The organism is Rhodovulum adriaticum (assembly GCF_004345735.1).
GTDB classification, from domain to species: domain Bacteria; phylum Pseudomonadota; class Alphaproteobacteria; order Rhodobacterales; family Rhodobacteraceae; genus Rhodovulum; species Rhodovulum adriaticum.
Genome location: NZ_SLXL01000013.1, coordinates 1 through 57,500, shown reverse-complemented (window position 1 = coordinate 57,500; position 57,500 = coordinate 1). Strand labels below are relative to the sequence as shown.

At 66.1% G+C, this 57,500-nt stretch carries 47 protein-coding genes and 1 pseudogene (1 of these 48 running past the window's edge); 19 read left to right on the top strand and 29 right to left on the bottom strand.

The genetic code is table 11. From position 1 onward, the window contains the following. A protein-coding gene (locus tag EV656_RS14075) for a tellurite resistance TerB family protein (protein ID WP_132605212.1) crosses the window boundary here: on the bottom strand, positions 1 to 132 show its beginning. The gene continues 291 nt to the left of window position 1, outside the view; the window shows 132 of its 423 coding nt (coding positions 1-132); its start codon is at positions 130 to 132; its stop codon lies beyond the left edge, outside the window. 109 nt (positions 133 to 241) lie between these two features. On the opposite strand from EV656_RS14075, the gene EV656_RS14070 reads away from it, so the two are divergent. Next, positions 242 to 1,813, top strand: a complete 1,572-nt coding sequence (locus EV656_RS14070; RefSeq protein ID WP_132605210.1) for a lysine--tRNA ligase — start codon at positions 242 to 244, stop codon at positions 1,811 to 1,813. Positions 1,814 to 1,877: 64 nt separating this feature from the next. Here EV656_RS14070 and EV656_RS14065 read toward each other — a convergent pair whose 3' ends face one another. Further along, positions 1,878 to 2,765, bottom strand: coding sequence for a CHAD domain-containing protein (locus EV656_RS14065; protein WP_132605208.1), 888 nt, complete (start codon positions 2,763 to 2,765; stop codon positions 1,878 to 1,880). Between the two features lie 210 nt (positions 2,766 to 2,975). Here EV656_RS14065 and EV656_RS14060 point away from each other — a divergent pair, with 210 nt between their 5' ends. From EV656_RS14060 to EV656_RS14050, 3 genes are all read left to right on the top strand, one after another. After that, on the top strand, positions 2,976 to 3,254 hold the full coding sequence (locus EV656_RS14060) for a hypothetical protein (protein WP_132605206.1): 279 nt from the start codon (positions 2,976 to 2,978) through the stop codon (positions 3,252 to 3,254). Between the two features lie 162 nt (positions 3,255 to 3,416). Beyond that, positions 3,417 to 5,171, top strand: a complete 1,755-nt coding sequence (locus EV656_RS14055) for a PhoX family protein (RefSeq protein WP_132605204.1) — start codon at positions 3,417 to 3,419, stop codon at positions 5,169 to 5,171. A gap of 76 nt (positions 5,172 to 5,247) precedes the next feature. After that, positions 5,248 to 6,879 (top strand): hypothetical protein, encoded by a 1,632-nt coding sequence (locus EV656_RS14050; protein ID WP_132605202.1) that lies wholly within the window; start codon positions 5,248 to 5,250, stop codon positions 6,877 to 6,879. Positions 6,880 to 6,973: 94 nt separating this feature from the next. On the opposite strand, the gene EV656_RS14045 is transcribed toward EV656_RS14050, so the two are convergent. The 7 genes from EV656_RS14045 to pstS all read right to left on the bottom strand — a co-directional run bounded on the left by EV656_RS14045 (position 6,974) and on the right by pstS (position 19,030). Continuing rightward, a complete protein-coding gene (locus EV656_RS14045; protein WP_132605200.1) occupies positions 6,974 to 8,329 on the bottom strand; it encodes a hypothetical protein in 1,356 nt (451 codons plus the stop codon). An 87-nt stretch (positions 8,330 to 8,416) separates the two neighbouring features. After that, positions 8,417 to 9,205, bottom strand: a complete 789-nt coding sequence (locus EV656_RS14040; protein WP_132605198.1) for an outer membrane lipoprotein-sorting protein — start codon at positions 9,203 to 9,205, stop codon at positions 8,417 to 8,419. Further along, positions 9,202 to 11,493 carry an efflux RND transporter permease subunit gene (locus EV656_RS14035; protein WP_200276584.1) on the bottom strand — a complete coding sequence of 764 codons (2,292 nt, stop codon included), beginning with the start codon at positions 11,491 to 11,493 and terminating at the stop codon, positions 9,202 to 9,204. The genes EV656_RS14040 and EV656_RS14035 overlap by 4 nt, the downstream gene beginning before the upstream one ends. Before the next feature lie 301 nt (positions 11,494 to 11,794). After that, positions 11,795 to 13,219: a 2-hydroxyglutaryl-CoA dehydratase gene (locus EV656_RS14030; RefSeq protein ID WP_132605194.1), complete on the bottom strand. Its 1,425-nt coding sequence runs from the start codon at positions 13,217 to 13,219 to the stop codon at positions 11,795 to 11,797. Continuing rightward, positions 13,209 to 16,571: a BadF/BadG/BcrA/BcrD ATPase family protein gene (locus EV656_RS14025; protein ID WP_132605192.1), complete on the bottom strand. Its 3,363-nt coding sequence runs from the start codon at positions 16,569 to 16,571 to the stop codon at positions 13,209 to 13,211. Before EV656_RS14025 ends, EV656_RS14030 begins: the two co-directional genes overlap by 11 nt. Continuing rightward, complete coding sequence (locus EV656_RS14020) at positions 16,568 to 17,821, bottom strand: hypothetical protein (RefSeq protein WP_132605190.1); 1,254 nt, start codon at positions 17,819 to 17,821, stop codon at positions 16,568 to 16,570. Before EV656_RS14020 ends, EV656_RS14025 begins: the two co-directional genes overlap by 4 nt. Positions 17,822 to 17,989: 168 nt before the next feature. Beyond that, positions 17,990 to 19,030 (bottom strand): phosphate ABC transporter substrate-binding protein PstS, encoded by a 1,041-nt coding sequence (gene pstS, locus EV656_RS14015; RefSeq protein ID WP_132605188.1) that lies wholly within the window; start codon positions 19,028 to 19,030, stop codon positions 17,990 to 17,992. Between the two features lie 331 nt (positions 19,031 to 19,361). Between pstS and EV656_RS14010 the strand changes: the two genes are divergently transcribed. Genes EV656_RS14010 through EV656_RS14000 form a run of 3 tightly spaced genes read left to right on the top strand, consistent with a single transcriptional unit; the run spans position 19,362 to position 22,661 of the window. After that, complete coding sequence (locus EV656_RS14010; protein WP_165919017.1) at positions 19,362 to 20,972, top strand: vWA domain-containing protein; 1,611 nt, start codon at positions 19,362 to 19,364, stop codon at positions 20,970 to 20,972. Then, a complete protein-coding gene (locus tag EV656_RS14005; RefSeq protein WP_132605184.1) occupies positions 20,972 to 21,568 on the top strand; it encodes a 5-bromo-4-chloroindolyl phosphate hydrolysis family protein in 597 nt (198 codons plus the stop codon). Before EV656_RS14010 ends, EV656_RS14005 begins: the two co-directional genes overlap by 1 nt. Before the next feature lie 4 nt (positions 21,569 to 21,572). Then, on the top strand, positions 21,573 to 22,661 hold the full coding sequence (locus EV656_RS14000) for a hypothetical protein (protein WP_132605182.1): 1,089 nt from the start codon (positions 21,573 to 21,575) through the stop codon (positions 22,659 to 22,661). On the opposite strand, the gene EV656_RS13995 is transcribed toward EV656_RS14000, so the two are convergent. From EV656_RS13995 to EV656_RS13955, 9 genes are all read right to left on the bottom strand, one after another. Next, positions 22,658 to 24,046 (bottom strand): efflux transporter outer membrane subunit, encoded by a 1,389-nt coding sequence (locus EV656_RS13995; protein WP_132605180.1) that lies wholly within the window; start codon positions 24,044 to 24,046, stop codon positions 22,658 to 22,660. The two genes, EV656_RS14000 and EV656_RS13995, sit on opposite strands and share 4 nt — an antisense overlap. Beyond that, positions 24,043 to 27,156, bottom strand: a complete 3,114-nt coding sequence (locus tag EV656_RS13990; protein WP_132605178.1) for an efflux RND transporter permease subunit — start codon at positions 27,154 to 27,156, stop codon at positions 24,043 to 24,045. The genes EV656_RS13995 and EV656_RS13990 overlap by 4 nt, the downstream gene beginning before the upstream one ends. 3 nt (positions 27,157 to 27,159) lie before the next feature. After that, the gene (locus tag EV656_RS13985; protein WP_242469035.1) at positions 27,160 to 28,305 is read right to left on the bottom strand and encodes an efflux RND transporter periplasmic adaptor subunit; all 1,146 of its coding nucleotides are present in this window, start codon (positions 28,303 to 28,305) and stop codon (positions 27,160 to 27,162) included. Between the two features lie 243 nt (positions 28,306 to 28,548). Further along, on the bottom strand, positions 28,549 to 29,220 hold the full coding sequence (locus EV656_RS13980) for a cysteine hydrolase family protein (RefSeq protein ID WP_132605176.1): 672 nt from the start codon (positions 29,218 to 29,220) through the stop codon (positions 28,549 to 28,551). A 46-nt stretch (positions 29,221 to 29,266) separates the two neighbouring features. Beyond that, positions 29,267 to 30,046 carry a 3-oxoacyl-ACP reductase FabG gene (gene fabG, locus EV656_RS13975; RefSeq protein ID WP_132605174.1) on the bottom strand — a complete coding sequence of 260 codons (780 nt, stop codon included), beginning with the start codon at positions 30,044 to 30,046 and terminating at the stop codon, positions 29,267 to 29,269. Positions 30,047 to 30,066: 20 nt separating this feature from the next. Beyond that, entirely contained in the window at positions 30,067 to 30,873 is an 807-nt protein-coding gene (locus EV656_RS13970; protein ID WP_132605172.1) for an ABC transporter permease, read from the bottom strand. Further along, positions 30,873 to 31,727: an ABC transporter permease gene (locus EV656_RS13965; RefSeq protein WP_132605170.1), complete on the bottom strand. Its 855-nt coding sequence runs from the start codon at positions 31,725 to 31,727 to the stop codon at positions 30,873 to 30,875. The genes EV656_RS13970 and EV656_RS13965 overlap by 1 nt, the downstream gene beginning before the upstream one ends. A 1-nt stretch (position 31,728) precedes the next feature. Next, positions 31,729 to 32,784, bottom strand: coding sequence for an ABC transporter ATP-binding protein (locus tag EV656_RS13960; protein ID WP_132605168.1), 1,056 nt, complete (start codon positions 32,782 to 32,784; stop codon positions 31,729 to 31,731). A 68-nt stretch (positions 32,785 to 32,852) separates the two neighbouring features. Then, positions 32,853 to 33,986 (bottom strand): ABC transporter substrate-binding protein, encoded by a 1,134-nt coding sequence (locus EV656_RS13955; RefSeq protein WP_132605166.1) that lies wholly within the window; start codon positions 33,984 to 33,986, stop codon positions 32,853 to 32,855. A gap of 290 nt (positions 33,987 to 34,276) precedes the next feature. Here EV656_RS13955 and EV656_RS13950 point away from each other — a divergent pair, with 290 nt between their 5' ends. Next, positions 34,277 to 35,185 (top strand): phosphotransferase enzyme family protein, encoded by a 909-nt coding sequence (locus tag EV656_RS13950; RefSeq protein ID WP_243695710.1) that lies wholly within the window; start codon positions 34,277 to 34,279, stop codon positions 35,183 to 35,185. Further along, positions 35,182 to 36,510 carry an aspartate aminotransferase family protein gene (locus EV656_RS13945; protein WP_132605162.1) on the top strand — a complete coding sequence of 443 codons (1,329 nt, stop codon included), beginning with the start codon at positions 35,182 to 35,184 and terminating at the stop codon, positions 36,508 to 36,510. The genes EV656_RS13950 and EV656_RS13945 overlap by 4 nt, the downstream gene beginning before the upstream one ends. A gap of 4 nt (positions 36,511 to 36,514) precedes the next feature. Here the strand turns inward: EV656_RS13945 and EV656_RS13940 are convergent, their stop codons facing one another. Both EV656_RS13940 and EV656_RS13935 read right to left on the bottom strand, forming a co-directional pair. Further along, positions 36,515 to 37,282, bottom strand: a complete 768-nt coding sequence (locus tag EV656_RS13940) for a DeoR/GlpR family DNA-binding transcription regulator (RefSeq protein WP_132605160.1) — start codon at positions 37,280 to 37,282, stop codon at positions 36,515 to 36,517. A gap of 298 nt (positions 37,283 to 37,580) precedes the next feature. Next, positions 37,581 to 38,879 carry a Glu/Leu/Phe/Val family dehydrogenase gene (locus EV656_RS13935; protein WP_200276582.1) on the bottom strand — a complete coding sequence of 433 codons (1,299 nt, stop codon included), beginning with the start codon at positions 38,877 to 38,879 and terminating at the stop codon, positions 37,581 to 37,583. Positions 38,880 to 39,157: 278 nt separating this feature from the next. On the opposite strand from EV656_RS13935, the gene glnH reads away from it, so the two are divergent. The 5 genes from glnH to EV656_RS13910 all read left to right on the top strand — a co-directional run bounded on the left by glnH (position 39,158) and on the right by EV656_RS13910 (position 43,240). Beyond that, positions 39,158 to 39,895, top strand: a complete 738-nt coding sequence (glnH, locus tag EV656_RS13930) for a glutamine ABC transporter substrate-binding protein GlnH (RefSeq protein WP_132605158.1) — start codon at positions 39,158 to 39,160, stop codon at positions 39,893 to 39,895. Between the two features lie 68 nt (positions 39,896 to 39,963). Continuing rightward, positions 39,964 to 40,620, top strand: coding sequence for a glutamine ABC transporter permease GlnP (glnP, locus tag EV656_RS13925; RefSeq protein ID WP_132605156.1), 657 nt, complete (start codon positions 39,964 to 39,966; stop codon positions 40,618 to 40,620). Further along, positions 40,617 to 41,345, top strand: a complete 729-nt coding sequence (glnQ, locus tag EV656_RS13920) for a glutamine ABC transporter ATP-binding protein GlnQ (protein WP_132605154.1) — start codon at positions 40,617 to 40,619, stop codon at positions 41,343 to 41,345. Before glnP ends, glnQ begins: the two co-directional genes overlap by 4 nt. Continuing rightward, the gene (locus EV656_RS13915) at positions 41,335 to 42,366 is read left to right on the top strand and encodes a C45 family autoproteolytic acyltransferase/hydrolase (protein WP_132605152.1); all 1,032 of its coding nucleotides are present in this window, start codon (positions 41,335 to 41,337) and stop codon (positions 42,364 to 42,366) included. The genes glnQ and EV656_RS13915 overlap by 11 nt, the downstream gene beginning before the upstream one ends. Beyond that, positions 42,305 to 43,240 carry a MurR/RpiR family transcriptional regulator gene (locus EV656_RS13910; protein WP_200276580.1) on the top strand — a complete coding sequence of 312 codons (936 nt, stop codon included), beginning with the start codon at positions 42,305 to 42,307 and terminating at the stop codon, positions 43,238 to 43,240. The genes EV656_RS13915 and EV656_RS13910 overlap by 62 nt, the downstream gene beginning before the upstream one ends. A 3-nt stretch (positions 43,241 to 43,243) precedes the next feature. Here the strand turns inward: EV656_RS13910 and EV656_RS13905 are convergent, their stop codons facing one another. Beyond that, the gene (locus tag EV656_RS13905; RefSeq protein WP_132605150.1) at positions 43,244 to 44,140 is read right to left on the bottom strand and encodes a MurR/RpiR family transcriptional regulator; all 897 of its coding nucleotides are present in this window, start codon (positions 44,138 to 44,140) and stop codon (positions 43,244 to 43,246) included. Positions 44,141 to 44,237: 97 nt separating this feature from the next. On the opposite strand from EV656_RS13905, the gene EV656_RS13900 reads away from it, so the two are divergent. The 3 genes from EV656_RS13900 to EV656_RS13890 are packed head-to-tail and all read left to right on the top strand — an operon-like array spanning position 44,238 to position 47,989. Continuing rightward, complete coding sequence (locus tag EV656_RS13900) at positions 44,238 to 45,020, top strand: enoyl-CoA hydratase/isomerase family protein (protein ID WP_132605148.1); 783 nt, start codon at positions 44,238 to 44,240, stop codon at positions 45,018 to 45,020. Between the two features lie 3 nt (positions 45,021 to 45,023). After that, positions 45,024 to 47,192, top strand: a complete 2,169-nt coding sequence (locus tag EV656_RS13895) for an acetate--CoA ligase family protein (RefSeq protein ID WP_132605146.1) — start codon at positions 45,024 to 45,026, stop codon at positions 47,190 to 47,192. Then, complete coding sequence (locus EV656_RS13890; protein WP_132605144.1) at positions 47,189 to 47,989, top strand: crotonase/enoyl-CoA hydratase family protein; 801 nt, start codon at positions 47,189 to 47,191, stop codon at positions 47,987 to 47,989. The genes EV656_RS13895 and EV656_RS13890 overlap by 4 nt, the downstream gene beginning before the upstream one ends. Positions 47,990 to 48,026: 37 nt before the next feature. Here the strand turns inward: EV656_RS13890 and EV656_RS13885 are convergent, their stop codons facing one another. From EV656_RS13885 to EV656_RS13850, 8 genes are read right to left on the bottom strand one after another with little or no spacing between them, the layout of a single operon-like run. Next, positions 48,027 to 49,052, bottom strand: a complete 1,026-nt coding sequence (locus tag EV656_RS13885) for a histone deacetylase family protein (RefSeq protein ID WP_132605142.1) — start codon at positions 49,050 to 49,052, stop codon at positions 48,027 to 48,029. Further along, positions 49,049 to 49,531 carry a GNAT family N-acetyltransferase gene (locus tag EV656_RS13880; RefSeq protein ID WP_132605140.1) on the bottom strand — a complete coding sequence of 161 codons (483 nt, stop codon included), beginning with the start codon at positions 49,529 to 49,531 and terminating at the stop codon, positions 49,049 to 49,051. The genes EV656_RS13885 and EV656_RS13880 overlap by 4 nt, the downstream gene beginning before the upstream one ends. Before the next feature lie 3 nt (positions 49,532 to 49,534). Beyond that, positions 49,535 to 50,461: a 3,5-dioxohexanoate:acetyl-CoA acetone transferase gene (gene kce / locus EV656_RS13875; protein ID WP_132605138.1), complete on the bottom strand. Its 927-nt coding sequence runs from the start codon at positions 50,459 to 50,461 to the stop codon at positions 49,535 to 49,537. A gap of 5 nt (positions 50,462 to 50,466) precedes the next feature. Beyond that, on the bottom strand, positions 50,467 to 51,822 hold the full coding sequence (locus tag EV656_RS13870) for an aminotransferase family protein (protein ID WP_132605136.1): 1,356 nt from the start codon (positions 51,820 to 51,822) through the stop codon (positions 50,467 to 50,469). Positions 51,823 to 51,829: 7 nt separating this feature from the next. Continuing rightward, positions 51,830 to 52,906, bottom strand: a complete 1,077-nt coding sequence (locus tag EV656_RS13865) for an ABC transporter ATP-binding protein (RefSeq protein ID WP_132605134.1) — start codon at positions 52,904 to 52,906, stop codon at positions 51,830 to 51,832. A 55-nt stretch (positions 52,907 to 52,961) separates the two neighbouring features. Then, on the bottom strand, positions 52,962 to 54,113 hold the full coding sequence (locus tag EV656_RS13860; RefSeq protein ID WP_242469034.1) for an extracellular solute-binding protein: 1,152 nt from the start codon (positions 54,111 to 54,113) through the stop codon (positions 52,962 to 52,964). A gap of 44 nt (positions 54,114 to 54,157) precedes the next feature. Then, the gene (locus EV656_RS13855; protein WP_132605132.1) at positions 54,158 to 54,943 is read right to left on the bottom strand and encodes an ABC transporter permease; all 786 of its coding nucleotides are present in this window, start codon (positions 54,941 to 54,943) and stop codon (positions 54,158 to 54,160) included. Next, positions 54,943 to 55,809, bottom strand: coding sequence for an ABC transporter permease (locus EV656_RS13850; protein ID WP_132605130.1), 867 nt, complete (start codon positions 55,807 to 55,809; stop codon positions 54,943 to 54,945). The genes EV656_RS13855 and EV656_RS13850 overlap by 1 nt, the downstream gene beginning before the upstream one ends. A gap of 95 nt (positions 55,810 to 55,904) precedes the next feature. Here EV656_RS13850 and EV656_RS13845 point away from each other — a divergent pair, with 95 nt between their 5' ends. Both EV656_RS13845 and tnpA read left to right on the top strand, forming a co-directional pair. Continuing rightward, on the top strand, positions 55,905 to 56,870 hold the full coding sequence (locus tag EV656_RS13845) for a LysR family transcriptional regulator (RefSeq protein ID WP_132605128.1): 966 nt from the start codon (positions 55,905 to 55,907) through the stop codon (positions 56,868 to 56,870). Positions 56,871 to 56,956: 86 nt separating this feature from the next. Next, positions 56,957 to 57,406, top strand: a pseudogene (gene tnpA, locus EV656_RS13840) (IS66 family insertion sequence element accessory protein TnpA); the annotation flags it as partial. Positions 57,407 to 57,500: the final 94 nt, after the last annotated feature.

Below are 57,500 nucleotides of genomic sequence, written 5' to 3'. Positions count from 1 at the left end.
CGGCAGGTGGTTCACCATCCGCTCGATCGTCACCAGTTCGGCCGTGCGGATCGTTTCATCCGAGGCCGAGACGGCCAGCATTATGGCCACAAGTGCGTCGGGGGCGGTCAGGGGGGCGGTTTCGGTGCTCATTTCGGCCTCCTTCGGGCATGTTGCGGCGCAGAATATTGACGTAGCCCACACCGGGCAATAGGACACGGGCCTTGCCGGGCATGGGGCCCGGCCCGACTGGAGTGCTGACATGTCCGATCTGCGCGACGCCGCGATGAGTTCCAAGGCCTGGCCCTTCGAAGAGGCCCGGAAACTGCTCAAACGCGTCGAGAAACGGCCGCCCGAAAAGGGGTACGTGCTGTTCGAGACGGGCTATGGCCCCAGCGGGCTGCCGCATATCGGCACCTTCGGCGAGGTTCTGCGCACTACGATGATCCGCCGCGCCTTTGAGGCGATCAGCGACATCCCCACGCGCCTGATCTGTTTTTCCGACGACATGGACGGCATGCGCAAGGTGCCCTCCAACGTGCCCAACCAGGAAATGCTGCACGAAAACCTGCAGCGCCCGCTGACCAGCGTGCCCGATCCCTTTGGCACGCATGAAAGCTTTGGCCATCACAACAACGCCATGCTGCGCCGGTTCCTGGACACCTTCGGGTTCGAGTACGAATTCTACTCGGCCACCGAGTTCTACAAATCCGGCCGTTTCGACGAGGTGCTGAAACGCGCGACCGAACGCTATGACGACATCATGGCGGTGATGCTGAAATCCCTGCGCGAAGAACGCCAGCAGACCTATTCCATCTTTCTGCCGATCCACCCCGAAACTGGCCGGGTGCTGTATGTCCCGATGAAACACGTGGACGCGCAGGCCCACACCATCACCTTCGATGACGAAGAAGGCTGCGAATGGACCCTGCCGGTCACCGGCGGCAACGTGAAACTGCAGTGGAAGCCCGATTTCGGCGCCCGCTGGGCCGCGCTGGATGTCGATTTCGAGATGTACGGCAAGGACCATTCCACCAACACGCCGATCTACGACCGGATATGCGAAATCCTGGGCGGCAAGAAGCCAGAACACTTCACCTACGAACTGTTCCTGGACGAGAACGGCGAAAAGATTTCCAAATCCAAGGGCAACGGCCTGACCATCGACGAGTGGCTGACCTATGCCGCCACCGAAAGCCTGTCCTACTTCATGTTCCAGAAGCCCAAGACCGCCAAGCGGCTGTGGTGGGATGTGATCCCCAAGGCGGTGGACGAATACCATCAGCAATTGCGCGCCTTCCCCGATCAGGACACCAAGGCGCAACTTGCCAACCCGGTCTGGCACATCCATAACGGCAACCCGCCGAAATCGGACATGGTCGTGCCCTTTGCGATGCTGCTGAACCTGGCCTCTGTCGCCGGGGCGGACGACAAGGACGGGCTGTGGGGCTTCATCAAGCGGTACGCGCCCGATGCGTCGCCCGAAACCCACCCCCACCTGGACGAGGCGGCGGAATTCGCCGTGCGCTATTTCCGCGATTTCGTGGCGCCGACGCGCCAGTTCCGCGCGCCCGACGAAAAGGAACGCGCCGCGATGGAGGATCTGGTCGCCCGGCTGAAGACCTGGGAGGGCGGACTGGACGCCGAGGAATTGCAAAGCCTCGTCTTTGCGGTCGGCAAGGATCACGCGTTCGACCCGCTGCGCGACTGGTTCAAGGCGCTGTACGAGGTGATCCTGGGCGCCAGCCAGGGCCCCCGCTTCGGTGGGTTCATCGCGCTTTACGGGGTCGATGAAACCGTCAAGCTGATCGAGGGCGCACTGGCCCGCGGCTAAGGCACAGCAGCAAACCGCCGGGCCCCAAGGGGCCTGGCACAGCCCCTCTTTCCCGTGGGCGGGGTTAGGCCCCTTTCCAATGCTTCCACCAGCGCGCCCAGCGTCTGCCCAGATCGCGGGCGGGGCTGGCGAAAAGCCGCGCGCCCAGGTTCTGCGCCTCGTTTTCCAGCACGTTCTGGCGCGCGGCGATGTGCCCGCGAAACGCCGCCCACAGGGCGGGATCGCCAGGCAGGTCCGCGGCGCGGGCGATGTAGTAGTCCAACACATCCAGATCGTGGTGATCGCCCAACATCTCGGACAGGTCGCGCGCCTGCTGCGCGCGGTGATCCATGACCTGCGGATTCAGCGGCGCCAGGATACGGGTGTGATACCAGTGGTCCTTGACCCGCTTGCGCCAGTCGTGAATGCGCTCCACGGCGGGATCCTCTGCCGCGGCGGCACGGGCCTTGCGCGCGCGGGCGAATGCCTTTTCCAGCCCGTCCTGCATCGCGGCGAACCCGTCCTCGGTCAGGCGCCACTTCGCCGCCCGGCCCCGCAGATCCAGCAGCGCCGCCCGGAACGCAGCAAGATCTTGTTCAACATGGGCGCGGGCAGCGGCCGCATCGCGCAGGGACACCAGATGCGCACGCACCCGCGCAAAGCCCGAAAGATGCGCAGCGGCCACCAGCTTGTCGTAGGTTTCCACCATCCCTTCGCTGTCGCGCAGCCCAGACAGGCGGCGCGCGGCATCGCGGATCGCCTCGTTTTCCGCCGCGTAGCCGGGAAAGGCCGGGCGCACCAGGCGCAACAACCCGCGCAACCGCTTGGCCCGCTTGCGCAGTTGGTGGACCTTGTCATGCAGGTCCATGTCGGGGTTATCCAGTTCGGCAAGGCCTGCGTCGATCTCTTGGACCGCGATACGCCGCAGCGCGGCCTGAACAGATTTGTCAGAGCGTTTTACACGATAGGCCATGGCCCGACTCTTTCTGCGCTAAGGCGGATCTGGGGACAGTCTAGACGACATCTCCCCCGCGATGAGAGTTGAGATTGCACACTGCCCCACCGCCCCGTGAACCGGGGTGTTTTGTCGCGCCCGGACTTGGGAAGGCTCGCGGAACTGACATGTGCGCGTGACATATTCCGCCCCGGAACCAGACCAAGACGTGTCACCGGAGACTGATCGATGCGCCCCCTTCTGCCCCTTGCCCTGTCCGCTGTCGCCGTTGCCGGCCAGTCGGCCTGGGCGATTTCACTGCCCAAGGATGAACGCCTGGGCATCGTGCGCCAGGAATGCACGCGCTGCCATTCGCTGCGCAACATCGCCAACAGCGAGGGCAAGACGCGGGACGAGTGGATCGAGCATGTGATCGACATGACCGATATCGAGAACCGCCCCGATAACATGCAGGCGGTGGTCGATTACCTGTTCGAGTATTTCCCGCCATGGGAAGGCCAGAACTGACCCGGCCCGCACACTGCGCGCGCCCGGCGGACAACCCGTCGCGGGTTTGGATTTGTCATAATTCCATTAAGCGGCATCTCTAGTGTGAGTTTCGCCCGACACCGGGCGGAGAGTGGTTCTGCCCCCTCCCCTCCAGGCAATACCCAAACCCAGAGGTTTCCCATGACCCGCAAGACCCTGCTGCTGGCGAGCACTGCCCTTCTGGCCGCGCCCGCCTTCGCCGACAGCGTTGAATTCGCGCCCGTCGCCTTCCCGAACACCGATGAACTGAAACGCGCCGCGATCGCCTCGGAAAGCGTGACCATCGACGGCAAAACCGCCGAAATCGGCTATCACGTCATCGCCCGCGGCGGCGACAAGATCGGCGATGGCACCTGGGGCCTGCTGATCGACAAGGACGGCAACCCGGTGGTCAGCGCCGACGGCTCGCAGCACATCTCGGTCGATACCGACTTTTCCTCGCTGCTGCCCGTGGGCGACAAACTGTTCTCGGTCAGCCACTTTGAATCGCGCCCCGGTGCGATGTACCTGACCGAACTGAACCAGGATGCCGACACCGGCATGCTGACCCCGGTCTGGACCCGTCCGGTCGACTTCTCGGCCGTTGGCGGCCTGTGGGTGCCCTGCGCCGGTTCCGTGACGCCCTGGACCACGCATCTGGGCTCGGAAGAGTACGAACCCAACGCCCGCGAAGTCTATGAAGCCGAGGCGCTGGAAGACATCGACGACTACTTCTACCCGATGGCCCGCTACTTTGGCCTGAACCCGGCCGAAATGTCGCTGGAAGAGTTCCGCGGCGTGTTCAACCCCTACACCTGGGGCTATCCGGTCGAGGTCGCCGTGAACGAAGCCGGCGAAGAGACCGTGACCAAGCATTACGCGATGGGCCGCATGGCGCTGGAACTGGCCTACGTGATGCCCGACGGCAAGACCACCTACATGTCCGATGACGGCACCAATGTCGGCTTCTTCATGTTCGTCGCCGACGCAGAGGGCGACCTGTCGGCCGGCACGCTGTACGCCACCAAGCTGACCCAGACCTCGGGTGAGGGCGCGGGCGCGTTCGACATGGAGTGGATCAGCCTGGGCCACGCCACCGCCGACGAGATCAAGGCCGTCGTCGACCAGAAGCCGGCCTTTGCCGACATCTTCGACGCCGCCGCCCCGAACGAGGATGGCACCTGCGCCGAAGGCTTCACCTCGATCAACACCACCAACGGCCATGAATGCCTGGCGGTGAAAGAGGGCATGGAAATCGCCGCCTCGCGTCTGGAAACCCGCCGCTACGCCGCGATGATGGGCGCCACCACCGAGCTGCGCAAGGAAGAGGGCATCACCTTCGACCCGGCCTCCTCGACCCTGTTCGTGGCGATGTCGGAAATCGCCAAGGGCATGAACGGCGGCGCCAAGCAGGATGTCGGCGGCCCCGACCACATCCAGCTGGAAACCAACAAGTGCGGCGCCGTCTACGGCATGCCGGTCGCGGCTGACGCCGAAATCGGTTCGGACTACGTCGCCCAGTCGATGAAGGCCGTGATCGCCGGCACCATGATGGACTATGCCGACGACAGCGAGTTCGCGAACAACAGCTGCGACATCGACGGCATCTCCAACCCCGACAACGTGACCTTCATGACCGGCACCAACACGCTGATCATCGGCGAGGACACCGGCTCGGGCCACCAGAACGACGCCATCTGGGCGCTGGACATGGATACGGCCGAACTGACCCGCATCATGACCACGCCTTACGGGTCGGAAACCACCTCGCCCTACTACTACCCGAACATCAACGGCTGGGGCTACCTGACCGCGGTCATCCAGCACCCCTACGGTGAATCGGACGAGGACAAGCTGGCCGATCCGGCCGACGCCATGGCCTATTTCGGCTATGTCGGCCCCTTCCCGGCCAAGTAAGACCTGATCGTCTGCCAATCATCGGGGGAGGCGCTTTGGCGCCTCCCCTTTTCATCCACGTGACAGGACCGACCCCATGCATCGCACCGCCACCGCACTGACCCTGATCCTGGCCGCCGGCTCGGCCATGGCAGAGCCGCTCTGGGACAAGCATCTGACCAATCCGACGGCCTATATCCCGTCGCAGTGCTACACGAACACGCTGGATGAGGCCGGAAACGCCTACAACCCCTGTTTCACCTGCCACGTCGATGCCCGTGCGCCGAACTACATCGTCGGCGACGAGGATCTGCAAACCGAATACGCCTTTCCGCGCGCCGCGCTGAAAAACCCCTGGACCAACCTGTTCGTGGACCGCTCTGCCGCCATCGCCGCCGTGTCCGATGCCGAGATTGACGCCTATGTCGCCCAGTCCAACTATTTCGACGCGGACGGAACCATCACCCTGGCGCGCAAGCTGGCCAACCCGCCCGCCAACTGGGACGAGGACGGCGACGGCGCCTGGGCGGGCTACATCCCCGATTGCCATTTCAACTTCGACGCCGAGGGGTTCGACCACGCCCCCGACGGCACGCCGACCGGCTGGCGCGCCTTTGCCTATGTGCCGCTGCCCGGCGGGTTCTGGCCCACCAACGGATCGACCGACGACGTGCTGATCCGCCTGGCCGAACCGTTCCGCACCGACGAAACGGGCGCCTATGACCCCGAGATCTACAAGGTGAACCTGGCCATCACCGAGGCGCTGATCCAGCGCGCCGATGTCGCCATCGACCCGGTGGACGAAACCCGCCTGGGCGTGGATCTGGACAAGGACGGGACGCTGGGCACCGCCGACCACATCGCCTATGACTGGATGCCGATCGACGGACGGTTCATGTCCTGGGTCGGCGCGGCCAAGGGCGAAAAGCTGGCCGCCGGCCTGTTCCCGCTGGGGACCGAATTCCTGCACACCGTGCGCTATATCGATGTCAGCAGCGGCGCCGTTTCCATGGCCCCCCGCATCAAAGAGGTCCGCTACGGCATCAAGTCGAAATGGCAGACCTACGCCGACCTGGAACAGGGCGGCCTGGCCGAGGTCAAGGAACGCGCGGCCTTCCCCGACCGGATCGACATTTTCGACGGCGGCCTCGAAACCGGCATCGCCAACGGCACCGGCTGGCGCTACCAGGCCTTTATCGAGGATGCGGCCGGCGACCTGCGCCCCCAAAGCTTTGAGGAAACGGTGTTCTGCATCGGCTGCCACGGTGGGGTCAGCGTAACCGACGACGCGGCCTATGCCTTTCCGCGCAAGCTGCCCAGCCAGACCGCCCATGCCCGCGGCTGGTATCACTGGACCCAGAAATCGCTGGCCGGCACGCCCGAACCCGTCCGCGCAGACGGGCAGCGCGAATTGCTGACCTACCTGCAGGAAAACGGGGCGGGGGACGAATTCCGCAACAACGCCGAGATCATCGCGCGGTTCATCGCCGCCGATGGCAGCGTCGATCCGCAGGCCGCGGCGGAACTGGAACAGGACATCTCGACCCTGCTGTTCCCCTCGCCCGAACGCGCGCGCACCCTGAACAAGGCCTATCGCGAGATCGTGCTGGAACAAAGCTACGTGCGCGGCCGCGACGCGGTCGCCATGCCCGCGGCGAATGTCCACCGCGAGGTGGAACAGAACCAGCCCACCGGGATCGTGACACCCGTGCGCGCCGCGCGCTGGTAGGCACGAACAAAACCCGGCACCGCCGCCCCATGCAGCGGCGGTGCCTCTGCGCATCGAACAGCGGTCTGCGTCGCCGTGCAGGTGGGCCGGATCGTCAGAAGAAATAGTCCAGCCCGATTTCCAGGAAATCGTCACGGTCCAGCGCTGACAGCGGATCAAACGGATCGTCCGCGTCGATGATCGCCGAGGACACCGACACGCGGGTATTGCCGGCCAGCCGCCACGAGGCCTCGACCGTTGTCACCATCGCACGGCTGTCCAGATCGCGCAGCGCACCAACCGACAACGAGGCACCCGACATGTTGTTGAAATCGTAGCGGACCCCCAGGAACACATCATCTTCGACGAAGGTGGGCGGCTGTAGGGCCGAGCGATCATCATACAGGTATTCCGCCGTCACCGTCAGCCCGCCGCCCGATCCGAACACATCGCCAAAGGCATATTCGGCCCCGATCACGCCCGCGAAATAGTTGTCCCGCGCGGTGAACCGCTGTGCGCCCTCGAACTTGAACAGCCAGTCGCCCGTGGCATAGGCCAGTTCCAGCCCGACCTGTTGCATGTCCTGGTAATAGGGAACGGCCCCGACGCTGTCCCCGCCCAGCAGGAAGGCCCGCGTTGCCGGGCTGGCCGCGCCGAAGATCTGCGCCAGCAGACCGGCATTGCCCCGCCCGGACAGGCTTTCGTAGCTTGCACGGATATCGGCATTGACCGCGTCGCAGGTCGCCTCGCTCACCGTGGCGGTCTTGAAGGCGCAGCCGGGCAGATAGACCGGCTGCCGGTCGCGTCCCGAAAACAGCGACACCGCATAATCCAGCGAGCCGTTGCCCAGATCCACCGTGTTGGTATTTCGCAGGGCGAAATCGACACCTTCGCCGCTTTCGTACAGGGTCCGCCGGTCGTCGCCGGCCACGTAATAGCGCAACCTGTCGCTGCGCCGCGGTTCATCGAACGGGCGAAACCCGAACAGACCGTACAGGCTGAAATTCCCCAGCCCCGCGGTCTCGAAGGACAGCATCGCCATGGTCTGGCCCAGCCGGTCCTCCTCCCCGGTCGAGGCAAAATCGCCCCGCTGGTTGATGACGTTCACCGGGTTGTAGGACTCCGTCACCCCCCAGAACACGACATCGCGGCCCACCAGCCAGCGCACCCCGTCAAGATCGCCGCTGACATGGGCCTTGGACAGGTCCAGGGACGTGGCGCCGGTGCGTGCGTTGGTGCGGCCCTTCAGCTCGGCGGTGAAATCGCCAAAGCCCAGCCCCCCGCTGACCGCCAGGCGCATGGCGCCGATCATCTCGGTGCCGCTGCCCGCCTGCCCTGGCAGGGCGCCGTTCTGGGTGTAGCTGCGCGCGGCCAGGCCGATTTCGCCCTCGACCGACAGGCCCTGCGCGGCAAGCGGAACCGGCAAGAGCGCCGCAAGCCAGACGATGCCCAGAGACCCTGCTTTTTTCACCCTGCCCCCCTTCGCGCCCGCGCAAACCGAGCCTGCACCATCCTTGCCGCATCAGTCCCGGTTCACAAGATGTGCCGGGCGCGCAGATCACCGTGCCATTGCCTCGCGCGTGAAATCCCCCGGCCGCAGGCCGGTGTTGAAACGATACCCACTCCACTCGAGGATCGTGCTTTTGCCGGTCAGATGGTTGACCATCGTCATCCGTGCGGGCCGCCAGTACCGGCCGCCATACTGGCGATAGCCGCTCATGGTCAGGGTCTTGGACCGCTGGCCGCGGCGGTTGAAATAGGCAACGGCCTGATAGCGCAGCGCGGCAGTGTCGATCCAGACCAGTTGCTGCGCATAGCCCGAGCTGTAGCGCGGGGTGCGCTGCAGCAGGTGACACCGCCCCGCGCCGTTGGGGCAGGGCTCGTCGCGCAGCCACAGGTGGCTGAAGCTGGCCACGTCCTGCTCTACCATGTCCTCATAGGCGAACTCGCTGCCCACAAAGGATCCCGAGCGCCCCCCGCCGGTGATCTTTTTCACCCGGCCGACCGAAGGCAGATACAACCATTGGCTATCCTGTCGGTTGTCAAAGGCATGGGTCAGCAGCGCCGTGCCGCGAATGTCGCCCGGCCAGTCGAACACCAGCAGCGATCGGGTTTCGCGCCCGCCCCCCAGTTCCAGCGTCTTCATCGCGAAGCGGCGCGAACTGGTGGCGCCCGTGGGCGTGCGCAGCGTCATTTCCCCCGAGACCTGCAAATCGCCAAAGCCGGTGGCCACCGCGTCCGCGCGCGCGGCGATCTGCTGGCCCCTCTGCTCTGGTGTCTGGGCCAGGGCGGCGCCCGCCCCGGCGGCCAGCATAGCGATGACGAAAAGCAATCTGCGCAAAATCATTGGTTTGTCCTTCTCAAGACGGCTGGCAAAAGCAGCAGATCGGTCAGCAGCGCCAGCACGATCACCAGGGCGGTCAAGCCGCCCATATGCTGGTTCAGGGCAAATCCACTTTGCGTCATGACGGCAAACCCGCTGAAGATCGCGACCGAGGATACCATCACCGCCGCGCCGACCGTACGAAAAGTCTGGCGCAGCGCCTCTTCCCGCTCAAGCCCGTGTCGGCGCCGCCGCCGATAGTGGGTCAGGATATGCACAGTGTCGTCCACGACGATGCCAAATGTCATGGTCGTAACAACGGTCGAGCCCAGGTTGACCTCGCCCACGAACCAGCCCCACAGCCCAAAGCCGAAAATCGCGGGCAAGACGTTCGGAACCAGACTGACCAGCCCCAGCCTGAGGTCGCGCAGCGTCAGGATCATCAGCCCCGAAACCAGCACCAGCACGGTCAGCATCCCGTAGACCATCGCGCGGTTGTTGCGTTGGGTCAGCTTCGAAAAGGCAACGCCAAAGCCCACCGCCTGCGTGGCGATGGCCGGTTCATTCGCGCGCAGCCAGGCCTCGGCCGTATCGGCAAAATCGACGATGGCCTGCCCATCGACATCCCGCAACAGAACGACCACGCGGGTCTGGGTGCGGTCGATGTTCAGCATCTGGTTCATGTCCAGCCCGGCGGGCAGGGACAACTCGTACAGCATCATCGCCTGGGCGTTGGCCGCCTGCGTCGGCGCGATGTCATGGCCCCCCGGCCCACCGTCGCCCAGCGTGTGGTTCAGCCGCTTGACGATATCGGACAGGCTGCCCACGAAAACCACGTCGTCCTGCTGCCGCATCCAGGTTGCAAATCGGTCGACCCGGTTCAGGAACGCGGGGGCGAAAACGCTACCCTCTGCGCCGCTGTCCAGCGAGAACTGGACACTCTCGATGCCGGTCAGTGCCGCCTCGATGGCATCGCTGTCGGTCCGAAAGGCAAAGCTTTCGTCGAAATACTTCAGCGGGCTGTCGTTGAAACGGATCTGCGCAAGCCCCGCCAGCGACACCAGGAACAACAAGGCGAAAACGGTCAGGATACCCCGCTGGTTCAGGGCAAACCCGGCCAGACGCTCCAGCGCGGCGGGCGACAGGCGCAGCGGACGAAAGCGAAGATCGGGCAGGCGCAGCAGCATCGCGGGCAGGGCCAGCACCGTCAGCAGCCACCCCACGACAATCCCCAGACTGACGATCGTGCCCATCTGCGCCAGGGGCGGCGATTCGGAAAAGTTGAGGCACAGGAAACCGATCGCCGTGGTCAGGTTGGTCACGGTGATGGCGGACAGGTTTTCCTCGACCGCGGCGACGGTCGCGGCGGTGCGGTCCTGCCCCTCGGCGATGCGCCGGGTCCAGCCCAGAACGACATGCACGCAAGAGGCGCTGACCAGCACCATCACGGCCAGCGGGCTGACCGCCGTGGCCGGGATCAGCGCAATCCCCAGCCACCCGGCAAACCCCAGCGTCGCAAGCGCCCCGCCCAGCGTGACCAGCGTGGTGCCCAGCCACCCGCTGAACGTGCCCAGGCCCAGTGCCATCAGCACGCTTACGCAGGCAAAACCGGCGGGCACCAGCAGCCTGGTATCGCGCTCGGCCGCCGCGCTGATCGCCGCATCGCCGATCACGGTGCCGCTGACATGGATGCGCAGGCCCGGCAGGCGGTCCTGCCATTCGGCCTGCAGGCTGCGCGCGATCCTGGCGACCTCTGTTCTGGAAACCGTGGCGTTGCCCTCCGGGACAAGGTTCACGGAAACCCCCAACGCCCGGCAGCCCGGCGAAATCAGCCGGTTCAGCAACTCGTCCGAGGTTTCTGCAATCCGCTTGATGCGCTGCGCCTGCGCCGCGCTCAGCGCGCCGTCCTCGGGGATCAGCGATTCTACGATGATCTCGTCGCCGCGACTTTCGCTGTGCTGGAAATTCGCGATGGAATCCACCCGCAGAGCATCGGGCAGCAGCCAGGCCTCGGCGGTGAAGTCGCGCAGCCCCTCTAGCACCGGCGGGGTGCAAAGGTCCGTATCGCCGACGAACGCGAACAGGACGGTCTCGGACAGGGCGTAGATGTCGCCCAGCCGTTCGAACGCCTGATAATCGGCGTTACGCTCGCCGAAATAGACCCGGTTGTCCGCCGTGTATCCGACACGCAGCACGCCAAGGACCGACACCAGCACCAGCAGCCCGCCCAGCAGCAACGCCAGCAGGTGATGCCGCACCAGCAGGCGGGCCAGGCGATCCGACCAAGCGCCGCTATCGGGAAGGGGGGGCATCGCGGGCTGCACCATGATCGCCCCCGATCACCGCCGCAGCACCAGCAGCCCGCCCAGCAGCAACGCCAGCAGGTGATGCCGCACCAGCAGGCGGGCCAGGCGATCCGACCAAGCGCCGCTATCGGGAAGGAGGGGCATCGCGGGCTGCACCATGATCGCCCCCGATCACCGCCGCCCGACCCGCGGTCGGGGTCTTGCGGCGCCATGGGTGCCGAAAGCGGCCGGGATGCTGTTCATCGGTTCTGCCCCCTGTTGCGGCCCCCCAGAGGTAGCACAGGCCGCGCCCCGATCCATCGTCCGATCAGCCGCGCACCGGGGCAGACCGCCCCTGCCGCGCCGCCATTTGCGCCCGCGCCTTGAACACCGCCATCTGCACCCGGCTATAGACATTGGCGGCGGCATCGCCGGTGGTTTCGACGGACAGAAAGATCACCGAGGGGTGCAGCGCCCGCACCCGCGCCTGCACCCCGTCGGACACCCCCGAGGAGGGCAGACAGCCGAACGGCTTGACACTGATGACCAGGTCGCAATCGCCCCGCTCGGCGGCGTCGATCAGCTTGGCCACCTCCAGGTGGCCCTCGCCGCCGCGCAATTCGGGGCTGTAATGGGCCTGGGCCAGCCGCGCCAGTCGGCCCATGTCGGGCAGCGCATAGCCCCGCAGCCCCGCCGCGCGGGCAAGCCGGCGAAACACCAGCCGGATCAACCTCTCCGCCGCCCACAGACGGATCAGCCGGATGCGCGGACGCTTGCCCGCCAGCCCCTGCCGCCCGCCATCCCGACCCGGCAGGTCGATGCGGCGGCGCGTGTCCCACTGGCCCTGCCAGACCAGATACAACAACCAGACGCTCAGCGGCTGAACCTCCACCTCGGCGCCTTCGTCCTCCAGGAACCGCTGCAGGCCATAGTTTCCGTCGCCCTCGGTCGTGATCGCCCAGAATTCCCCGATCAGCGCCGCCCTGGGCCGGGGTTGGCTGCGGTTCACCGCCACCCCCGCCAGCAAGGGCTGGCAGCGGCGCAGGGCCGCCCGCAGGCTGGTGCGCCGCGCCAGCGCGGTTTCCACGATGGTCCGGCAACGGTCCAGCGCCGCGTCGGTGGCACCGGGCACCGTTTCGTAAGGGCGGGTGCGATAACCGATCAGGTTCAGGACATCCGCCGCGATCATCGCCGAAACGATCCCCAGCGACAGCCTGCGGTCCAGCACGATCCCGTGGCCCGACCCGCAGGCCTGTTTGGCGCCCGCCTTCTGTTCCAGCAGGATCACGCGGAACCCTTCGAACCCGGCCTCGCGCAGGGCGCGGCGGTATTCCGTGATGTAGGATCCGAACCGGCACGGCCCGCAGGCCGCCGCCGTCATGAAGACGTAATCGCGGTTGATCTGCGCAGGCGACAGGCCCTGTTCATCGCGCAAGGTTTGCAGATAGCGCACAAGGTTGCCGATCATGAAATAGGCCGGGTTGCACTGGCCGCGACCGCAGAATTCCTTGCCGACCTCAAGCGCGCGACGGTCAGGGACCGGAAAGGCCCGCGCCCGGTAGCCCGCCCCGCGCAACGCCGCCGCCACCAGGATATCGGCGCTGCGGCTCAGCCCGCCGGTCAGGATCACGGTGCTGTCCTTCTCGGCGTCGTTGAAATGATCGAATACCTGCTCGCGGTAATGCGGCCCCTGCGCGTCACGGGGTTCCGGGTGCGGCGCCCGGCGGGGCGGACAGGGGCGGTCATAGGGCATCGGCAGATGCCTCCTGATCGGCGGCAAGGCGGGCCTGGTGCTGGCGCAGGGCATGCACGAAGGTCTCGATCCGAATCTTGATCGTCCCCGAGGGTTTGTTCGCATCGATATCGTGCACCGCCGCATAGGGCGTGCCCGCCGCATTCACGATCGATTCCACCACGCCATAGGTCGGGGCATCCTGCCCGCACTTGAACGATGACAAATCCAGCACCGCCAGGTTGGGGTGGCGGGCGGCGAATTTCGCGCCCCAGACCTTTTGCGCGCTGTTGGCGGCGTAGTTCTCGCGCCAGACATCGCGCACCCCCAGCAGGTCGGGCCCATCGCCAAAGCGCCGCGCCAGCCAGGCGCGATCCCTGGGCAGCGCGCGGATGGTCAGGATCGGAAAGCCGTGGGCCTGAAACGCATCCAGGATCTTGTGATTGATGCCAGGATCGGCGTGATAGGGGCGGCCCAGCAACAGGATGCCCATGCGCGCCTCTTGCTCCAGCCGTTCGATCAGGGCGCGACCCTCGGCCTGTATCTCTGCCTCGGCCCGCGCCAGCGCGGCAAAGCCCGCATCGCAGGCATGGGCGATTTCGTCCCGCCCCGCCCGCAGTCGCGCGCCAAAGGCCTCTTGCATCTGCTTGTGGAAATAATGCCGCTCGACCAGGGTCACGGTGGGGTGCAGATACGCCACCCCCGCGCGGGCGAAGAAATCGGTTTCCGTCGTGAACGCGGCCTTTACCACCCAGGGCGCGCCCGCCACCACGGGGCAGGCCGCGCTGTCCATCACATCGTCCAGAAAGGTCGGCAGATGGGTGATTGCAGGAAAGAACACCGCGTCCAGCGGCGCCCGCGCGTGCAGGCGCGTGACCAGGTCGTGCACATGGGCCTGGGCCAGCTTGGCCGGGAAACAGGGATCGTTCGCACCATAGAACGCCCCATCCTGCCAAAGCTCTGGCGTGGTCGGACCGGAAAAGACGACATTGCCCGGGGCCATGCCCAACGCCTGGAAAAAGCCGCGCCAAAGCGGGGCGGTGGCATAAAGGTTCAGCACCCGCGGCAGGCCCACCCGATAACGGGCCCGCGCCGCCTGCAAGACGGCCTCGCGCCGGGCGATGCGCGCGGGCGCGACCAGCGCCGCCGCGCGCGCCACCAGCCCGGACGGGCGCGCCCGGCACGCGGCATGGAACGCCGCGTCCTCGATGGCGCCCCCGGGCATGTGGCGGAAACTACGCTTGGCCTCGCGTTCGGCCAGGTTGGGATTGCGCCGCTGCGCCGCCTTGCGCGCACGCGCGGCCACCGGATCGGGCGCGGTTTCGGTTTCCAGCCGCCCGCGTTCGCAGCCAAAACCGGAAATGACCTGCCGCCGCCCGCCACCCGACAGCGTCACATCGATGAAGTTCCGCTTGCACCGGTTGTCACACAGCAGGCAGCGCGTGCCCTCGTCGCTGCGCAGGGTGACGGCCATCTCTGCCACCGCCGCCAGCCCGACAAAGCGCGACAGCCCCGCGCCCACGGTCTGCCGCGCCTCAAGCGCCGCGCCGATGGCGCCGGCCTCGCCCGGATGGGGATGGACCACGACCTGTGCATCGGGCACCCGCTGGGCGATGTAATCCAGCTGCGCCTTGACCGCAGCCAGATTGTATTGCGTGCCTCCCTGCAACAGGAAGGTCCGCCCGAACTGCGACAACCGGGGCGCCTGCACGATGTATTGCCAGATGTTCCGGGGCAGCACCCGCGCCAGCCCGGCCAGCAACTCGTCCGGGGCATAGCCCTCTTTCTGAAAGCTCACCCGGTCCGCATCCAGGAACACCGCGCAGCCATAGCTGAATTCGGGACTGACACGGGCGCGGAAGGCGTGGTCGGCATAGGCCTCCAGCGGGATGCCGAACTGCCCGGCCATCGCCTGCAACAGCATGCCGTTCCCGGCCGAACACTGGTTCGACAGCCGGTAATCGCGGATCTCGCCCCCCGACAGGAACATCACCTTGATGTCCTGTCCGCCTACATCGCAGATCACATCCGTATCGGGCAGGTAGTGGCGCGCGGCGTTCAGATGCGCGACCGTTTCGACCAAGGTCACATCCGCGCCCAAGCAATCGCCCAGCACCCCGCCCGCATAGCCGGTCGTGCCGACGCCGCGAATGTCCAGTCGGCCCCCGGCACGGGCCACCTGACCGTGCAGATCGGCGATCAGGGCGCGGGCATCGTCGATCGGGTTGCCCAGCGACAGCATGTAGGCCTTGAACAGGACCGCGCCGTCATCGCCCAGCAACACCGCCTTGGACGACGTCGAACCGCCATCGATCCCCATCCACGCCCGGACCGTTTCACCGGGGCGCAGGGAGGGCGGGCGGTGGGCCGGGATTTCATAGCGGGCGCGAAACGCCTCCAGTTCCGCGGCATCGCGCACCAGCGGCGGCCCGGCATCGCGCCGCAGACCGCGTTCACCGACCTGTTCCAGATGCGCGCGTAGCGGCGCCATACCCCGATAGCAGCCCTCGGATGCGGGCCGGGACAGCCCGTGCAGGCAGGCCCCGAAGGCAGCATAAAGATGCGCATTGGGCGGCACGATCACCAACTGATCCATTCCCCGCCCCGGCGGCGGCACATGCCCGCGCTGCGCCCAGGACCGGGCGATCCGGTCGCGCCAGCAGGCCTGTAACGCGGGCAGGTACAGGTTGGGACCGCCCAGCAGGATCACCGTTTCGGGCAGCGTTGCCCCGCGCGCCAGTACCGAAAGGTTCTGCACCGCGATGGCATCCAGCAGCGAGCAGAATATCTCTGCCCGGTCGATGCCCGATTTCATCAGGTTCACGACATCGGTTTCGGCAAAGACCCCGCATTTCGCCGCCACCGGGTGCAGCCGGTCGCCCGACCACACCACGGAGGCCGCCGCCGCGCCGTCCAGCCCCAGCTTGATCGCGCATTTGTCGATGATTGCGCCGGTGCCCGACGCGCAGCGGTCGTTCATGGTCGCATCGGACTGCCGCTCACCCGTCGCGGGGTCGGTGACGTAGCGGATGATCTTGGCGTCCTGCCCGCCCAGTTCGATGACGCTGCCCGCATCGGGGTGCAGGGCATCGACGGCCAGGGTGACGGCGTTGACCTCCTGGATAAAGGCGGCGCCCAGCGGATCAGCCAGCGGACGCGCGCCCGAGCCGGTGACGAAGATGCGGCACGCCCCGGCGCGCAGTTCGGGATGGGCGGCTTGCAGCGCCTCTAGCTGGGCCAATACCGTGGCCGCCTGTGCCGCACCGTGGCGCTGATAGCGCGACCACAGGATGGCGCGGGTGGCCGCATCGACCAGCACCGTCTTGACCGTGGTCGAGCCCACGTCGATCCCGATCACCAGTTGCGCCATCATACGGCCCGCGCCCCCGGCCCGGCCGCCACCTCGGCAAAGCGGGCGCCGCGCCGGACGAAGGACCGGCTGACAACCTCGTGCAGCCCGTCCGCGCCGATCTCGGCCCAGCCCAGGCGGGGGGTATCGTCGTGGCTGTCGATCACGCCCAGTGGCAAAACCGTGGCCATCTTGATCTGCCCCGGATCGCCCCAGGCCGCGTTGAAGGTCGGCAGGTCCACCTCTCGCAGGGTCAGGCTGGCCGCATCGACCAGATGATAGCGCGCCCGGTGCGTGTGCCCGGCCAGCAGAACCTGGCTGCGGGGGGCCGCGCCCCCCTGCCCCAACGCCCCGGCCCGTAACCGCGCCAGCAGCGCGCCCCCGCCGCGCGCGATGACGTGATGATCCAGCCCATGCCGCCGCCGCTGTGCCGCAAAGCGGACCGGGTCCAGCTGCACGCCATCGCACAGCCGCCGCCGCGCGGCGACCAGCGGCGCATGCACCAGCGTCAGCACCGGACCCGCGCCGGTCAGCGGGCCAAGCCGGTCCAGCGCGGCCAGATCGTCCGGACCGGGGCCAAGGCAATCGATCGACAGATTCGCCCGGCGCCCGGCCAAGCGCGCGCCCGCCGCGCGCCAGCCCAGCCGCGCCAGCCCAGCCGGGTGCAGGAACCCGTCCCCGTGGGCGTTCAGCATCACGCAGTCGAACCCGCCCGGCCGCCGCCGCGCCGGGGACTGCACCCCGCGAAACCCGGCCAGCGCCCCGCCCGCACCGGGCCGGATCGCGCCCAGTTCGCGCCAGGGCGCGCGCAGGCGCGTGTGCCCGATCCGCGGGGCAAGACGCTTCAGCGTATCGCGATCCAGGTTGACATGCTCCAGCCCCCAGGCCCGCAGGTTATAGGCCCCGCCCCGGTGATCGTGATTGCCCGGAATCTCTGCAAAGCGCCCCTCGATGGGGGCAATGGCGCGGTAGAACAGGTCGCGATTGTCGATCCCCGGCCCGCCGTCATACGCGTCCACCGCGTAATCCACTGCGTCGCCCAGGCTGACCACCGGCAGATCCCGCGCACCCATGCGCGCCACGAAACCGGCCAGTTCGCGGTTGGGGTTGATGACATCGCCCACCCCCTGCGCAGCCTCTGCGACCCGGTCCCAAAAGGCGCCGACATGGGCATCGGACATCACGACCAGGCCGGGCGACCGCCCGGAAAGCTCGACAACCTGCGACACGGCCCCTCCCAATGCGGCGGACCAGTGCGGCGTGGCATGGGCCATCCGCGATCCGCGCTGCCATGCTATGGCCGGGCGGACGGGGGACCATGACTTGTATCAAGTGGTTGGCCGCACGCGGCGCGATGTGGCACACGGCCGGGGCCGTCCTGCACCACGCCCTCCGGCCACGGCGCGGGGGTCTGCGGCGCGCCCCACCGATACCGGGCAGGATCAGGCCACTGTCCGTTCCAGAGCCTCGATTTCCCCAAGGAAATGATCCTGCAAAGGCGCGGGCAGGGGCACGTAGTGCAATTTGCGGGCCTGAATCTGCCCCTCGGTCAGGCACCACCGCAGAAAGGTAATCAGGGCCTGCCCCTTGTCCCGCGGCAAATAGCCCAGATCGCGATAGACCAGCAGATAGCTAAAGGCCGCAAGCGGATAGCTGTCCTCGCCGGGCGCATCGACGACCGAAGGCTTGATCGGGCTGTCGTCCGTGGCAGGCGTATTCAGTTCCGCGCTCTGGACACTTTCGGTCGTGGCGCGCACCGGATACCCGGCCCGGTTCACCAGGGTCGCATAGGGCAGGCCCGCGTTCAGGGCATATTTGACCTCTAGATAGCCGATCCCGCCGGGTTCCAACTGGATCTGATGGGCGATGCCGTCGCTGCCAAGCCCGGCCAGATCTGCATCGGTCGGCCAGCGCACCATCTTTCCGCATCCGATCCAGCTTTGCCATTCGGGGGAGATCCGGCAGAGGTAATCGGTGAAGATACTCGTCGTGCCAGAGGAGTCGGCCCGGTGCGCGACGTGGATCGGCAGGTCGGGCAAGGTTGCCTGTGGGTTCAGCGCCGCGATGGGGGCCTCGTTCCAGCGAAGGATGCGCCCCAGGTAAATATCCGCCAGAACCTTGCCGGACAGCACCAGTTGACCGTCGAACTGCGGCAGGTTATAGGCCACGACCACCGCGCCCAAAACGGTCGGAATGGTCAGCAGCGGGGCGGGCAGCGCCTTTACCTCGTCAGGGTTCAGCAGCGCGTCAGAGGCCCCGAAATCCACGTCTTGGGCCGTGATGTTGCGAATACCCCCGCCCGAGCCGATGGCGCGGTAGCTAACCCTGATCTCGGGATGCGCGCGTTCGAACAGCGCGATCCACCGCGCATAGAGCGGGGCGGGAAAAGTGGCGCCCGCACCGGATAGCTCGACCGGTCGGGTCCAGCATCCGCCAAGCGCCATGGCCGCGGGCAGGCTTGCAAGAACGGTCCGCCGTTTCATCGCACAACTTCCCTCTCGAATTCCTCGCGCAAGCGCTCGGCCATTGTTTGCGATAATGCGCCATGGTCCACAAGATGGGCAAGCCTGTCTGATCGTCCATCCATCGCCCGGCAAGCCAATATCCGCCGCTCTAGCCGCGCGCGCCGGGCGTGGCCCTCCGGATCAGGCCGGCGCCCCTGATGGCCGATACCTGGATCGGGTCCGCAAGCGGTACAGGTCCGTGGTGGCTGACCGTCGCCCGGCATCCCCAATGAAAAGGCCGAAACGCCAGTCATGGCGATGTCATATGCAGGCTTTCTGTTATGATCGGCAGCAAATCAGGAGCGCTCCGATGAAAAAGCTGATCCCCGTCGTCGTCTTTGTGATCCTTGGCGCACTGGGGGCGCTGTTCATGCTCGGCAATACCGTCGGGCCGCGTGCGCAGTTGCACATCGTCTCGGGCTCGGAAAACAAGGCGCTGGAACCCATCGTGATGGACTGGGCCCGTGCCAATCGCGTGGATGTCGAAATGACTTATCTCGGCTCGGTCGACATCGCCCGGGCGCTGTCCGCGCCCGACACGATGCCCTATGATGCTGTCTGGCCGGCCAATTCGATATGGATCGAACTGGGCGACACCGGCAAACGGGTGAAACACCGCGAATCGATCCTGCGCTCGCCCGTGGTGCTGGGCCTGAAGCGCCCCATCGCCGAAAGGCTGGGCTGGGTCGGGCGCGAGGATATCACCGTACAGGACATCCAGCGCGCGGCACGGGACAATGAATTCCGCCTGGCGATGACCTCGGCCACCCAGTCCAATTCCGGTGCCTCGGCCTATTTCGGGTTTCTCTATGCCCTGGCAGGCAACCCCGACGTGCTGACCGAACAGCATCTGGCCGACGAGGACGTGCTGGCCGAGGTGCGCGACCTGCTGGCCCAGGTCGACCGCTCGTCCGGGTCGTCGGGCTGGCTGAAGGACAGCTTTCTTGCCGCGCCGGACACCTTCGATGCGATGTTCAACTACGAGGCGCTGATAATCGAGGCCAACCAGGCGTTGACGGCGCGGGGCGAGGCGCCCCTTTACGCGATCTACCCGGCCAACGGCCTGTCTGTTGCCGACAGCCCGCTGGGCTATGTCGACAAGGGCGACAGGGCCAGGGAAGAGGCGTTCCTGGCCCTGCAACAGCACCTTTTGTCCGAAGACACCCAACAGGTTCTGTCCGACCTGGGCCGCCGCGCCGGGCTGATCGGGCTGTTCGCCGAAAGCGCCGATCCGCAGGTCTGGAACACCGGCTGGGGCATCGACCTGACGCGCGAGATTGCCCCGGTGCCCGCCCCCGCCTCGGCAGTCATCGGCGAGGCGCTGCGGCTGTACCAGACCGAACTGCGCAAGCCCTCGCTGACCGTCTGGGTGCTGGACGTGTCCGGCTCGATGGAGGGGCAGCCGTTGGCCGAGGTGAAACAGGCGATGGCGCTGTTGTTGGACCCCCAGTCGGCGGCGGTGAACCTGCTGCAACCCTCGCGCCGGGACGTGACGATCCTGCTGCCCTTCAACCACATGACCTTCGACCCGATCCGGGTAGAGGGCGACGACCCCGCAGGGCTGGGCCAGGCGCTGGCCCAGGTGCAGGCGCTGCGCGCCGAGGGCGGCACCGACCTTTACCGGGCGATCTACGCTGCGCTGGAAACGCTGAAACCCTGGGCCGAGGATGGCAGCCTGTTCGACTATCTGCCCGCGATCGTGGCGATGACCGATGGCGCCTCGGAAACCGACAATCGCGCGGTGATGCTGCGCCACCTGGACGAAACCGGCTATGGGCGCGATGTTCCGATCCACGCAATCGCCTTTGGCCAGGCCGACGAGGCCCAGTTGACAGAGCTGAACCAGGCCACCGTGGGACGGCTATTCCACGCAGGTTCCGACATCGCCAAGGCGCTGCGCAGCGCCAAGGGGTATAACTGATGCGCCTGCCCGACGGTCTGCGCCAGATCGTGGCCGCAACCCTGGCCGCGGCGTTGTTCCTGGGCCTCTTCTTCGGGGTCCAGCTTGTCTGGTGGGCGGCCTTCGGGCTGGCCGCGGTTACCTATGGGGCACTTTTGCTGATTGTCGGGCGCCGCACCCCGGCCGATGAAATCGTGCTGGGCCACCGGGTCACCGCCGCCGACGTGAGCCGCACGGCCGAGGCGCTGGAAACCGCCGCCGCGCGCCTGTCCGCCGCCGCCCAAAACGGCCCCAAGACCGACCGCGGAGAGATCGCCCGCATGGCCGCACACCTGCGCTCGATCCGGCAGAAGATCCTGGCCGACCCCGAGGATTACCGCTCCACCCGGCGCTTCGTCACCTCTTACCTGCCGCATATGGTGGAAACGGTCGAACGCTATGCCGATCTTGCCCGGCTGGCCCGCGAAAACCATGCCGACCGCGTGGCGCGGCTGCGCGCGCGCATCCTTTCCTACGGCCCGGTTCTGGACCGGATCGACCAGGCCTGCCTTGAGAACGATTTTGCCGCGCTCGAAGTAGAAGTCGACGCGCTGGCCACCCAGATGAAACGCGGATGATGACATGAACCGAACCCTTCTTGGCCTGATCCTGCTGGCGGTTGTGGCCGCCGTCGCGGTGGGCGTCTCGATGCTCGATCTCTCCACCCTGACCCGCAACGTCACCACCCGGGATCCGGTGAGCGTGTCAATCTATTACGGCGGCGAAAAATCGGCCCTTCTGCGCAACGAAAAGGTCCAGCGGATCCTGGAAGGGCGCTACAAGATCACGCTGCAGGCCACCAAGGCGGGTTCGGTCGAGATGGTCACGACCCTGCCCGTCACCGGGCGGGATTGTCTCTGGCCCTCGAACATGGTCGCGGTGGAACTGGCCCGCGACAGCGGCCGCACGGTGCTGGGGGACGAGACCATCTTCAACTCGCCCATCGTGTTCTACGCCTGGTCCGACGTGGCCGACGCGTTGATCGAGGCCGGGGCCGTTCGCGCGCGCGAGGACGGGTTTCTTGCCGCCGACGTGCAGGCGATGGGCCGGCTGATCGAGGCGGGCACCCGCTGGAAGGAAGACCTGGGGCTGAACATCTACGGCCCGTTCAAGGTATTCTCGACCCATCCGGCCAAGTCGAATTCGGGCAATATCTGGTCGGGGCTTCTGGCGACCGTGTTCAACAGCGGGCAGACCCCGACGCAGGACAGCCTGCCCGCCGTGCTGCCCCGGGTGACCGCGTATTTCGACGCGATGGGCCATATGGAGGCATCCTCGGGCGACATCTTCGAGAATTTCCTGAAACAGGGCATGGGCGCGCGGCCGATCATCGTGGGGTATGAAAACCAGATGGTCGAATTCCTGGCCGAGAACGCGCAATATGCCGATCTGATCCGCTCCAAGATCCGGGTGCTTTACCCGGAACCCACCATCTTTGCCTCGCATCCGCTGATCTCGCTGACGCCAGCCTGCGGACGCCTGGCAGAGGCGCTGATCGACCCCGAGCTTCAGGCCATCGCCTGGGCCGATCACGGGTTCCGCACCGGGCTGATCGGGGTGGAAAACGACCCGGCCGATATCGGCGTGGCCCGCCTGCCCGAAACGGTGGCGCTGGTGGTGCCCATGCCCTCTGCCAAGGTGATGGAAGAGATCATCGAGGCGGTGCGTTAGCCCGAACCGGCCGGACGGCCCTGCCCCGCACTGGCGGGCAGTTGCCAGCCCAACCCGGCCGCGACATGCAGCGTCGCCCAACTGGCCGCGAGATCCCGCATCGCAGAGGCAAGCGACAGCCGGGCGCTGGCCAGCGACCGCTGGCTTTCCAACAGATCCATCAGGGTGGTCGTGCCGCCGTCATAGGTCTCGCGCGACAGCGCCACCACGCGGTCGTAAGAGGCCACGTTGCGGCGGTAGGCGGCGACCGCGCGGCGGTTGCGCAGATAATCGGTCTGGGCGGCCTGCGCCTCCTCGACCGCGCCCAGCACGGCGCTGCGCCACTCCAGCCGCGCCTGATCCGCCTGGGCGATGGCCTGGTCCCGGTTGGCCCGCAACACGCCCTGCCCCAGAACCGGCAGCGACAGCGCGGGGCCAAAGGACCAGCTATCGTTTTGCGCGGCGGTAACGGTGCCCGAAATGCTGACCGAGGGATAAAGCTGGGCCTCGCTCACGCCGATGGCGGCCACCGCGGCGGCATAGTCGCGTTCGGCGGCGCGAATGTCGGGACGGTTGCGCAACAGGTTGGCGGGCACGCCGACCCGTGCATTACCGCGCGGGTGGGGCTGGGCCGCACCGCGTTCAAGCCGCGACTGGAGGGTCTGAACCGGCAGGGCCAGCAATGTCGCAATGGCATAGCTCGACGCGTAAAAACCGCTTTCCAGGCTGGGCAGCGAGGCGCGGCTTTCGTCCAGCGAGGCCTGGGCCTGCGCCTCGTCCAGTTCGGTCGCCAGCCCGGCCGTGCGCTGCTGCTGGACCAGCGCCAGGGTCTGGGCACGGCTGGCGATCGTTTGCCGTGTCACGGCCAGCGCCGCCTGATAATAGCGCAGGTCGATATAGCCGCTGACCAGCGACGAGAGGAAGGCAAGGCGCGCCTCGCCCACCCCCAGTTCGGCAGATTGCAGCTGCGCCAGGGCCTGCTCGCGCGTGCGGCGTTCCCCGCCGAACAGGTCCAGCAGCAGCGACGGGCTGAACGAGGCCGTGCCGCTGGTGTCGGTGGCGATGCCCTCTCCGCCCGAGCGGGCGGCCTGCCAGCTTGCCGCGCCGTCGATCTGCGCAGGCAGCCCGGTGGCCCGCGCCGCGGCCTGGGCCTCGGCCACGCGGGCAAGTGCGCTCTGGATGTCCAGGTTCTGGGCCAGCCCGGTCCGCACCAGATCGTCCAGCATCGGATCGCCGAAGCCAAGCCACCACTGCTGCGCGCTGGCCTCGCCAATCGGGTCGGCGGCGCCTTCGGCAAAGCGGGTCGCAAGCTCTTGCTGGGGCGGTGCGTAATCCGGACCGACGCTACAGGCCGCAAGCGCCAGAGCCAGGAAAACGGCCGTGAAAGGGGATCGTGCATCGGTCATGGGCGTGCGCCTTTCGCCTGGATCCACCCGACCACCCCCATGATCAGGCCGTAAAGGGCCGGCACCATGAAGATGCCGATAAAGGTAGAGGCCACCATGCCGCCGATCACGCCGGTCCCGATGGCATTCTGTGCCGCCGCCCCCGCGCCGGTGGCTGTGGCCAGCGGCAACACCCCCAGGATGAAGGTCATCGCCGTCATCAGGATCGGCCGCAGGCGCAGGCGGGCGGCCTCTACCGCGGCGGCGGCGATGGTGGCACCCTGGCGGCGCAGATCCTCGGCGAACTCGACGATCAGGATCGCGTTGCGCGCGGCCAGCCCGATGGTGGTCAGCATCCCCACCTTGAAATAGACATCGTTGGACTGCCCGAACGCCCAGGCCGCCGCCAGCGCCCCCAGTATGCCCACCGGCACCGCCAGCATCACCGAGAACGGAATCGACCAGCTTTCGTAAAGGGCCGCAAGCGCAAGGAAGATCACCAGCGCCGAGATCGCATAGAGGATAGGCGCCTGGTCGCCCGACTGCCGTTCCTGATAGCTGATCCCGGTCCAGGCCACGCCGTAGCCGCCCTGCATCTGCGCGACCATATCTTCCATGGCCTGCATCGCGGTGCCCGAACTGACCCCTGCCCCGGCCGAGCCAGAGACCTCCAGCGCCGAGGTCGCGCCATAGCGCTGCAACGAGGGCGCGACAGGTTCCCAGGCCGTGGTCATGAAGGATGCGAACGGCACCGCCTCGCCCCCGCTGTTGACCGCGTACCATTTCAGGATGTCCTCGGGTTGCATGCGATAGGGGGCGTCGGCCTGCACGATCACCGGGCGCAGGGACGACCCCAGAACGAAATCGTTCACCTCTGCCCCCGCAAAGATGATCGAAAGCATCTGGTTCACCCCGGACAGCGACACGCCCAGGCTTTCGGCCTTTTCGGTGTCGATGTCGATGCGCAGGGCGCTGTCCTCGTCCGTTCCGCGGGCATCGACATTCGTCACCAGCGCATTCTGCGCGGCACGGGCGACCAGATCTTCGGCTGCGGCCTTCAGCGCGTCCGCGCCGGTGCCGCCCTGGTCGACCAGGTACATCGTGAACCCGCCGGTATTGCCCAACCCCATGATCGCGGGCGGTTGCATCACCATGATCTGCCCTGCCCGGTCCGACAGAAAGGTGCGGTTGGCGCGCATCGCCACCTGCGCCGCCGACAGCGCCGGGTCGCCCGCGCGCGCATCGAAATCCCGCAGCTTGACAAAAACCATCGCGCTGTTCTGGCCGTTCCCGCTGAAGCCGAAGCCAAGCGCGGCAAAAGTGGACTCCACCGCCGCGGATTCCTCTTGCAGGAAATAGGCCTCGACCTTTTTCACGGTCTCCAGCGTTTGCTGCGCGGTCGATCCCTCGGACAAGCTGACCATCGTCATCAGCACGCCCTGATCCTCGGTCGGGATGAAAGAGCTTTCGATCCGGTCATAGACCGCCCAGGCACCGCCCAGAACCAGCGCCAGCACCGCCAGCATCGCGACCGGCGCGCGCAAGGTTGCCCGCACCGTCGCGCCATAGCCCCGGGTCAGGGCGGCCAGACCCTCGTTGAACCAGCGCGCCGGGGCAAAGCGTGTCCGCCCCGGCTTGGGCCGCAGCAGACGGGCCGACATCGGCGGCGACAGGATCACCGCCACCAGCAGCGACAGCGTCATCGCCGTGACCATGGTGATGGAAAACTGGCGGTAGATCACCCCGGTCGAGCCGCCGAAAAAAGCCATCGGCAGGAACACGGCAGCCAGCACGACGTTGATCCCCAAAAGCGCCGATGTGATCTGCCCCATGCTTTTGCGGGTTGCCTCCAGCGCCGAAAGGCCCTCGTCCTCCATCAGCCGTTCAACATTCTCGACCACCACGATGGCGTCGTCCACCAGCAGACCGATGGCCAGCACCATGGCGAACATGGTCAGCGTGTTGATCGAGTAGCCCGTCGCGTAAAGCACCGCAAAGGTGCCCAGCAGCACGACAGGTACCGCGATCAGCGGAATAAGCGTCGCGCGCCAGGATTGCAGAAAGACCAGCAGCACGAGGAAGACCAGAACGATGGCCTCGACCAGGGTCTGGTAGACCTGTTCGATCGACAGTTCGACAAAGGGCGATGTGTCATAGGCAACGCGGAATTCCACCCCTTCGGGCAGAGAGGGCGCCAGACGGTCCATCGTCGCCCGCACTGCGCGGGCCGTATCCACCGCGTTGGCGCCGGTTTCCAGGTTGACGCCAAAACCGGCCGCGGGCAGCCCGTTGAAACGCGAGCCCCCACCGTAATCCTCTTGCCCGATCTCGACCCGCGCCACGTCGGACAGGCGCACGACGCCGCCATCCTCGTCGGTCTTCAGCAGGATGCGCTGAAATTCCGCGACACCCGTCAACTGGCTCTGGGCGGTGATGGTGGCGGTGAATTGCTGCCCCCGGACCGTGGGCTGATCCCCCAGCGACCCGACCGAAACCGTGGTGTTCTGGTTTTCCAGCGCGGTGACGACATCGCTGGGCGTCAACTGGTGGCGGGCCAGCGAAATCGGGTCCAGCCAGATCCGCATCGCATAGCCCGAGCCAAAGGAGTTCAGGCCGCCCACGCCCTCGGTCCGTTCGATCGGACCTTCGACGGTTTCCGACAGGATGTCGCCCAACTCCAGCGTGGTATAGCCGCCCTGCGTGGCAACCAGTGCCCCCACCATCAGGATCGAAGAGGTCGAGCGCTGGACGCTGACCCCCTGGGTCTGCACCGAGGTCGGCAGCCGACTTTCGACCTGGCCGACCTTGGTCTGAACCTCGTTCTGGGCATCCACCGGATCGACACTGTCATCGAAGGTCAGCGACAACGAGGCCGACCCCTGGCTGGATTGCCCGGTCATGTAGATCATGCCTTCCAGCCCGGTCATCGCATCCTCGATGACGCGGGTGACAGAGTTTTCGACCGCCGCCGCGGTCGCACCGGGATAGCTGGCGGATACCCGGACGGTGGTTGGCGCGATGTCGGGGTATTGCGACACCGGCAGCGACACGAAGGACCACACACCGGCAAGCATCGTCAGCAGGGCCAGCACCCAGGCAAAGACCGGGCGCGCAATGAAAAAGGTTCCCACCGCTCAGCCCCCGTCCATTGTCGCCGCAGGGGCGGTCTCGGTCACCACCCCGTCTGCGGAAATGGTGACCGGCACGGTCGCCACCGCGGCCCCGTCGCCCAGGTTCAGCAAACCGTCCACGATCAGCGCCTCACCCGCGGCGATCCCCTCGGTCACGATCCAGGCGTTCTGATAGCTGCCCTGTTCGGTCAGGATGCGCTGTTCGGCCTTGCCATCGACCGCAACGAAGGCCGTCAATTCCCCCGACGCGGCGCGCGCTGTCGCGCCCTGGGGCACCAGGATGGCCTCGGTGGTTCCAAGAACGATATCGACGCGCAGGAACTGCCCGGGCAGGATGCGCCGTTCGGGATTGTCGAATTGCAGCCGGATTTCGGTGGTGCCCGTCGTGGTTGAAACGCTGGCCCCCGGCGAAACCATTTTGCCCTGACCGGCATAGGCCTCGCCTGTTTCCAGCTCCAGCCGGATATCCACCCCCGCGCCGACCCGCAGCGATCCGGCATCGATCCGCGTGATCGTTGTCAGGGCGTCGGTCTGGTTTTCCGTCACCAGCGCGCCGACCGAAACCGTGGGCACCTCGGGAAAGCCTGCGATCGGGCTTTTGATTTCCGTGCGGTCCAGGTCGAGTTCAGCAACCTGCAAGGCCGCCTCTGCGGCGCTCAGGTCGGCCTCTGCCTGCAACAGCGAGACGCGCGCGGTCGCCAACTCCTCGGCCGTCACGCCGATGCCGACAAGTTTTTCATACCGTGCCAGCGTGTCCTGCGCGGTTGAAACCGACGCCTCGGCCAGCGCGACCTCGGCCTTGGCGGCGGCGACCTCGGCGCGATAGGTCCGGTCCTCGATACGGAACAGCACATCGCCGACAGCGACCGGGCGGCCCGGCGGATAGACGATCTCTGACACGATCCCGCCGACCCTGGGGCGGATGTCCACCTGTTCATAGGCCACGGCGCGCCCCGGAACGGTGGTCGCAAACGGAACCTGCTGTGTTTCCATGGTGATAACGCCGACGGCGGTGGCCAGCCCGCCCGCCATTCCCGGCGGCGCCCCCATCGGCTGGGCCGCAAGCGGCACCGCGCAGAACAGCAGCGCCGCAGCGACCGCAGCCCAAGGCGCAAGCCGCAAGAGAGAGGGCAGAATAGATATCAGCATGGGTGTCCTAGCCGCGCGTTTGGGGAAACAGATGACCGTTTATCCCGACTATACGGCCAACGAACCGGGTTCCGTCGAAAATTTCCGCGGCCGTCGTGGTTCCCGAGGGCTGACCGCGCAAGGACCGAAGTCGCGCGCGGGTCACGTCGCAGTCGGGTACGCCATTAAACAGCGCCCGCCTGAAGGCCCCACCATCACGGGCAGGGCACGTCCCCTGGCCGACTGGCCGCCGGGAACCGGCAGTCAGGGGGCGACAAATCCCTTCACCTCTTCGCTGCTGACAACATGGCAGTAGATCATGTTGATGACCTCCAGCTCGTGCCGGTGCAGCGCATCCGTCGCCGCCGCGCAGCAATCTTCGACCACCACCACGTTGAAGCTTTCGTCGGCCAGGCTGCGCACGCTGGACGAGATGCACTGATCGGTGAAGATGCCCGCCACGATGACGTTCCTGATCCCCATATTGTGCAGGACCATCCGCAGGTTGGTGCCGGTCAGCGCGCTGTCGGTCGTCTTGGTCACCACGATCTCGTCGTCCATCGGGGCGACGGCATCCACGATCTGGCTGTCCGCGCGGTCCTTGGGCAGCAGCAGGTAGTTGAACCCAGGCTTCTTCTGCGACAGCGAGCGGTCGCGGCCATCCTCTTTCAGGCAGGCGATGCGGGCGTGGATGACCTCAATCCCCTTGTCCCGCGCCCAGTCCTGCAAGGCGCGTGTGTTGGGGATGACGATGTCGTTCATCCGGTCGAAAAACGGCTGCCAGCGGGTGTTTTCCTCTGGCGTGTCCTTCGGCTCCAGATAGGTGTTCTGGATGTCGATCACCAACAGCGCCGTTTCGGCCGGGGGCAGCACGATATCGTCGGGTTCCGGCGCGGTTTCGTAGTAGAAGGATCGGTAGGCGGTTTTCCAGGTCATCGGGGCCCCCGCTGCGGCGGGCGGCCCCGCAGGGCCGCCTGCGTTTTCAGATTTCTTCCAGGGCTTCCAGGCTTTCGGGCAAGATCTGCCCGCCATCGACGACGATCTGCTGCCCGGTGATATATCCCGCCTCGTCCGAGGCGAAGAACAGCGCAGCGTTGCCGATATCCTCGACCGCGCCCAGCCGTTTCAGCGGGATCGAGGCGGCCATAGTCTTGAGGTAATCCTCGCCCAGGTCTTGCAGACCCTCGGTGTAGATGTTGCCGGGCATCACCGCGTTGATCGTGGTGTTGTAGCGCGACAACTCCATCGCCGCGGTTTTCAGGAAGCCAAGCTGCCCGGCCTTGGAGGCGCCGTAATGCGACCAGCCGGGGAAGCCGGTGACCGGCCCGGTGATCGACGAGGTGACGACCACCCGGCCCTTGCCCGCCTTTTCGAACACCGGGATGCAGGCCTTGACCAGCAGGAAGGTGCTTTTGAGGTTGGTGGACATGACGTTGTCCCAATCCTCGGGGGTCATGTCGACCATCTTGACCTGCGGAAAGATGCCCGCATTGGCGCACAGGATGTCGACACCGCCGAAGGTTTCAGTCGTGGCCGCGACCAGCCCCTGCACATCGTCCCAATCGGCCACGTCGCACAGGTGATAGGCGGCGGTGCCACCGGCGGCCTCGATCTCGGCCACGGCGGCCTTGGCGGCCTCTTCGCCGCGGGCGGCGATCATCACCTTGGCCCCCTGCGCGGCAAAGACCTTGGCGATGCCCTTGCCGATGCCCTTGGAGCCGCCGGTAACGATGGTGGCCTTGCCTGCGATGGATGTCAGCATGTGGAGTTCTCCTTTGTCTTTCAGGCGGCAGTCTTGCGTTTCACGAGTTTCAGCACCCAGGGCACGGTCAGCCCCACCGCCAGCAGCGTGGCAGAGGCGGCCACCGTCAGGATGCCCACGGTCGGCACCAGCGGCGAGTAACCCGACACCATCTTGGCATACAGCCATTCCGGCAGGGTGGAATCCGCCCCGGTGGTGAACAGCGACAGCGGGAAGTTGCCCCAGCTGAGCAGAAAGGCGAACAGCCCGGCCGAAACGATCCCCGGCATCAACAGCGGTATCGTGACTTCGCGCAGGGTGGTCCAGGTGCCCGCGCCCATGTCGCGCGCGGCCTCTTCCAGCGCGGGATCGAAGCTGTAGGCGCGGATCGAGATGATCAGCGTGGCGATCGGCGCGATCCAGACCATGTGGGCGATGATCGCCGTCTTCCAGCTGGGAATCACGCCGATGGCGTTGAACCACATCAGCAGCGCCAGCCCCAGCACCGTCTGCGGAAAGAAGATCGGCAACAGGATCAGCTTTTGATAGGTCTTGCGAAAGCGCCAGTTATAGCGCGCAAAGGCCAGCGCCCCGAAAAAGCCGATCACGACCGACAGCACGGTGACGATGCCTGCGACCTTGAGCGACACGAACAGCAGATCGCGCACCGTGTCGCTGGCCATCGCCTCGCCATACCAGCCGGTGGCGTAACGCCGGATCGGGAAAGACAGGTAGCGCCCCTTGGACACCGAGGCAAAGCCGACCGAGACTAGCGGAAGGTACAGGAAGGCCAGGATGGCGATGCCGTAGACCAGCAGGGCCGCACGGGTGAATGCAGAGGGTTTCATCAGCCTTTCCTCCCGATCATGCGGTCCAGATCGGCCCGGCCGATCCCCCAGATCGCCAGCCCGCCCACGATGGCGATCAGCACCATCGCCAGCGCAGCGCCCAGCGGCCAGTTCTGCCCGTAGGTAAAGGCGGTTTCCACCTCGTCGGCGATCACGATCACCGCCTGCCCGCCCAACAGCTTACTTTCTGCGATGGCACCGGCCGACAGCACGAAGCACAGCAAACTGCCCACCAGAATACCGGGGGCGGCCAGCGGCAGTTCGATCTCGCGCAGGATCTGCCAGCGCGTGGCGCCCAGGTCATAGGCGGCCTGCCGCGCGTCGTCGGGCACCATGGCGATACCCTGGGCCAGCGGGAACAGCATGAAGGGCAGGTAGACGTAGACCAGCCCGAACACGATCGACGGCACGTTATACAACAGCCCGTCAAAGCCTGTGCCGAACCAGTGGCGCATGTACCCCTCGATCAGTCCGCCCTTCATCAGGGTCAGCACCCAGCCGAACAGGCGGATGTTTTCCGACACGAACAGCGTCATCACCACGCCGATGGTCAGCACAAGGGTAAAGCGCTTGAACACCTTGGCCATGCCATAGGCCAGCGGCCAGCAGATCACGAACAGGATCAGCGTGGCGACCAGCGCCATGCCCAGCGACCAGGCCACGGATTTCCAGTAGCCCTGGCGCAGGAATTCCCCGTAGGCCGAGAAATCAGGCATATGCGCCAGGTCGAACACCTTGGCCGGCATGGTGGAAAACCCCGCCACCAGCAGGATCGGCGCCAGGAAGGACAGGACCAGGAACAGTGTAAGGGGGGCTGCGTAAAGCAGGCCCAGTTGACGATCACGGCGTTGCATCTCAGGCCTCCGCGATCAGGTGGCAGGCCGCGGCGGCACAGCCCAGGCGAACGGGCGTGCCCGGGCCGCCGGGCATGGCGTTTTCGCGCAGAACCTCGGCGATCAGGGTCTGCCCGCCCTCCAGCGTGACGGTGTATTGCACGCGCGACCCCAGCATGTATTCGGCCTCGATCCGGCCGGCAAAGGTCAGTTCGGCGTGCTCTTCGCCCTCCAGGAATTGCAGGCTCTCGGGGCGGACCATCAGCGTGCCGGTCGCCCCGCCAAACGCGCTTGCCGCTGCGGGCGACAGTGTCACGCCCTCGGCCTGACCCGCGCGGATCGGGAACAGGTTCACCTCGCCCATGAATTCTGCCACGAACCGGCTGACCGGGCGTGCATAGATTTCCTCTGCGGGGGCGATCTGTTCGAACCGGCCTGCACGCATGATGGCGATGCGGTCGGACATCACCATCGCCTCTTCCAGGCTGTGGGTGATGTAGATGAAGGTCTTGCCCGTGCGGGCGTGCAGATCCTTCAGCTCTTTTTCCAGCGCCTTGCGCAGGCGGTAGTCCAGCGCCGACAGCGGTTCGTCGAAGAACAGGATTTCCGGGTCAAAGGCCAGCGCGCGGGCCAGCGCCACCCGTTGCCGTTCACCGCCGGAACACTGGTCGATACGCTTGGAATAATAGTCTTGCGGCAGGCGCAGCAGATCCAGCAATTCCAGCGCGCGGGCCTTGCGATCCTCTGGCGCGACCTTGCGCAGCTTTAGGGGAAACTCGATGTTCTGGCCCACGGTCATGTGGGGAAACAGCGCCAGCGACTGGAACACCATGCAGGTGGGCCGCTTGTTGGCGGGCATCTCGTCGATGCGCTGGTCGCGCAGCCAGATGGAACCGTCGCTGGGTTCGTCCATGCCCACCAGCAACCGGATCAGCGTGGTCTTGCCGCTGCCCGAGGGGCCGACGATGGCCAGGAACTCGCCGTCGTGCACCTTCAGGTCGATGGCATGCAGCGCGGTGAACTCGTTGAAGGTCTTGGTCAGGGCGTTGATGCGCAAAATCGGCGTGGTATCGCTCATTCTCTTGTCTTTCGCCTGGTGAAACCGGCCCCGCCGCCGGGGCGCGCGGGACCGGATGTTGAAAGGGCTCAGCCGCGCTTGGCCGCGGTGTAGATCTGCATGAGCTTGTCGTAATCGGCGACAACGTCGTACTCGACCGACCGCTCCATCTCTTCGGGCAGGCTGTCCCACTGGATCGCGTCGCGCTCTTCGGCATCCCACAGCGCGGCCACCTCCGGGTCGCCCATCTGGGCCACCGGGTTATAGGTGCCTTCGGCAAAGCCGACGGCCTTGCAGATTTCCGGTTTCTGCACGAATTCCAGGAAATCCTCTGCCAGGGGCGAGGGATCGGGGTTGTTGACCAGCGAGGTCAGCTCGATCCAGACAACGCCGCCCTTGCCGTCGATCGGCCCCGATTTCGGGGTGATGCCGCGAACATTGGTCAGCCCGTCCAGACGCGCGGGGCTGGCGGTATAGGTGCCGCCGGTGAAGTAGGCGTCGATCTCGCCGTTGATCAGGGCGGTGTTCATCGCCACCAGGTCGTCGGTCAGCAGCTTGGCCCCGCCGAAGATCTGCTTGGCCACCCCGTCGAAGGTTTCGAACCCGGCCTCGTCCAGCGGCTGGAACGGGTTCAGATCGCCCGTCAGGCACATGTGGATGAGGTTCCAATTGTCGTAGGTCAGCACGCCATAGCGCCCGGCCATCGCGGGATCCAGGAACAGCTTCCAGCCCTGATCCTCGGCCATTTCGCGGCTGATCTTGTCGGTGTTGACCACAAAGGAGAACGGGCCATAGCGCTGCGGCATCCCGATCAGGTCGCCGTTATCGGCAAAGGCCTGCGGATAGGGCCCCGAGAATTCCGGGGCCATCTTCTCGAAGTAGGGCAGGAAGCGGTCCTTGCTCAGCGGCTTGATCAGCCCCTCGGGCAGCAGCTGGCCGCGCGCCCAGGGCTGGTTGAGGTTGATCAGATCCCAGACGTTCACCTCGCCCGCGCGCAGCTTGTTGATCATGTCCGGGTCCGAGGTGCCGCTTTCGGCGCGGACGGTGGCGCCGGGGTGCATCTTGCGGAACGGGCTCAGCACGTCGTCGGTGTTGTAGCCTTCCCAGCACAGGATGTTCAGCTCGTCCTCGCGGGAGGCCAGCGCAGGGCGGCCGGGCAGCAGCGCGGCGCTGCCGGCAAGGGCGCCCAGGCTGGCGGTAAAGGCACGGCGGGTCATGGTCATGGCGATGTCCTCTTCTGTGTTGGCAGGCGCTGACCGGCCTCGGTCGTCAGTCCGCCCAAGTGGCGTCAACGCGATGTTGCAGCGCAGCATCTGACCCTGACGATTCCCGCTTTTTTGGACATTGGCAAGCAAAAATGTTGCAAGTCACAATTTATGGCCCTACAGATTTTGAAAGCGCAAATAAAAAGGGCAACGCAATGGCTGGTCTCTATCACAGTGATTTCGTGGATCGTCTGCAGGCAGGGGCAAAAGGGCTTTTGACCCAATGGAAATTGGCCCCTGAAACAGAGGTGCGCCTGTTGAGTCTGTCGGAAAACGCGACCTTCCGTGCGGACGATCCGGGGCGCGACTCACCCGTAATTCTGCGGGTTCACAGGCCGAACTACCACAGCGAGAGCGAGATTGCCTCGGAACTCGCCTGGATTGCTGCGTTGCGGCAAGACGGGGCGGTGGAAACCCCCGCACCGCTGCCCATGGCCGATGGAAACCTGATCGCCCGATTCGAGGATGACGGCCAGATTCGGCACGTCGTCGCCTTCGACTTCATGCCCGGTCAGGAACCCGACCCCGAGGGCGACCTTGCCGCCGGCTTCGAAACCCTGGGCGCGATCAGCGCACGCCTGCATGCGCACACCCGGACCTGGACCCCGCCCGCCGGGTTCACGCGCAAGACCTGGAACCACGACACCGCCTTCGGCGCTGACCCCCTATGGGGCGACTGGCGCGCGGCACTGGGCCTGACCGCCGACGGGCGCAAGACGCTGGAGCGGCTGAGCGATGCGCTGCGCGACAGGCTGGCCGCCTATGGCGCCGGACCGGATCGGTTCGGACTGGTGCATGCGGACCTGCGGCTTGCCAACCTGCTGGTGGATGGGGACAGGCTGGGCGTGATCGACTTCGACGATTGCGGCTTTTCATGGTTCATCTACGATTTCGCTGCGGCAATTTCCTTCCTGGAAACCAACCCGATCGTCCCCGACCTGCAAGAGGCCTGGGTCCGCGGCTATCGCAGCGTCGCCGCGTTGTCGGACGAACATGTCGAGATGATCCCGACCTTCATCATGTTCCGCCGCCTGCTGCTGACCGCCTGGATCGCCAGCCACCGCGAAACCGAAACCGCCCGCGAGGCCGGGCTGGAGGCCTACACACAAGGCACGCTGGACCTGGCCGAGGCCTACCTGAACGGGGGCGCGGCATGACCGTCGATTCCAAGGGAACCGTGCGTCCGATCCTGGACATGAACGCCTTTGACAAGGCGCAGGCCGAAACCGCCGCCCCTGCCGTGGCGCGGCGGCTGGACAACCTTGGCGCGGCGTCTGTCCTGTTCTACCGCGAACCGATCCAGATGGTGTCGGCCTCGGGCGCGTGGATGACCGCAGCGGATGGCCGGAAATACCTGGATTTCTATAACAACGTGCCCTCGGTCGGGCACAGCCACCCCGAGGTGGTGCGCGCCGTCGCCGACCAGATGGCGCGGCTGAACACCAACACCCGCTATATCGTGGACGTGGTCGACGCCTATCTTGAGGCGCTGAAGGCCAAGCTGCCGGCGGCACTGTCCAACGTGGTGCTGACCTGTTCAGGCAGCGAGGCCAACGATCTGGCCCTGCGGGTGGCGCGCAAGGCCACCGGGGGAACGGGCGTGATCGTCACCGAGAACGCCTATCACGGCAACACCGCCTTCGTGACCGAGGTTTCGCCCTCGGCGCTGAAGCGCGGCAGCCTGCCGGACTATGTGGTGGCCATCCCCACCCCGTCGCAGGAAAACTACGGGCCGGACATCGCCGAAGGCTTCACCGCCAGCCTGCGCGCGGCCATTGCCGAGTTGGACAAGCGGGGGCTGAGGCCCGCCGCCCTGATCGTGGATTCGATCTTTTCCAGCGACGGGATTTTTGCCGATCCGCCCGGCTTCCTGCGCCCGGCGGTGCAGGCGATCCGCGACGCCGGCGGGCTGTTCATCGCCGACGAGGTACAGCCGGGCTTTGCCCGCACGGGCGATGCCTTCTGGGGGTTTGCCCGCCACGGCGTGGAACCGGATATCGTCACGATGGGCAAACCCATGGGCAATGGCTTTCCCATGGCGGGCATGGCCGCCCGTCCCGATCATCTGGCCGCGTTCTGCACCGATGTGGGCTATTTCAACACCTTTGGCGGAAACCCGGTGGCCGCCGCCGCCGGGGCCGCCGTGCTGCGCGTGATCGAGGCCGAGGGCCTGCAAGCCAACGCGCGCGAAACGGGCCGCTACCTGCTGGACCGCCTGTCCGCGCTGGCCGATACCGACCCACGGGTCGCGGCGGTGCGCGGGGCGGGCCTGTTCATCGGTGTCGATCTGTGCGACCCGTCGCGCGACATGGCGCCGGACCCGGATTTCGCGGTGCAGGTGATCGACGGGTTCAAGGCCCGCGGCGTGCTGATCGGCGCGGCCGGACGGTTCGGCGCCACGCTGAAGGTGCGCCCACCCCTGTGCCTGACCCGGGACGAGGCCGACCAGTTCGCGGACGCGCTGGCCGACATCCTGGCCTGAACGTTCAGCCGGGCGCGATCAGGGTTTCCACCTCGGCCCGTTTCAGCGCTGCGGCCATCGGGCCGGTGGGCGTGCGGTCGCTGGCCAGAACGTCGATATTGCTCCACCGCGCATACCGCGCGGTGGACATCCGGTCGAACTTGGTATGGTCGGCCACCACCATTCGGCGCGTCGCCTGGCGCAGCATCGCCGAATAGACATCCGCCGCCTCGATCAATGCGTCGCTGGGGCCGTCCGGCGACAGGCCGCTAGCCCCCAGCACCGCCCAGTCCGCCGTGAAATCCGACAGGAATCGCACCGTCTGCGCGCCGTGCATCGCGCCCTCGCCCGAATGGTACAGGCCCGGCGCCATCATCACCGAAATCGTGGGGTTGAAGGCCAGCGCCGTGGCCACCCCGAAGGAATGCGTAATCACGGTGATGTTGTTCAACTCATAAACCAGCCGCCGTGCGACATGGACCGTAGTCGCGCCCGACCCGATCATGATGACCCGCGCATCCTTGAGCATCGGCACGGCGATCCGCGCGATCGCCTCGCGCTCGGTCACCAACTCGTTGTGACGCTGGGTCAGGGTCGGCTCCGCCTGCTGACGCAGCATCGCGCCGCCATAGGTCCGGCTGATCAGCCCTTGCCGGGCCAACTCGTCCAGGTCACGCCGGATCGTTTCGGTGGTCACGCTCAACGCCTCGGACAGGGCGCTGACCCGCATGGTGGGCGTCGTGGTCAATTCCGCAAGGATCTGCTTCTGGCGTGCTGCCTTTTTACCCGTCATTCATTCCCGACCACGTTATTGGGGCATCGGTACCGCGCAGGTGGCCTGCCGCCGCCCCTGTCGCACCGATCTTGCGCAGCGCACTATATGGGCAATGGGATTGGCTCACCAGCCGTCCGCAATGCCGCATCGCCCAAACCCCTGGCGCTGCGGCACTGATCGGCAACCTGCCACAGGCGGTTGGATGCGTGCCGGAACGGGCCATGACCCACCCTAGCTTACGCGGAGCACAGAAAGACAACGGGGATGGCCTGCATTTCGCCGCCGCAGGCGGGCTGCGCCGGGTGAAACCCGATGCTCACGCCCCGTCGAAATAGGCTTGGGTTCCCCGCGCCTCCACCGCCTCGGCGATCCGGCGCAGGCCGTGGACATAGGCCGCCTCTCGCATCGACAGCCCCATCTCGTTGTGCAGGGTCCAGACGGCCTGGGTTTCGGTTTCCATCACGTTGCGCAGGTGGTCGCGCACGCGCGAGGCATCCCAGTAGAACCCCGAACGGTTCTGCACCCATTCCAGATGCGAGACCGTCACCCCGCCGGAATTGGCCAGGATGTCGGGGATGATAACCGTGCCCTGCTCTGCCAACCAGACATCGGCGGCGGGCGAAACCGGGCCGTTGGCCATCTCCAGGATGACGCGCGCCTTGATCCGGGCCTGGTTTTCCGGTGTGATCTGCCGTTCCAGCGCGGCGGGAACCAGAACGTCGCACTCCAGTTCCAGCAACTCGTCGTTGCCGATCTCTCGGGTCTGGCCGTGCCCCGGCGCCCCCAGCAGCGTGCCGGTCTTGTGCTTGTGTTCCATCACGGCCAGCGGATCGAACCCGTCCGGGTCATGGATCGCGCCGCGCGAGTCGCTCAGCGCCACGATGCGATAGCCATCGGCATGCAAGAGCTTGGCACAGTGATAACCGACATTGCCAAAGCCCTGGATCGCCACGGTCGCCTTGTTCGGGTCCAGCCCCAGCGAGCCCTGCAGGTAGCGCAGCGCAAAGAACCCGCCCCGCGCCGTCGCGTCGGTGCGCCCGACCGTCCCGCCAAAGGCCAGCGGCTTGCCGGTGATCGCGTTGGGCAGCGGCGCACCGGTGATCGCGCTGTATTCGTCCGCCATCCAGGCAATGACAATACCGTTGGTGTACATGTCCGGCGCCAGGATATCGCGATCCGGCCCGACAAAGGGCGCGAAGGCCTCTATATACGCGCGGCTTAGTCGTTCCAGTTCGGAGGCCGACAGCGCCTTGGTATCGACGCAGACGCCGCCCTTGCCGCCCCCGAAGGGCAGGTTGGCCACCGCGCATTTGAACGTCATCCAGAAGGCCAGTGTCTCGACCTCGTCCAGCGACACGTTGGGGTGGAACCGTACGCCGCCCTTGGTCGGCCCGCGCCGGTCGTTATAGCGGCACCGCCAGGCCTTGAACGCGCGGCGGCTGCCATCGTCCATCCGGATCAGCAGGCTGGCCGACAGCGTTTCGCGCGGCCATTTCAGTTCTTCGAACACATCGGGATGAATGTTCAGCCGGTCGCAGGCGGCGCGCAGATTCGCGCGCGCCTTGTCCAGCATCGGCAGGGGCGGCATGTCGGGGGCGGTCGTATCCTGGGTCATTGCGCGGTATCCGGCCAGAAATGGGAATGCAAACCGAGTGATACCGCCGAAGCCCGCCTGCGTCCATTTCCCGGAACGACAGCGTCGGGGCGGGCCGCCGCCGATCTTGCCGGCGCCTGTTTTCAAGCGTTTGCCCCCCATCGCCCGTGCAAAAATGCAAAGAAAAGCATCAAATTTATAATTATGCAAAAATACTTGCGTGAACGATTGCGGCATGTAACGCTCCTCTGCACAAGAACGATCATGCAAAAAATTTGCACACCAACAGGAGAACGCCCATGAAGACGCTCGTAAAGCTCGCGGCCGCCGCCGCCCTTTCCCTGACCGCGGCACAGGCCAGCGCGGACGAATTGGTGGTGGCAACCGACACCGCCTTTGTCCCCTTCGAATTCAAGCAGGACGGCAAATATACCGGCTTCGACATCGAGATGTGGGATGCCATCGCCACCGAAATCGGCATGGAATACGACCTGCGCCCGATGGACTTTGCCGGGATCATTCCCGCCTTGCAGACCGGCCAGGTCGATGTCGCGCTGGCAGGGATCACGATCAAGCCGGAGCGCGAAGAAGTCATCGACTTCTCGGACGGCTACTATGACAGCGGCTTTCGCCTGATGGTGCCCACCGACAGCGAGGTCGCCGATTGGGACGATCTGGCGGGCAAGACGCTGGCGGTCAAGACCGGAACCTCGGCCTCTGACTGGGCAGAAGAGAACCTGCCCGATACCGAGTTGCGCAAGTTCCCCAATATCGACAACGCCTATCTGGAACTGCGCACCGGCCGCGTCGATGCCGCCATGCACGATACGCCCAACGTGCTGTATTACATCGCGCAGGCGGGCAACGGCCAGGTCAAGGCCGTTGGCAGCCAGATGATGGCCCATCAATACGGCATCGCCTTTCCCAAGGGCAGCGAGTTGGTCGAGTCGGTGAACGCGGCCCTGGCCAACATGCGTGCGGACGGGCGCTATGACGCCATCTACGAAAAGTGGTTCGGCGCCAAGCCCGGCGAATGATCCGTTCCGAACCTGGGCCGGGCTGCTTTGCCCGGCCTTCCCTTCCCTGCTAAGCGCGGAGGTCACCCATGGAAACGGACTGGTCCGTCATCTTCGACTACCTGCCGGCGCTGTTGGCCGGTGCCAAGACAACCGTATACATCACCATTCTCGGCCTTGTCGGCGGCATGGTTCTGGGCACGCTGGCAGGTCTGATGCGCGCCTATGGCGGCTGGCTGCTGAACGCCATCGCATTCGTCTATATCGAGGCCATTCGCGGCACGCCCATCGTCGTGCAGGTGATGTTCCTTTACTTCGCCCTGCCCGTTCTGGCCGATATCCGCATCGACCCGATGTCAGCGGCGATCCTGGCGATCGTGGTCAATGCAGGCGCCTATATCGCGGAAATCGTGCGGGGCGCGTTCCTGTCGATCAGCAAGGGCCTGACGGAGGCAGGGCTGGCCATCGGCCTGCCGCACTGGAAGGTGCTGCTTTACATCGTCGGGCCGCTGGCCTTTCGCCGACTGATCCCGCCGCTGGGCAACCAGTTCATCGTCAGTCTCAAGGACACGTCGCTGTTCATCGTGATCGGTGTGGGCGAGTTGACCCGCACCGGCCAGGAAATCATGGCCTCCAACTTTCGCGCGGTCGAGATCTGGACCGCGGTCGCCATCATCTACCTGATCATGACCGGCACCCTGACCCTGATCCTGCGTGTGACCGAAAAGCGGATGAGGATCCTATGAGCATCATCGAGTTTCGCCAGACCTCCAAGCATTTCGGCCCGCTCAAGGTGCTGGACCATGTGGATCTGTCCATCGACGAGGGCCAGGTCGTGGTGCTGATCGGTCCCTCGGGGTCGGGCAAGTCCACGCTCTTGCGCTGCATCAACGGGCTGGAAACGATCACCGGGGGCGATCTGATCGTGGACGGCCTCAGCGTGACGGGGGGCAAGAAACAGCTGCGCGAGATCCGGCGAGAGGCCGGGATGGTGTTCCAGCAGTTCAACCTGTTTCCGCAACTGACCGCCCTGGAAAACGTGGCCTTTGGCCCGCGCAAGGTGCGGAAACTGTCAAAGGAACAGGCCGAAGAGGTCGCCATCGACCTGCTGGACAAGGTCGGCCTTGCCGAAAAGGCGGGACACTACCCGGCGGAACTGTCCGGCGGTCAGCAGCAGCGCGTGGCCATTGCCCGCGCCCTGGCGGTCAAGCCCAAGGTGATGCTGTTCGACGAGCCGACCTCGGCGCTGGACCCCGAGCTGAAGCAAGAGGTGCTGAACGTGATGCGCCAGTTGGCGACCGAAGGCATGACCATGGTCGTCGTCACCCACGAGATGAGCTTTGCCAAGCAGGTCGGCACGCGCCTGATCTTCATGGAACACGGCAAGATCGCCGTGGACGGCCACCCGCGCGAGGTGATCGACACGCCCCCCAACGACCGGATGAAGGACTTCTTGCAGCATGTCGAATAGCGGGCGGAACGATCTGGGCTGGCAGCAGGCGGCCGGTACGCCCTTCGACATCGGGGCCAGCCTTGGCGCGCATGGTCGCGATGCCGTGCATCGCCATCTGATCGCCAGCCCGATCTGGCACAGGGTGAATGCCCCCGACCACGCCGACCGGCTGGCGCGCCTGACCCGCAACACGCAACAACGGTTCCCCGCGATCTGGGCCGAGATCGAGGGGCTGGCCGCCGGGTTGGACCTGCCCGTGGGGCAGGTGATGGCGTGGAACTGCCGGGGCGATCTGCTGGCCTCGGCGCCCGATGGCTGCACCACCGTTCAACTGCCCGGACCACACCCGGTGATTGCCCATAACGAGGACGGCTTGCCCTTCTTCCGCGGGCATTGCTTTGTCGCAGAGGTGCAGCCAGACAGCGGCCCCGGCTTCTTGTCCTTCTGCTATCCCGGCTCGCTGCCCGGGCACACATTCGCGCTGACCACGGCGGGGCTGGTGCAGGCTGTAAACAACCTGCGCCTGCTGGGGATCGAACCGCAGGTGCCGCGTATGGTGCTGGGCCGCGCGACGCTGGCCGCTGGCACGCGGGACAAGGCCCTGCCGCTGTTGCAGGCCGCCCCGCCGAGCGGCGGCTTTCACTTCACCCTCGGCCAACGGGGGGACCACGGCCTGATCGGTATCGAATTCGGAACCGGCCACCCGGCGACACACCAGATCGCGGCCCCCGCCCTGCATGCCAACCATGCCCTGCGCATGGACGGGCCGCAGATCGTCACCGCCTCTTCCCGCGACCGGCAGGCGCGCGGGGATGCCTTACTGGCCGATGGCGTGGACGATGCGCTGGCAATCCTGCGCGATACCGGCGGGCCGGGCCTGCCGATCCGGCGCGACGATCCCGAAGACCCGGATTGCGAGAACACGCTGGCCACGGCACTGTTCCGTATCGGAAAGAACAACGTGGAATGGACCATCTATGACCGGGTCAGCGAACACGCCGCCTACCGAAGCGGCGACATCCCACATCGCGCCGCCTGAAACCGTCGAAGAGTTGCGCGCGCTGCTGCTGGGCATCGCGCGCGGCGAGGTGGACATTCCGCTGGGCCCCAAGGCCCGGCGCGCCCTGGGGCAAATGCTGGATTTGCAAGGCGATCCCGCGCTGGTGTCGATCACCACGCTTGGCGAACGGCTGGGAGTGAACCCCTCGACTATCACGCGGCTGGCGCGCACCCTGGGCTATCCCGGCTTCGGGGCCCTGCAAGAGGTTCTGTTGCGGTCAGCCAACACGCCCGGTGCCTTTTACACCCAACAGGCACGCCGGGCGCTGGATACCGCAGACGCGCCCAGTCAGGCCAACGCGGCGCGGCTGTGCCGGGAAACCCAGGCCAATACCGACCGCTTTCTGGACGGGTTCGATACGCAAGCCTTCGATCGCGCGGTCGAAATGATCGTCGAGGCCCCGCGCCTGTCGGTTTACGGTATCCGCCAGTTCCATGCCTTCGCCAGCTTTCTGGTCTACGGCCTGCGCATGATCCGATCCGATGTCAGCCTGCTGGACAGCAACGCCCTGGGCCAGGCCGAGGGGCTGGCGGCCCTGCACCCCGGCGATGTGCTGATCGTGGCCAGCTGCAATCCCTATTCCGCCCCGGTCATCAAGGTGACCCGCGCCGCGGCAGAGAAAGGCGTTCGGGTTCTTGCGATCACGGACATGGTCAGTTCGCCCCTGATGCGGCACGCCGAGGTCGCCCTGTTCGCCCCGCATGAGACAAGCTTTATCTCCAACTCCCTGTCCACCTTCATCCTTGCGGGGGAATGCCTGATCAACGGCTGCGCCGCCGCCCGGCCCGAGTCGACCCGCAACGCGCTGGAGGAACGCGACCGCATGATCCGCGCCCTCGATATCGAAACCTGAGCCTCAGCGCCGGACCCTGGGCAGTTTGGGCTGCCAATAGGCCCCGTAATCCTCGCGCAACGATTCATAGGTTGCGATCCGCGCGCGGGCCTCGTCGCCGCCGGCCTGCACCAGATGGGCCAGCAGGCAATCCAGAACCGCCATCGCGCCGGACAGACAGCCGAAATGGTGGGTGGAATGGGTCGACACCTGCACGAACAGATCGGGCCGGATGTCAGGGGCGACCAGTTCCGAATCCGACAGCAGGATCACCCGTGCCTTGCGGGCGCGGGCCAGCCGCAGCGCCTTGATCGTTTCCGCGCTGTAGGGCGGAAAGGTCATCGCCATCAGCACATCCCCCGGCCCGACCGAGATCATCTCGTCCAGCGGGCTGCCCATGTTGCGGGGGATCAGGTGCAGGTTGGGCAGGGCCATCCGCGCCACATAGTGAAAGTAATAGGCCAGGGTATAGCTGGCCCGCGTGGCGGTGACATAGACGTTGCGCGCCCCGGTCAGCTCATCGGTGACGGCTGCCGCCAGTTCAGGGCGCAGCAATTGCAGCGAGCGCCCGACGATGTCCAACTCATTCTGCGCGACCTTGGCCTGGGCTGCGCCCATGGGCCCGGCGCCGGCCATCCGGCGCAGCCAGGTCACGCCGCTGTCGCTGTCGTGCCGCTCGACCAGCGCGGTGCGGAAGGGGGCGCGCAGCCCGTCAAAGCTGTCAAACCCCAGATGTCGGGCCAGCCGGACCAGCGTGTTGGGGCTGACGCCAATCTTGCGCGCGCTGACCCGGATCGGGTCCAGCCCGAAATCGTTGCCGTTGTCCACGACATACTTGGCCGCTGCCTGCAGACGGGGCGGCAGTGTCTCGATCTCATCGACAAGGCGCGCGCAAAGACGCGTTCGCAGCGTGGCATCCATGGCCGAATAAGAACATTTGTTTTGCAAACTTCCAATGAAAAACTGGCGTGCTTTCGCGATGCTGTTCGTGATCGGACAGGAAACGCGGAACACTCCAATGGCATACGAAACCATCCAGTGCGAAACCCACGGCCCGGTGGGTGTGATCCGGTTCAACCGGCCCCACCGGCTGAACGCCGTGGTGACAGAGCTTTACACCGAAACCCTGGCCGCGCTTGATGCGATGGCAACGGACGATGCGATCCGCACGATCGTTCTGACCGGCACCGGCCGGGCGTTTTGCGTGGGCGCCGACCTGAAGGAACACGCCGCCCAGGCCCGCAGCGATCTGGAAAAGCTCGACTACCTGACCCTGGGCAACACGGTTTGCGAACGCCTCCAGTCCCACCCCAAGCCGGTGATCGCGGCGGTGAACGGCTATGCCCTGGGGGCGGGGGCGGAAATGGCCTGCGCCTGCGATTTCATCCTGATGGCGCAGGGGGCGCAGATCGGCTTTCCCGAGGTATCGATCGGCACCCATCTGGGCGGCGGGATCACCGGCACCCTGCCCCGTCTGGTGGGCCTGACCATGGCGCGCGAGCTGATCTTTACCGGCCGCCGGATCGACGGGGAGGAGGCCGTGCGCCTGGGCCTGGCCAACCGCGCCTTTGACGATGAACGCTTTTGGGACGACGCGTTGGGGTTCGCCGCCGGGATCGCGACCAAGGCGCCCTATTCCATGCGCTTTGCCAAGGCGCTGCTGAATGACGGCCGGATGGAGCATGGCGCGCGGCTGGCGGCGGAACTGTCCGCCCTGCGCACCTGCATGCTGACCGAGGACTGGGCCGAGGGCATCACCGCCTTTGCCGAGAAACGCCAACCGCAGTTCCGGGGGAAATGACCCATGCGCGGAGATGACCTGACACCCACCGTTCTGGACCGTGTGTTCAACGCCCGCGCCATTGCCGTGATCGGCGCGTCCAACGATCCGCGCAAGCGCGGCTTCCAGACGATCCGCCGCCTGCTGGCCGACGGCTATGGCGGCACGATCCACCCGATCCATCCCAAGGCGCCCGAAATCCTGGGCCTGCCCGCATCGCCCAGCGTGGCGGACGTGACTGGGGATATCGACCTGGCCCTGATCTGCACCCCCGCCGCAACGGTGCCCGGTATCCTGGCCGAATGTGGCGCCAAGGGCATTCCGGGGGCCGTGGTCCTGGCCGCGGGCTTTGGCGAAATCGGGGCCGCCGGGGCCGAAATCGACGCGACCACGCGACAGGCGGCGGCCGCCCATGGGGTGCGCCTGATCGGGCCCAACACCAACGGGCTGTTCAACCTGCACAACGCGATGAACCTGGTGGGCGTCGATGGCGCCACGCCGGGCGGGATCGCCGTCTGTTCCCAGTCCGGCAACATGCTGCTGTCGCTGGTCAGCGAGGCCCGGCGCCGCGGCGGGATCGGGTTTTCCAGCTATGCGGGCGTGGGCAACCAGATGGATGTGCACCTGGCCGAATACCTGGACCATTTCGGGCGCGATCCGGCCACCCGGGCGGCTGTGTTCTATGTCGAGGGCTTCCAGAAGGGGCGCGCCTTTCTGGACACCTGCCGCCACGTAGCGCAGGCCAAGCCGGTCGTGATCTGCAAGTCCGGCCGAACCGCCGCCGGACAGGCCGCGGCGAAATCTCATACCGGCGCGCTGGCCTCGGGCTTTGCGCTGACGCAGGGCCTGTTGCGGCAGGCAGGTGCCACGGTGGTCGACAGCCCCGACGACCTGCTGCCGATTGCCCATGCGCTGGCCCATCTGCCGCTGCCAATGGGCAGTCGCGTTGCCATCCTGGCCGATGGCGGGGGGCATGCCACGGTCGCGGTGGATGCGCTGGTCGAGGCGGGGGTGGACCTGGCCACCCTTTCGGGCGCGACGCGGGCGCGGTTGGCCGACCTGCTGCCGGCGGCTGCCTCTTGCGTGAACCCGGTCGATGTTGCCGGTGGCACCGATGCCGACCCGGGGCTGTTTGCAGATTGTGCCCAGGCAATCCTGCAGGATGCGGGTGTCGATGTCCTGCTGACCGTAGGCATGTTCGGGGGCTATGCCGAACGTTTCGATGCCTCGCTCGGCGCGGCGGAGCAGGCGGCGGCACAGCGGCTGGCCGAAATCGCCGCCGATGCCGGAAAGCCGCTGATCGTGCACAGCGTTTATGCGGGTCTGGGCACCGCGCCGCTGGCCGCGCTGGCGGCGGCACAGGTCCCGGTCTTTCCCGGCATGGCGCTGTCGGTGCGCACGGTTGCGGAACTGGTCCGCCGGGGCCAGGCGGTCCGGCGTCTGGCCGCCGCACCCGCCGCCACCCGGCCACTGGCCCCCGATCCGGCGCGCGCGATCGTTGCGGGCGCCCGGGCCGCGGGGCGCACAGCACTTTATGAGCCCGAGGCGCGCGATCTGCTGGCCGCCCACGGCCTGCCCCTGTCGCCCCATGTGGTTACCCGCGCGGGCGAGGATCTGGACGCAGCGATGCGCCGCTTGGGCGACGGCCCGCTGGTGGCAAAGGTCGTCAGCCCCGACATCCTGCACAAATCCGATGCGGGCGGGGTGAAACTGAACCTGAGCGGCGCGGCGGCGGTCCGGGACGCCATTGCAGAGATTTACGCGAATGCAAATGCGTACGACCCAAATGCGCATCTGCACGGCGTGATGCTGGCCCCCATGGCCGCGCCCGGGGTCGAGGCCATCCTTGGCGTGGTGCAGGATCCCGCCTTCGGCCCGGTGATGATGTTCGGGCTGGGCGGCATCTTTGTCGAAGTATTGCAGGACGTGGCCTTTCGCGCGCTGCCGCTGTCCGCCGAGGACGCCAACGAGATGATCGCCGAGATCGGCGCGGCCCGCATTCTGGAGGGGGTGCGCGGCGCTGCGCCCGTTGATCGCGCGGCCCTGGTCGAGTTGATGCTGACCCTGTCGCGCATTGCGCTGGCCCATCCCGAAATCGGGGAAATCGACCTGAACCCGGTGATCCTGCGCGCCGATGGCCATGATATAGCCGATGCACGGATGATCCTGCGCCCCGAAGGAGACAACACATGACCGACAAGCTGCTGATCGCCCAAGAGGGGGCAATCGCCACCCTGACATTGAACATGCCCGAAACCCGCAACGCCCTGACCGATGCGGACCTGTGCGACGCCGTGGTGGACGCGATGGGCCGGATCGCAGCGGACCAGAGCGTGCGCTGCGCCATCCTGACCGGGGCGGGGTTGGCGTTTTCCTCGGGCGGGAACCTCAAGCATATGCAGGAAAAACACTCGATCTTTGCCGGTGACGCGATCGAGGCCAAGGATGCCTATCGCACCGGCATCCAGCGCATGGCGCGCGCGATCTGGCACTGCGAGGTGCCGTTGATCGCCGCCGTAAACGGCCCGGCCTATGGCGCGGGCTGCGATCTGGCCTGCATGTGCGATATTCGGATCGCCGCAACCAACGCGACTTTTGCCGAGAATTTCGCGCGGGTCGGGCTGATCTCTGGCGATGGGGGGGCTTGGCTGTTGCCGCGCCAGATCGGGCTGTCGCGCGCGGCCGAGATGACCTTTACCGCCGATCCCATCGACGCCGACACCGCGCTGGCCTGGGGCCTGGTTTCGCGCGTGGTCGCGCCCGAGGCATTGTTGCCAGAGGCGTTAGATCTGGCCGGGCGGATCGCCAGGAACCCGCCGCGCCAGTTGCGCATGGCCAAGCGCCTGATCCGCGAGGGCATGACCACGCGGCTGGAAAGCGTGATGGAGCTGGCCGCCGCGTATCAGGGCGCCTGCCAACAGACCGAGGACCACGCCGAGGCGGTGGACGCGATTCTGGAAAAGCGCCCGCCGGTCTTCTCGGGGCGGTAGCCGTCAGGCCAAGGGCGCATGCCCTGCGGCGCGGGCCTCAGCCATTCTCCAGAAATCCGCTGAGAGCGGATGTCAGGTTGCCCCCCAGCCCGTCGCAGATATAGCCGCCCTCCTGCACAAAAAGGGTCGGCAATCCAAGGGCCGCGATGGCCGCGCCGATACGGGCAAAGCCCGGGGTGGTGACCGCCAGCCCCTTGAACGGATCGTCGACAAAGGCATCCAGCCCCAGCGCCACCACCACCGCGTCGGCACCGAAACCGGCGATCCGCTCCAGCGCGGTGTCCAGGGTTTTCAGATAGCCCTCGTCCCCGGTGCCCCGTTCCAGCGGCAGGTTCAGGTTATAGCCGATGCCGCGCCCCGCGCCGCGTTCCTGCGCATGGCCCCAGAAGAAGGGATAGAACCGCGCCGGATCCGCATGGATGGAAATCGTCAGCACATCGTCACGGTCGTAGAAAATGCCCTGCGTGCCGTTGCCGTGGTGCACGTCCACGTCCAGAATCGCAGGACGCAGGCCGCGCGCACGCAGCCGTTCCGCCGCGATGCCGGAATTGTTCAGGAAGCAGAACCCCCCCGCCAGATCGCCGAAGGCATGGTGCCCCGGCGGGCGGGACAGGGCATAGGCGCCCCGTTCCCCGCCCGCGATCAGGTCGGCCCCGGCGATGGCGGTTTGCGCGGACCAATAGGCAGCGGCCCAGGTGCCCTCGGCAATCGGGCAGGCGGTGTCGGCCTGATGATAGCCCGCCTGCCCGACTGCGGATTTCGGGTAACCGTCGGTGCGGTTCGCGGGGTGGATGTTGGGGATCACCTCGTCGCCCGCGCCCTCTATCCGGCGCCAGCGGGTGTAGATGTTTTTCAGGAAGGTCAGGTATTCGGGGCTGTGCAGGGCCGCGATGGGGCCAAGGCCCGCATCGCCCGGCGCCTGGAACACGCAGCCCGCGACCTCGGCCGCGGCTTTCAGCACCTCGATACGCCTGGGCTGTTCGGGGTTGGGCAGGCGCGCGCCGTTGGCCATGAAATGCTTGGGGTCATGGTGCCATTGCCGCTCGTCGAAAACCGCCTTCATGTTGTTCCTTTCAGGGCGTTCAGCCCGTCCTCGTCCAGTGTCATCAGGGTGTCGCCGGGCGCGGGCGTCAGGCCCAGCCGGCGATAAAAACGTTGCGCGCCGGGATTGTCGTCATAGACCACCAGCCGCAGGAACCGCGCATCCCACACCTGCGCGGCCTGCCGGGCGGCGGCGGCCAGCAGACGTTGGCCCAGCCCCGCGCCGCGCCCGCCCTCGGCCACCCACAGGTCGGACACGAACAGCCCCGCATGCCCCCGGATGGTCGAGAAGACGGGCGAAAAAACGGCCACGCCGCGCAGGGTGTCCCCCTCCAGCGCGATCGCCGCGTGACAGGACGGGCACGCCCCGAACAACGCGGCCCGCAATGTGGCCGTGTCCGCGCGGTAGGGATCGCCCAAGGTGGCGGCAAGGGCACGCAACCCGGTTTCCACGCGGTTCAGATCGGCGCTGTCCGCCATGCGGATCGTGATCTGTTGCATCGCCTAGATCGCCGTCCTGTCCGCGCCCTTCAGCCCCAGCATCGCGCGGGCCTCGGCGGGGGTGGCGGGCGTGCGGCCCAATGCCTCGACGATGGCGCGGACCTTTTCGACCTGCTGGGCGTTGCTGGTCGCCAATTGCCCGCGGGCAATCATCAGGCTGTCCTCCAGCCCCACGCGGACATGGCCCCCCATCGCAGCGGCCTGCGCGGCCATCGGCATCTGCATCCGCCCCGCCGCCAGCACCGAGAACATGTAATCGCCCCCGAACAGCTTGTCCGCCAGCCGCACCATATGGGTCAGGTTTTCCGGGTCCGGCCCCATACCGCCCAGCACGCCGAACACGAACTGGATAAAGAAGGGCGGCTGCACCAGCCCGCGATCCGCGAAATGGGCCAGCATGTAAAGATGCCCCATGTCGTAGCATTCGAATTCAAAGCGGGCACCGCGATCGCGCCCCAGCCCGGTCAGCACGGTTTCGATGTCGCGCGGGGTGTTCTTGAACACCAGATCGTCGGTGCCCTCCAGAAACGGCTTTTCCCAATCGTGCTGCCACGCGGTGACCCGCGCGGCCATGGGGTACAGCGCGAAATTCATCGTCCCCATGTTCAGCGAACACATCTCGGGCGCGGCGGCCATGGGCGCGGCAAGGCGGTCCTCCAGGCGCATCACCGCGCTGCCGCCGGTGGACAGGTTCAGCACCGCGTCGCAGCCCTGTTTCAGCCGGGGCAGGAAGGCCATGAAATGCGCAGGATCGGCCGAGGGGCGCCCGGTGTCGGGGTCGCGTGCATGCAGGTGCAGGATCGCGGCGCCTGCCTTGGCCGCTGCAAGCCCGTGGTCCACGATCTGGTCGGGCGTGACCGGCAGGTGGGGCGACATGCTGGGCGTATGGATCGACCCTGTCAGCGCGCAGGTGATGATGATCTTGGACATGGGATTTACGCGGTGACGGCAAGGGCCGGTTCGACCTCGGCCATGAACTGGGTCAGCGACAGGTCCAGCATCTCGACGATCTCGTCGATATGGGTTTCGGTCACGATCAGCGGCGGGCAGACCAGGATATGATCGCCCTCGATCCCGCCACGGGTGCGGCGGGAATAGACGATCAGCCCGTTTTCATAGGCGATCTGCACAAAGCGGTCATAGGCCTTCAGCTCGCGCGGGAGGGGCGCCAGCGTGTGCGGGTCGGCGACGAATTCAAAGGCCAGCAACAAGCCCTTGCCGCGCACATCCCCGATGATCGGGTAGCGGGCCATCAGACCCTCCAGCCGGGATTTCAGCACCGCGCCCATCGCGTCGGCATTGGCGCACAGGCCCTGTCGGTCGACCTCTTCCAGAACGGCGACGCCCGCGGCGCAGGCCAGCGGATTGCCCGCATAGGTGAACCCGTGCTGAAAGCCGCCCTCGTCCAGCACCGGATCGACCAGCCGGTCATGGGCGACCATCGCGCCCAGCGGCACGTAACCGGCGGCATAGCCCTTGGACATGACGATCATGTCAGGGACCACGCCCCAATGTTCGGTCGCCAGGAACCGCCCCGTGCGGCCGACGCCGGTCATGACCTCATCCGCGATCATCAGGATGCCGTAGGTGTCGCAGATCTCGCGCACCCGCTCCATATACCCCGCGGGCGGCACCAGCGCCCCGGTAGAGGCCCCGCCGACCGGTTCCACCATGAAGGCAAGGATCGTCTCGGGGCCCTCTTGCAGGATGCACTCTTCCAGCATGTCGGCGTAATGCAGCCCGGTGATCGGGTCGTCGGGGTCCAGCCCGTCCAGATAGGCGCGCGGCGCGGGGATCTTGGGCATGGGGCGCATCATCGGATCGAAGGGCGCGGTCAGCGGCGCGTAGCCGGTGATCGCCAGCGCCCCCAGCGTGCAGCCGTGATAGGACGGGCTGCGCGAGATCACCTTCCACCGCTGCCCCTGCCCCGTGGCCACCGCCCATTGGCGCGCCAGCTTCATCGCGCTTTCCACCGCCTCGGACCCGCCCGAAACGAAAAACACCTTGTTCAGCCCCTCGGGCGTGCGCGCGGCGGTCATGTGGGCCAGTTTCTCGCTGGCCTCGGTTTCGAAATGCAGCCGGTAGCCAAAGGTCGCGCGTTCCATCTGCTCGCGCATGGCGGCCAGGACATTGTGGTTGGAATGGCCGATATTGCAGACCATCGCGCCGGACGATCCGTCCAGATACCGCTTGCCGTCCACGTCCCACATGTAGACGCCGCGCGCCTGGTCCAGCACGGGTTTGCGGTTGCGGCCCTGGTAGAACAGGTAAGAGGGCGGTCGTTCGGTCATTGGGGCCTCATGCGGGAAGGGCGGCGCAATCCTGCGGCCGCAGCCGCAGCGACACCTGCGCCCCCTCGGGGAAGGGGTGTTGATCGATCATGTTGATGGCCTGCAACTGGGTGTCGCCCGCGCGTACGAAATAGCGCACGGCCTGCCCCTGGTAGTCGACCGTTTCCACGGTGGCATCCACCGCGATTTCGCCGTTCAGCGGCGTGCCGGGGTCGGCCAGCAGCAGTTTTTCGGCCCGCAGGACCAGCTTGGCCGGGCCTGCGCCCGCCACCATCGGGGCCTTTTCTGCCGGGACGGCAACGTTGCCGAAAATGTCGGCCTGCAGCGCGACATGGCCGTTCGCGCGATCCGTGCAGCGAGCGGGCAGGATGTTCGAGGCGCCCAGGAAATTGGCGACGAATTCGCTGGCCGGGGTGTTGTAGACCGCCTCGGGCGGGCCGACCTGTTCGACGCGGCCCTCGCTCATCACCACGATCTGGTCGGACATGGCTAGCGCCTCTGACTGGTCGTGGGTCACGAAAACGGTGGTCACGCCGATCCGATCCTGGATGCGTTTGAGTTCCACCCGCATATCCTCGCGCAGGTTGGCATCCAGCGCCGACAGCGGTTCGTCCAGCAACAGCACATCGGGTTCGATCACGATGGCGCGGGCCAGGGCGATCCGCTGTTGCTGCCCACCGGACAGTTGCTTGGGGTAGCGGTCGCCCACGTCGGGCAGTTGCACCAGCGACAGCGCCTCATCCACGCGGCGAGCGGCCTCGTCTTTCGGCACGTTGCGGTATTTCAGCCCAAAGGCCACGTTGTCGGCCACGGTCTTGTGCGGGAACAGCGCGTAGTTCTGGAACACGATGCCAAGGTTGCGCTTGTGGATCGGGATGTCGTTGACGCGCTGGCCCTTGATCTCGATATCGCCCTCGGTGGGATCCAACAGCCCCGCGATCATCCGCAGCGTCGTCGTCTTGCCGCAGCCGGACGGCCCCAGCAGGGTCACGAACTCGCCCTCGGGGATCTCAAGCGAGGTCTGCTGAACAGCCGTAAAGCTGCCGAAGCGCTTGACGATATCGCGCAGGATGACGGAACTCATGGCTTTCCTCCGAAGGGGGTGCCCCCGCCCGTCCGGCGGGCGGGGGCGTCAGGCATCAATAGCCCTTTTGCACGCGGCCGAAGGTCTTGGACCACTCTGCCTCTTTCCCGTTCCAGTAGGGCGGGTCAAAGAAGTTCAGCCCCGCCAGCGTGCCGCTGGGATCGAAGGCCGGCAGCGCCTTGACCTTGTCGGTCAACTCCACCTTGTTGGGGTCCAGCGCGGGCGGGTAGTTCTGCCCCTCGGCCACTGCGATGGCGGTTTCGGTTTCCAGCATGAAGTTCAGCAACTCTTCGCATTCCGGCATGGGCGAGCCGCGCAGAACGAACAGACATTCCTGCCAGCCCAGGCCGCCCGGCGGGTCGTAGTAGCCGATGTCGTGGCCCTGGTCCTGCAGCGCCTTGACCCGGCCCGACCAGGCCTCGGTGACATAGATCTCTTCCTCGGCCAGCAGGCTCATCAACTCGGCCCCCGAGGACCAGTATTTCAGCGCCAGGTCGCGATGGGCGCGGATCGCGTCCCAGACGGCATCCACATCCTCTATCCCGTTGGGGTTCTGCCCGGTCTGCAGGGCGGCGTACCAGACGCGCGTCTTCCACTCGCCCCAGCCGCCGATCTTGCCCTTGTAGGCCGGGTCGATCAGCAGCATCGCGCCTTTTTCCTGCATCTCCTCGTCAGAGATGTACTTGCGGTTATAGGCCAGACCCGTGGTGCCATAGTCATAGGGCACCGCCGACAGCGACCCGCCGGTGGGCTTGCGCAGCACGTCGACCAGCGCCGGGATCACGTTGCCCAGGTTGGGGATATTGGCCTCGTTCAGTTCCGAGCTGAGTTCGAGGTTGTGGTAGCGCACGTAATCGAACACGCCCGACAGATGGGCGATGTTGAATTCACCCGGCTGGCTGGCCTTGACGCGGGACAGGTATTCGTCCGCCCCGCCAAAGGTGCCATCGACCACGTTCACGCCGGTCGCGGCGGTGTAGGGATCGAAGGCGTATTCGCGGAACGCCTCGGACACCACGCCGCCCCAGCCGTCGAAGCGCACCTGTTCTGCCGCGGCATGGGCGTATTTGGCAAAGGGCGTCTGCACGCCATAGGCCAGGCCCGCCGCGCCCAGCAGACCCAGGAAGTTGCGCCGGTCCAGATCGCCGTTCAGATACCGTTCGCGCAGGCGGTGATAGCGGGTGGTGTCGTCCATCTTTCTGGTCATGTCGGTCTCCTTGTTGGAAGGCTGTTCTTATGATCGGCGCGGTTCTATCCGCCGCGCCTTGTCGCAAGCGCCCGGGCCAGCGCGAGCCCCAGCAAGGGCAGGCCCACGGTCAGCAGGATCATCACCGTCCCAAGCGCATTGATTTCCGGGCTGATCGAGTTGCGCAGCATCGCAAAGATCTGCGTCGGCACGGTTTCCACCCCGCCCGGTTTCCAGAACAGCGTGCCGGTGATGTCATCGAAACTGATGGTAAAGGCGAACAGCGCACCGGCCAGAACCGCGGGCAGCATCAGCGGCAGCGTCACCTCGAAAAAGGTCTGGCGCGGGCTGGCGCCCAGGCTGAGCGCGGCCTCCTCGATATCGCGGCGGATGCTGACCAGGCGGGCCTGCACCACCAGGATCACGAAAGGCAGGGTGAAAATGACATGGCCTGCCAGCAGCAGCGCAAAGCTTTTGTTCACGTTGAGGAAGTTCAGGAACAGCAGCAGCGCGACCGCCAGCACCACCTCTGGCACCAGAATCGGCGCGATCAGCAGGGTGGAAATGACATTGGCCCCCGGCACCCGGTAACGCACCAACGCCAGGCTGGCCAGCACACCCAGTGTCGTGGAAATCGCCGCCGTCAGCAGGCCCAGAATGATAGAGGTGCGGAACGCCCGCAGGATGGCGTCGTTCTGGGCCAGTTCCACGAACCAACGAAAGGAAAACCCGGTCATCGGAAAGCTGCCGAACTGGCTGGCGTTGAAGGACAACAGCACCACCACCGCGACCGGCAGGAACATGAAGGCATAGACCAGCAGGGTCCAAAGGCGCACCAGTTGCCAGCCCATCAGCCCAGCCCCTTCATCAGTTGCGCCATGCCCAGATAACGGTTGTAAAGCAGCACCAGCGCACCCAGCACAGCCAGCAGCATCAGCGACAGCGCGCTGCCCAGCGGCCAGTTCAGCTGCGTGATGATCGCCTCAAACACCAGGTTGGCGAACATCGCATCGCGTGGCCCGCCCAGCACCAGCGGCGTGATATAGGTGCCCGCCCCCAGCACGAAACACAGCAGCCCGCCCGCAGCCAGCCCCGGCAAGGACAGCGGCAGGGTGACTTGCAGAAACGCCTGCCAGCGCGTCGCGCCCAGCGAATTGGCGGCATCCTCAAGCGTGGTGTCGATGCCATCGAGGCTGACAAAGACGTTCAGCACCATGAACGGCAGCAGGAAATGTACCAGCCCCAGGATCACCGTCGTCTGGTTATAAAGCATCTGGATCGGCTCATCGACGATGCCGGTTCCGGTCAGCACCCAGTTCACCGCGCCGGACACACCCAGGATGTTGATCCAGCTCATCGTGCGGATGATGTAGCTGATCCAGAACGGCAGCATCAGCAACAACAGCAGGATCGCCTTGTTCCCCTTGGACCGGGCGATGAAATAGGCCGCCGGATACCCCATCACCGCGCAAACCAGCGTGGTGATCGCGGCGATCTTCAGCGTGTTCAGCAGGATGTCGCGGTAAAACGGATCGATCAGCGCCTCTGCCCAGTTGTCCAAATAGAACCCCACCTGATCGGCGCCGGTCGCGGTCCGCAGCCAGAACGAATAGACCGCGATGAAGGCAAGCGGCACGAACAGCAACAGCGCCACCGCGCTGAGTGCGGGGGAAAGCAAAATCCAGGGCTGTCGCGCTTCGCGGGTTTCGACGGACATTCCAGCCTGCTTTGTCAGGGGTGTTGATCGAAGCGTGGCGGGATGCCATTCATAGATCAAATAGATAATAGGAATTGTGGTTATCGATCATGTCTATGCCTCGCGGTACCACCGACGCCCCCGGCCGCCTGATGCGGGAACTCGACTGGAACCTGCTGCGGACTTTCGTCGTCCTGGCCGAGGCCGGATCGGTCACCGGCGCGGCCGAAAAGCTGCGCCTGAAACAGCCCACGGTATCGGCTGCCCTGAAACGGCTGGAGGATCGGCTGGACAAGCGGTTGATTGAGCGGCGCCCGGGCCATTTCCGCCTGACCGAAGCGGGCGAGTTGCTGTATCGCGAAGCAGTTGAAATCCAGGGGTCGATCCTGCGGCTTTCGACCCTGATGCGCGAGGTAACGGACGAGGTTCAGGGCCACGTCAAGATCGCGGTGGCCTCTCACGTGGTCTGCCCGCTATTCGACGCAACCCTGGCAGAGTTTCACGCCAACCACCCCAAGGCGACCCTGTCGATCGACGTGATGACCAGCCGCGATGCCCTGGCCGCCGTGACCGCCAAGGCCGCGACACTGGCGATTTGCCTTGTACGCCAACGCAACCCACGGCTGGAATACCTGCGGCTTTATCGCGAATTCTTCGGTTTCTACTGCGGCCCGCCGCATCGCCTGTTCGGCCGCCGCGACATCACGCAAAAGGACCTGGCCGGTCTGCCCACAGTCAGCTTTGAGACCGACAGGCTGCACGACGTTCTGCGGCCCGTGACGCTGATGCGGGCAGAGGCAGAGCTGGGCGAACGGATCGTCGGCCAGTCCAGCCACCTGGAAGAGGTCCGCCGCATGATTATCGCGGGGCTGGGGGTTGGCCCGCTGCCGGTCCACGTGGTGCGCCGGGATGTCGAGGATGGCCTGCTGTGGCCACTGCCCCCGCACGACCGCCGCCCCGCCATAGACGTGCATGTCGTCTGGAATCCGCACGCACGCATGAATCGCGCCGAAGAGGCGATGCTGTCAGGCATAAAGGAAAGGATCGAACGCACCCCGATCGAGGAACGCACCTACGCCTGAATGCCGGTTCAGACAGGCTGCTGACCAGAGCCCCTTTTTTCCTCCAGTTTGAGGTAGGGTCCGTCCCAACGACGGAGACGGACGGAATGAAGAGATCACGGTTTAGCGAAGAGCAAATCATCGCGATCCTGAAGCAGCAGGAGAGCGGCGTGACAACGGCGGATGTGTGCCGCGAGCATGGGATCAGCTCGGCAACGTTCTACAAATGGAAAGCCAGGTTCGGCGGACTTGAGGTGTCGGACGCGCGCCGGCTGAAGGCGCTGGAGGATGAGAACGCCAAGCTGAAGAAGCTGCTCGCCGAGCAGATGCTGGATAACGCGATGCTGAAGGATGTCGCGTCAAAAAATGGTGACGCCCGCGGCCAGGCGAAACGCCTCGGCGCACCTGCGCGACGCGCCCCAGGTGAGCCAGCGGCGGGCGTGTTCAGTTCTGGGCGCCGATCGGTCGAGCGTGCGGTATCGCAGCGTGCGTCCGGACGATTCCGATCTGCGCGGGCCATTAAGGCAGTGACGGCTGAGCGCCGTCGGTTAGGCTATCTGAACCGCCCCGGGTTTACCGGAGAGTAAAACACTCAAAGGATGAGCCCTATGACGAAGCAGAGATTCACCCCCGCCTATCCGTCCGAACTGC

Bases quoted from the DNA above. Each gene is read 5' to 3' on its own strand.
- EV656_RS14000 (WP_132605182.1), top strand. From the start codon at position 21,573: ATGAACCGAACCCTTCTTGGCCTGATCCTGCTGGCGGTTGTGGCCGCC.
- EV656_RS14020 (WP_132605190.1), bottom strand. From the start codon at position 17,821: ATGGCCCATGCCACGCCGCACTGGTCCGCCGCATTGGGAGGGGCCGTG.
- fabG (WP_132605174.1), bottom strand. From the start codon at position 30,046: ATGCTGACATCCATCGCAGGCAAGGCCACCATCGTTACCGGCGGCTCC.
- EV656_RS14030 (WP_132605194.1), bottom strand. From the start codon at position 13,219: ATGCCCTATGACCGCCCCTGTCCGCCCCGCCGGGCGCCGCACCCGGAA.
- glnP (WP_132605156.1), top strand. From the start codon at position 39,964: ATGGAAACGGACTGGTCCGTCATCTTCGACTACCTGCCGGCGCTGTTG.
- EV656_RS13935 (WP_200276582.1), bottom strand. From the start codon at position 38,879: ATGACCCAGGATACGACCGCCCCCGACATGCCGCCCCTGCCGATGCTG.
- glnH (WP_132605158.1), top strand. From the start codon at position 39,158: ATGAAGACGCTCGTAAAGCTCGCGGCCGCCGCCGCCCTTTCCCTGACC.
- EV656_RS13870 (WP_132605136.1), bottom strand. From the start codon at position 51,822: ATGACCGAACGACCGCCCTCTTACCTGTTCTACCAGGGCCGCAACCGC.
- EV656_RS13910 (WP_200276580.1), top strand. From the start codon at position 42,305: ATGACCGGGTCAGCGAACACGCCGCCTACCGAAGCGGCGACATCCCAC.
- kce (WP_132605138.1), bottom strand. From the start codon at position 50,461: ATGTCCAAGATCATCATCACCTGCGCGCTGACAGGGTCGATCCATACG.
- EV656_RS14040 (WP_132605198.1), bottom strand. From the start codon at position 9,205: ATGATTTTGCGCAGATTGCTTTTCGTCATCGCTATGCTGGCCGCCGGG.
- EV656_RS14065 (WP_132605208.1), bottom strand. From the start codon at position 2,765: ATGGCCTATCGTGTAAAACGCTCTGACAAATCTGTTCAGGCCGCGCTG.
- EV656_RS13985 (WP_242469035.1), bottom strand. From the start codon at position 28,305: ATGCTGATATCTATTCTGCCCTCTCTCTTGCGGCTTGCGCCTTGGGCT.
- EV656_RS14035 (WP_200276584.1), bottom strand. From the start codon at position 11,493: ATGCCCCCCCTTCCCGATAGCGGCGCTTGGTCGGATCGCCTGGCCCGC.
- EV656_RS13890 (WP_132605144.1), top strand. From the start codon at position 47,189: ATGACCGACAAGCTGCTGATCGCCCAAGAGGGGGCAATCGCCACCCTG.
- EV656_RS13860 (WP_242469034.1), bottom strand. From the start codon at position 54,113: ATGACCAGAAAGATGGACGACACCACCCGCTATCACCGCCTGCGCGAA.
- EV656_RS13980 (WP_132605176.1), bottom strand. From the start codon at position 29,220: ATGACCTGGAAAACCGCCTACCGATCCTTCTACTACGAAACCGCGCCG.
- EV656_RS13945 (WP_132605162.1), top strand. From the start codon at position 35,182: ATGACCGTCGATTCCAAGGGAACCGTGCGTCCGATCCTGGACATGAAC.
- EV656_RS13855 (WP_132605132.1), bottom strand. From the start codon at position 54,943: ATGGGCTGGCAACTGGTGCGCCTTTGGACCCTGCTGGTCTATGCCTTC.
- EV656_RS14005 (WP_132605184.1), top strand. From the start codon at position 20,972: ATGCGCCTGCCCGACGGTCTGCGCCAGATCGTGGCCGCAACCCTGGCC.
- EV656_RS14025 (WP_132605192.1), bottom strand. From the start codon at position 16,571: ATGATGGCGCAACTGGTGATCGGGATCGACGTGGGCTCGACCACGGTC.
- EV656_RS13995 (WP_132605180.1), bottom strand. From the start codon at position 24,046: ATGACCGATGCACGATCCCCTTTCACGGCCGTTTTCCTGGCTCTGGCG.
- EV656_RS13885 (WP_132605142.1), bottom strand. From the start codon at position 49,052: ATGAAGGCGGTTTTCGACGAGCGGCAATGGCACCATGACCCCAAGCAT.
- EV656_RS13940 (WP_132605160.1), bottom strand. From the start codon at position 37,282: ATGACGGGTAAAAAGGCAGCACGCCAGAAGCAGATCCTTGCGGAATTG.
- EV656_RS13970 (WP_132605172.1), bottom strand. From the start codon at position 30,873: ATGAAACCCTCTGCATTCACCCGTGCGGCCCTGCTGGTCTACGGCATC.
- EV656_RS14010 (WP_165919017.1), top strand. From the start codon at position 19,362: ATGAAAAAGCTGATCCCCGTCGTCGTCTTTGTGATCCTTGGCGCACTG.
- pstS (WP_132605188.1), bottom strand. From the start codon at position 19,030: ATGAAACGGCGGACCGTTCTTGCAAGCCTGCCCGCGGCCATGGCGCTT.
- EV656_RS13880 (WP_132605140.1), bottom strand. From the start codon at position 49,531: ATGCAACAGATCACGATCCGCATGGCGGACAGCGCCGATCTGAACCGC.
- EV656_RS13900 (WP_132605148.1), top strand. From the start codon at position 44,238: ATGGCATACGAAACCATCCAGTGCGAAACCCACGGCCCGGTGGGTGTG.
- EV656_RS13915 (WP_132605152.1), top strand. From the start codon at position 41,335: ATGTCGAATAGCGGGCGGAACGATCTGGGCTGGCAGCAGGCGGCCGGT.
- EV656_RS13960 (WP_132605168.1), bottom strand. From the start codon at position 32,784: ATGAGCGATACCACGCCGATTTTGCGCATCAACGCCCTGACCAAGACC.
- EV656_RS13965 (WP_132605170.1), bottom strand. From the start codon at position 31,727: ATGCAACGCCGTGATCGTCAACTGGGCCTGCTTTACGCAGCCCCCCTT.
- EV656_RS14060 (WP_132605206.1), top strand. From the start codon at position 2,976: ATGCGCCCCCTTCTGCCCCTTGCCCTGTCCGCTGTCGCCGTTGCCGGC.
- EV656_RS14055 (WP_132605204.1), top strand. From the start codon at position 3,417: ATGACCCGCAAGACCCTGCTGCTGGCGAGCACTGCCCTTCTGGCCGCG.
- EV656_RS14070 (WP_132605210.1), top strand. From the start codon at position 242: ATGTCCGATCTGCGCGACGCCGCGATGAGTTCCAAGGCCTGGCCCTTC.
- EV656_RS13850 (WP_132605130.1), bottom strand. From the start codon at position 55,809: ATGTCCGTCGAAACCCGCGAAGCGCGACAGCCCTGGATTTTGCTTTCC.
- EV656_RS14050 (WP_132605202.1), top strand. From the start codon at position 5,248: ATGCATCGCACCGCCACCGCACTGACCCTGATCCTGGCCGCCGGCTCG.
- EV656_RS13895 (WP_132605146.1), top strand. From the start codon at position 45,024: ATGCGCGGAGATGACCTGACACCCACCGTTCTGGACCGTGTGTTCAAC.
- EV656_RS13955 (WP_132605166.1), bottom strand. From the start codon at position 33,986: ATGACCATGACCCGCCGTGCCTTTACCGCCAGCCTGGGCGCCCTTGCC.
- EV656_RS13865 (WP_132605134.1), bottom strand. From the start codon at position 52,906: ATGAGTTCCGTCATCCTGCGCGATATCGTCAAGCGCTTCGGCAGCTTT.
- EV656_RS13845 (WP_132605128.1), top strand. From the start codon at position 55,905: ATGCCTCGCGGTACCACCGACGCCCCCGGCCGCCTGATGCGGGAACTC.
- glnQ (WP_132605154.1), top strand. From the start codon at position 40,617: ATGAGCATCATCGAGTTTCGCCAGACCTCCAAGCATTTCGGCCCGCTC.
- EV656_RS13905 (WP_132605150.1), bottom strand. From the start codon at position 44,140: ATGGATGCCACGCTGCGAACGCGTCTTTGCGCGCGCCTTGTCGATGAG.